A 46,971-nucleotide genomic window follows, 5' to 3' on the forward strand; every position below is an offset into this window, starting at 1 on the left:
TTTGATCTTCACCGGCGGTCGGCTGACGCGCGGCGTCCCGCCCGTTGTTCCGGAGGGCGCCGATACGCTCGCCGGGCGGGCGGCGAATGCGCTGCCGCAGGCCCTTATCCTGACGGCGATCGTCATCTCCTTCTCCTTCTTCGCTTTCCTGCTGGTCCTGGCCTGGCGCGCCTACGAGGATCTTTCGACCGACAATACCGACGAGATGCGCGTCGCCGAGCCGGAAGAAGAGCCGGCTCAGCCGCTTGGATACTGACCGACCCATGGCCGTTTCGACTTCACCCCCAGCCGATCTTTCCGCAGCCCTCGTTATCGAGCCGGTTGCGGCTGCCGATTGGCTGGTGATCCTACCGGTCGCCTGGTGCCTGGCGTTCGGGGCGCTGCTCGTCATGCTGCGCCGCCCGATCGGCCTGCATCCGTTCATCGCGGTCGCGGGGCTCGCCGGCCTGGTGGTGATCGACGGGCTGCTGCTGCAGCAAGTGATCGCTAGCGGTCCGATGACGATGGTGATGGGGCGCTGGCTGCCGCCTTTCGGCATCGCTTTCACCGTCGACCTGACCGGCGCGCTCTTTGCGCTCGCGGCCTCCATCGTTACGCTTGCCGGCGGTATCTACTCGCTTGCCGACATCAATGACAGTGGCCGGCGATACGGTTTCTATCCCTTCCTGATGCTGCTGATGGCGGGCGTCTCGGGTGCGTTTCTGACCGGCGACATCTTCAACCTCTACGTCTGGTTCGAGGTGCTGCTGATCTCGTCCTTCGGCCTGATCGTGCTCGGCTCCGAGCGCGAGCAGATCGACGGCGCGGTGAAATACGGTTTCCTCAATCTCGTCGCGACGACTCTGTTCCTGATTGCGACCGGCTATCTCTATGCGAGCTTCGGCACGCTCAACATGGCCGACATTGCTCGCAAGGCGGAAGGCCTGCGCGGCACCGCGCCGTTGATGACACTGACGGCGTTGTTCGTGCTGGCCTTCGGGATGAAGGCGGCGGCATTCCCCGTCAATTTCTGGCTGCCGGCGTCCTATCATACGCCGCGCGTTGTCGTGTCGGCGCTCTTTGCAGGGCTGCTGACCAAGGTCGGGATCTACGCGCTGATCCGCGTCACTGTGATGCTGTTGCCGCTGGAGCGGGAGGAGCTCAGCTTCGTCATGGCGGCTGTCGGCGCTCTGACGATGCTGGTTGGCGTCTTCGGCGCATTGGCACAGTCGGATTTCCGCCGCATGCTCGGCTATCTCGTGATCTCCGGTATCGGCTCGATCCTCGCTGGCGTCGCCGTCGGCGGGCCGGGCGGCATCGGCGGCGCGATCTTCTATGCCCTGCATTCGATGCTTGTGATGACGGCACTTTACTTTGCTTCCGGCGTCGCAGCGAAGCTTGGCGGCAGCTTCTCGCTGTTGTCGCTTGCCGGCCTTTATCGCCGCCATGTCGGCTTCGCCGCCATTAGTCTGATGCTCGCCTTTGCGGTGTCCGGCCTGCCGCCGTTCTCGGGATTCTGGCCCAAGGTCATGCTGGTCAAGGCCGCGCTCGACATCGGCGCCTGGTGGCTTGCCGCGGCGCTGCTCGTCACCGGTTTCCTGACCACGATCGCCACCGGCCGTTTCTTCCTGCTTGCCTATTGGCGGGACGCGGCCGAAGGGCGGGGGGCAACGGCCGAGGCGCAGATCCCCGCTGCCATTCTTCTGCCGCTGGCGGCGCTGACTGTGCTGACGCTCACGATCGGCCTCTATCCCGAGCCGCTGCTTTCAGCGATCCAGAATGCCGCAGCCGGGCTTTCCGAGCCGTCGAGCTATCTGAACTCGGTCTTCCCGGGAGCCGCCCGATGATCAAGCTGCTCTGGATCAATCTGATCTTCACCGCGATCTGGGCCGCAATCAGCGGCAGCCTCAGCGTGCCGAACCTCTTGCTTGGCTTTGCCATGGGCGCGCTATCCCTATGGCTGATCCGGCGCGAACTGCAGCCTGTCGCCTATCCGGTTCGGCCGCTGAAGATCCTCCTGCTGACGGCATTGTTCTTCAAAGAGCTGGCAGTCTCTGCGACCAAGGTCGCTCTCATGGTCGTCCAACCGAAAATGCGACTGAAGCCGGGGATCTTCTCCTACCCGCTGACGGTCAAGAGCGACTTCGAGATTGCGCTGCTTGCCAACCTGATCACGCTGACGCCGGGCACGCTTTCGGTCGACGTCTCGGAGGACCGCAAGACCCTCTACGTTCACGCGCTTGATTGTGCGGACCCAGGGGGCCTCAGGCGCGATATCGCCAATGGCTTCGAACGCCGCATCCGGGAGGCTTTCGAATGACGATTCCGGATCAGATTCTTTCGGCCGCCACCGGCTTTGCACTCGTGCTGCTGTCTACGGCGCTGCTGGTGACCGTGTGGCGCATCATCCGCGGCCCGACGCTGCCCGACCGGGTCCTGGGCCTCGATATGCTCGTGGCCATTGCCATCGGGCTTATCGCGGTCGTTGCCATCCGCACCGGCTTCAATCTTTATATCGATATCGCCATTGCCCTTGGCTTGGTCGGCTTCCTCGCAACCGTCGCCTTTGCCCGCTTCGTTCTGGCACGCGGTCTCTCACCGGAGAGGGCGAGCCCGCAGCAGGCAGCGCCCGCTGCCGGGAAGCGGGGTCGTCCGCAGCAAGCCAAGACTGCCCGGCACAAACGCAAGGGAGGACGCTGATGGGACCGATGTTCGAGGCCATCATTGCGCTTTGTGTTGCTGTCCTGCTTGTCGGTGGCGCCATGTTTTCCTTGCTGGCGGCGATCGGTATCGTACGTTTTCCCGACCTCTACACCCGTATGCACGCCGCCTCCAAGGCTGGCACCGTTGGTTCGGGCCTGCTGCTTTTGGCCGCGGGACTGCACTCGCTCGATATCGCAATACTGTTTCGGGCATTGGCAGGTTTCTTTTTCTTCGTACTGACGGCCCCCATTTCCGCTCATCTCTTGGCAAAGGCCGCTCATCAGGCGGGTTACAGGCTGACGAAACAATCGGTCATAGATCAGCTTCCGCAAAAGGAAGAGCCGCGCCGGCATTGAACGGCAACGTTTCTGATTCTGTATTTCAGCACATCGCGATAGATCGCGGCCGCGTTAGCAATTGCGAAATAAAGTTGCTGCCGTCGCCCAAATTTATGTTTGGAATTTTCGCAGATCGATGTTAATCGAGTAAATGTAAAGTGTCGTCGTGGAAAATACTTAGAGCTGAAATTCCAGCTTGAGTTGTGAATATTGGCTGTTGCTTTGAGAGGCTGGTTGATCCAGCGACTCGGCAATAGGTTTCGTGATCAAAATTCCAACTCTTGATATTGCGGCAAGAATTTGTCCTTGCTGCGCGATTGATGGTCTGTCCCAAGGCAGCGAAGGCTTCCCGGCGGCATTTGCATGTATTCCTCTTCCTGAAACATGTTTCGGGTTTGTGCTGAATTCCGATAGGAGAATGAAATGACTGAAACAACGCTTGGCGCGAGCCATGAACTTCTGGTTGAACTGACGGCTGAGATCGTTTCCGCTTATGTCAGCAACCATGTCGTTCCGGCCGCCGAGCTCTCGACGCTGATCGCCGACGTCCATTCGGCTCTCAACAACACGGCTGCACCTGCGCCGGTCGTGGTTCCCGTTGAAAAGCCGAAGCCGGCCGTGTCGGTGCGCAAGTCCGTTCAGGACGACCAGATCACCTGCCTCGAATGTGGCGGTACCTTCAAGTCGCTGAAGCGCCACCTGATGACGCATCACAGCCTGTCGCCGGAAGAGTATCGCGAGAAGTGGGATCTGCCGACCGACTACCCGATGGTTGCGCCCGCCTATGCCGAAGCACGGTCACGCCTCGCCAAGGAAATGGGCCTCGGCCAGCGCCGCAAGCGTCGCGGCAAGTAAGTCGACCTGACGACCATTGCCTTGACTGCGCTCGGCACCGGTCTGGCTTGATGGTTGGAGAGTCAATGAACACAAAGGCCGGGCGTCTGCCCGGCCTTTGTGTTTTCAGTTTGGGAAAATGTCCAATATCAGCGCAGGTTGGTATCAGGCGGCGAGGCGGGTCTCGGCTTCGTTCTTGATGCGCCGGATCATCGAGCGCAGGCCGTTCGCGCGCTGTGTCGACAGATGCTCGATCAGCCCGATCTTGCTGAATGTATCGATGGCGTCGAGCCTGGAGATCTCGGAAGCATGCTTGCCGGAATAGATCGCAAGCGCGATGGCGACCAGTCCGCGCACGATGTGTGCGTCGGATTCGCCTTCGAAGACCAAAATCGGATCCTCGGGGTCGCCCGTCACCTGGGTGGCGAGCCAGACCTGGCTGGCACAGCCCTGCACCTTGTTCTCACTGGTGCGCTTGGCATCGGGCATCTCGGGCAGGGCCTTGCCGAGTTCGATCACATAGCGGTAGCGATCTTCCCATTCGTCGAGGAAGATGAAGTCGTCGATGATCTGGTCAAGCGTGGTCATGGTCCGGTCCGATTATCGACACCGTCCGGCGGCGCCCGTCGCCGCCCGAGATCGATGCCTGTGCCGCGATCCACAGCAGTGTTTACGGTGCCGGGATCGTCGTGACTTTCATATAGGTGATGGTAGCACGGATGAGAACTGCGAATCACCACTCAAACCAACCTGCGCTGATATTGACCTATTGCGCGGGGCCCTTCGGGTGGGTCGTCTGTCGGCCACCGGCAGCGTCGTAATCCTCGACCGATGCCAAGGCATCGCTCTGAGGTCCGCTCCTTACCGGATGACCGCACACGGTCCCACGCAAGAGGTCAATATCAGCGCAGGTTGGGATCAGTCGCATCAGCGCTCAATTCGGCCGCGGATGCGGCATCAGATCGAAACGCTTGTGGGGATTGCGATGGCAGCGGCAATCGCGCCGGCTGTTCTGGGTGCGTCGAGAGATGCAATCGAGGTGGTGAGCGCTGCGCCCGCCTTTCTCGCGTCGTCCGCGTCGCTGGCGGCGCCCTTGGCACGCAGATCCTGCTCCGCCTTCCTCAGCAGTTGTTTGAGCTGCTCGGCAAGCACCTTGAACTCCGCACTTGTGCTTGCATGGGAGTTATCCTCCGAACTATTGGAGCTGAATTCGCGGTAGGCGCGCTCGGCAAAGGACGATGGCCCGGTCGTGTCGCTGTCCTTGCCGTTTTTGCCACCGGCATTTGCCGTCTCGTCGGCACTTGCCTGCATCATCGCCGAGGCCGCCGTTGCTGTTGCAGACGCTGCACCGGCCGCGGCGTCGCCGCCTCCTTCCATGCCAGCCGAGCCACCGCCGGAGAATTGCTGTGCGGCTGCGCCAAGCTGCTGGGCCAACTGTTTTGCAAGCCGTGCAAGCGTCTCCGGGTCCGAGGCCCAGAACCGCAGCATCTGCAGTTGTTCCTTCAGTTCGTCCAGCTTCTTCTTGGCCACGGCCTTGCGATTGGCGGTGGTTTCATCGTCTGCGCGCAGGAGATTGAGAAGGGAAGATCCGTTTCTTTGCGCCAGCGGTGCCGCATCGATGCCGGCCGGCGATCCGACTGTGGTCGCACGCACCGCGCTGGCGTTGGAAAAGAACCCGTATATCTGCATCGGGGCAGCCTCCGCGGAATGTGCGGGGACCTAAACAGCCATGTCTTGTGCGAGCCTGTTGATGGACCGCCCTTCGGTTGCAGGTCGAAAAAGAAAAACGCCGCGAGGGGATGGGATCCTCGCGGCGGCCGCAAGAAGGCGGCAAGTCAGGCAGTGTCAAATGTTGGCCGTCGATGGCAGCGGACGTGTTGCAACGGCAAGAAAATGTTTACTGGGTGAGAGATGCCTTGGGGTCGAGGCGCTTTTCCGGAACCGGGGTGCGCTTGAACACCGGCGCGGTCTCTGCAGCGGTCTGTTCGATCGGCGCGACCAGCTGGGTGGCGGCATCGGCCGCCTGGCCGACAGTGCCGGTCGTCACCTTGGCGTCGGGCTTGATCGCATCGGTTTCGGCAAACTGGGTGTCAAGGAATTCATAGGCGATGCGAGCGCCTTCACGGGCCCGGTGGCCGAGAGCGACGAAGGTTTCAGCACCCTTTTCGCAGACCTCGGGCTTCTGGATGCAGATCGCGCTGATATACTGGAAAGCCTCATTGGCGGCCGAGAAGGTATCGCCGAGCTCGACCTTCGGTCCGTGCTCCAGCTTCTCTGCGCTCGATGGATCGAGGAACGGCAGCAGCACCAGCACCATCGAAAACCAGAATGTCGCCTTGATGAGAAACCACATGTTCTGCCCATCCTGTATTCGGCTGCCGCGCCCGCCGGTCTTCTAGCCGGTTTTTCCGCTTTCGGCATCCTGGAGCGCCGCAGTATCCCCTGATACCCGTTCACGCCCACCGTCGTTTCCATGAGGACCGCCGTCTTTCGTCGCCCGGCCCTTTGTTGAGACCGACATTAGGCGGGGAATCACAAGACGGCTTTTCAAAAACCCGCAGCATTTGTTTCGAATTTTAATGAAATTCCCGATTTTCAGGAATTGCCGGGCATTTGTGTCGCATTTTAGCTTTTGCCGTTAAGGTTCGTGGCGGCGGGCCGCCGGCAAAGCCCGAAAGCGTGGGCAACGGCACCGGGGCGCCTTGCCCAAATCCTTAACGAGAGGCGGAAAATGCACGGAAATCCGTTGCTTACGCCCCGTTAACCACAAGAAATGAAGGTCGTCCGAATTGCCTCAAAACGGGATTTTTCAGGCGTTTAGCGCCATTCCGGGACACTCCCGTTTATTCTTTCATTAAGCCGGGGATGCGAGATTCCGACATGTCACGAGGCAGTTCGAATGGCGGTCCGCATGAAGCGGAAACCGGTCACTCACAGCCTCGCAAGAACAACAAATGTGGCAGGGTAAGGCGTGAGCGTATTGCGTGACATGGCTGGCAGATGGACGTCCCGCGTGGACGAGGCCGCTGCCCTGTGGTTGCCTCGCCGCGAGGCCGGCTCCGCCATCGGCCGTCGCGACCTCAAGCGTCTGCGTACCGTTGCAGCAGTCTCCTTGACCGCGCTTCCGGCAGTACCGCTGGCACTCGCGCTCGCCATGCCCGTTTCCTCCGCATTGCCGCTCGGCACCGCTCTGTGGGCGTCCGCCTCGCTGCTGGCCGCTGCTGCTGCCATTGCTCGCGGACGCGGCAACCAGGTTGCAGAAACGCCTGAACCGGCAGCACCTGACCTTCCGGATCTTTCGGCCGCCTACGACCTTTTCGCCGGTCTCGTGACCGTGCACGATCTGCGCGGCAATGTTCTCTCCATTCACGGCCGCGACGCGGCGGAGCACCTGACCCTGATGCGCGACCCGGGTGGCCGCGGCTTCATCGAGCAGATCCACGTCTCCGACCGCATCACGTTCCTGAGCGCGATCGATGTGCTGCGCCAGGGCGGTGAGCGGGCAACCGTCGATATTCGCATCGAACGCCAGTCGCTGCCGGCGGAAGGCGAACAGTTCGTCCATATGTGCTGCGAACTGGCGCCGCTTCTCGACCGCAACGGCCGTCTGACGGCGATCCTGGCGCAGTCGCGCGATGTCTCGCGGGAGGCACGGCTGCGCGCCGAAGCTGCGGCGAGAACGGCGGAGGCGGAATCGGCCAACGATGCCAAGACCCGTTTCCTTGCGGCCGTCAGCCATGAACTGCGCACGCCGCTCAACGCGATCCTCGGCTTCTCCGACGTCTTGTCCGGCGAGTATTTCGGCCGGCTCGAAAACGACCGCCAGCGCGAATATGTCAGCCTGATCCACAAGTCGGGCGAGCACCTGCTGTCCGTCGTCAACACGATGCTCGACATGAGCAAGATCGAAGCGGGCCGCTACGAACTGGTTCCCGAACCCTTCCGGGTGGCGGAAGCCGTCGCCGCCTGCGAAGCGATGCTGTCGCATCAGGCGCAGGAGAAGGGCGTCAAGCTTGCCAGCCGCGTGACCCGCAGTGTCGGCGAAATCAATGCCGACCAGCGTGCCTTCCAGCAGGTTCTGATCAACCTTGTCGGAAACGCCATCAAGTTCACCGACCAAGGCGGCATGGTCACGATCGACGCCGAACTCGACGGCCCGTCCTTGAAGCTCACCGTCAGCGACACCGGCATCGGCATCGCCGCCGACAAATTGCAGATGCTGGGGCAACCCTTCGTCCAGATCCAGAACGATTATACCCGCCGCTACGAGGGCACCGGTCTGGGTCTCTCGCTGGTCAAGGGCCTTGTGGCACTTCACGGCGGCGAGATCGCGATCCGCAGCCGCGAGCGCGAGGGCACGGTGATCACCGTTACGCTGCCTGCCGACGGGTCTGGCATCGTCGAGGCCAATCGTGAGGAGCCACGCTCGGCCGTCACCGTCGAATTTCCGCCGCGGCTGAGAGATAACGACACGCAGGCGGTTGCCGATGGTGACCGATTCGAAAGGACGGGTTTGAACGAGGAACGGGGATATGGCGCCGCGCAAGCGAAAACAGCCTGAACGCAAGAAGGCGGCGCGTTCCGCGCCAGGCCTTGCCATGCGTGGGTTGGCTCTCGCCGGCCGCGGTGTTGCGCTTGCTGGCCGGCTGGTGGCCCGCCATCCCTTGAGCGCCGGCGGTTCGGCTGCCTTTGCCGTGGTCTTCTCGTTCGTCGCCGCCAACGCCATGTGGTATCAGCACGGCGCGCATCCATCACCTCTGCTCCGCACCCGCGTGCCGCTTGTCAGCCCGGAGACGGCCGAGCGCATTGCCGCCGCCAAGGGCGCCGAGATCGAACCGCGCAACGTCACCACCTTCGTCATCGAGCGCGAGGACGACAAAGAGACGGAACGCGTCGAGGACGTGATTGCAGCGGCTTCGTCTGATGCTCCTGCCGAAAAACCGTCACCCGAACGTGTCGCCTCGGTGCCGGACACGTCCACTCTAGCGTTGGTCGCCGACATCCAGAAGGAACTAAACCGCATCGGCCTTTACGATGGCGTGCCGGATGGGCGCTCGGGCCCACGCACATCAGCCGCGATCCTGCGGTTTGAGAAGCAGGCCGGGCGCACTGAGACGGGGACCGCGAGCGCCGAGTTGCTGCGCACGCTGCGGGCTACGTCCGGCCAGAAGATGGCCGCGGCAATGCCGGCAAGCCGACCCTACACCGACCCGAAACGGGCCGTTGCCGATGCCGATCCGGTTGCCGCCGCTATCCGCTCGGCCGAGACCGACAAGATGTTCATTCCGCGTGCGGAAATCCCGGTATCGAGTGAGCTGGTTTTGAACATCCAGAAGGGCTTGAGCAATCTCGCCTATGCCGACATCGTGGTCGACGGCGTCGCGGGAGACCAGACGCGCGCGGCCATCCGCCATTTCGAGAAGCACTATCGCCTGCCGCAGACCGGCGAGCCCAATGCGAAAGTGTTGAAAAAACTCAAGGAGATCGGCGCCCTTTGAGGCACGTTCTCACGGTTTCGTCTCCGATGTCGTAAAGGCGATTTGCCTGCCGGATAACTCCTCAAGGCCGCATCGACTTAAGCAGCCGTCCAGCCAGGTCAAGGCATTGCAGCATCGCTGACACGCCATGTTGACCCGCGGCTGCGCAATGCCGGCAGCGACCACCGCGAAAACCAGAACGTGTTCTTTACCACGGCAGCAGATTTGCAAGCCCGGCTCTGCCCGTATACAGGCTCTCCATGCGCCTCAAGTCTCACATCTTCGTTTCCGCATTGTTGCGCCGGGCCTTCGCGCTCGGCGGTTACGCAGCTGTCTTGCGCAAGGGAGCGGAGGACGCCGGCGCGATCTTCATCCGCCACCGCACGCGAATGGGTACCGAGACGCTTTTTGCGCCGGCACCGCAGAACTTCTTCGATGACGGCGCCGACACCGGTCGCAAATTCGAGATCCGCCTGAAGGATCGCGATGGCGACGAGGTGGATGGCGCACTCGCCAGTGAGATCCGTTTCGATCCGGATTGCTGGATCGTCGAGATCGAGTTGGATGATCACTCCGACCTGTTCGACGTCGTAGCGGAAGATGGTGCAAACCTCTCTTGAACCATGTGTGAGAGCTGCTTGACTCTCCACCTGGTGGAGGCCGTTGGACGCTCGCGTGGACGATCAGATCTACTCAATCGGCGAACCTTCCAGACTCTCCGGCATCGCCGTCAGACGTCTTCGCTTCTATTCGGTCAAGGCTCAGTCGTTGCCGGGACCTATCCGCGACCGAAGACGCGCTGCGACTTGGCACCGCCGGCAGTCTTGGCGACCTTGCGGATGGCCGGTTGCCGCGCATCATTGGCATGGTCGTCCGCAAGATAGGTCTGGTGCCGCGCGGCGGGCGCGCCGTCCCGCGCCTCCGATTGCAGCCATGCGTCGAGCCGTTCGCGGCTCGACGTCGGGTCCATGGTGCCGGTCAAGGCTTTTGCGCGGCTGGCTCCGCCGATGCATTCCGCGAGATGCGGATAAAGCGATTGCAGCACGAAGATGAGATCGTCGGTCGGCATCGACAGGGCGATCAGGCTCGTTGCCAGCTGCTGACCGGAGACGTCGAGGAGGATGCGCTCGACCAGGGGCCCGCCGGCATCGAGTGCGGTCGCCAGTGCACGCGAGAACAGGATGATCTCGCCGCTCCGGGCAAAGCGCACCAGGAGGGCGCTCAGCGTGGCGGTGATCGGTATGATGGTGGATGCAGCCGCAGCTGCCTCGTGCGCGCCGGCGCGGGCAAGTGCCTTGATCTCGGCACGCAAGGTTTCTTCGCGCGCGTTTCGAGCTGCCTCGGCGTCAGCATCCGGCTTGGCCGGAGCTGGAGGTTCCGTGACCGGTCGTTGCCGCACGTCCGGTCGGGCGGAAAGGCCGGCGGGGTTGTGGTGTTCGACCAGGGCATCGATCACGGACGGCGACAGGGCCGCACGGCGGGCGATTGCACTGGCATGAGCCGCGGTCTGCTGGCGAATGATGCCGATAAGCGTCCGGTCCGACAGGGCTTGCGAGCGGGTCAGGAAAATGGCGGCGATCGAGATCGGCATGCTGCCGATCAAGGCTGCGACCGGCTCTGGAACATGCGGGCACTGCGACAGGGCGGCGGCGGCCTGACGGCGCGCTTCGCTGCTGGAGCCGAGGAACAATGGCTCGAACAATTCGGCGAATTGCTTCATGTCGGATTTGCGAGGGATCCGCAGGCTTTCGAAACCGCTGACGGTTGCCATCAGGACGACGTCCTTCAAGCGGCCCGTCTGAGGCCTTTCCAACTCACGAAAGCGATCCGTCACGATAAATCCTTGCACGCAAAACATGATCGCCATTGCCGGCGATCCGGAACGGCACACGTCACTAAAAATAAAAGAAAAGCGTTAGCGTACTGTTAACTATGGACGTTGGGGCTTTATTCAGGCTTGCGGCGCGCAAGCGGCCGATAATTTTGTGCGCTTTCGGCCGCAAAGCCCGGCTTGCTGTGCGCTCTGCCGATCCAGCCTTAAAAAATCCACAAGCGGCTTTAAGTGATCGCGGTGACGGTGAAGGGTTCCGGACGCCCGCCGATGTAAGAAGGCCTGGTGAAGAGGGGCCTTCCGATGGGAGAATGCTTACTGTGAAGAAAATGGTGTTGCGCGCGGCGGCCATATGCGCGCTTTTCCTGGCACCGGCAATTGCCGAGGCTGCAGAGGGATTTGCCACCGCCAATGTCAATATGCGGTCCGGTCCAAGCACACGCTATCCGGCAGTCTCGATGATCCCGGTCGGCGAATCCGTTGAAATCCACGGCTGCCTTGCCGATCTGCCCTGGTGCGACGTTTCCTTCTATGGCGGCCGCGGCTGGGTCGCGGGGCGCTATGTGCAGGCGGACTATCGCCGCAACAGGGTCTTTGTCGAACCGCAGTATTATCGTCCGCTGGGCATCCCGACGGTCGTCTTCCAGTTCGATCGTTATTGGGATCGCAACTATCGTGGCCGAGACTTCTATCGCGATCGCGACCGCTGGCGCCGTGGACCGGATTGGGCCGACGATAATCGCCGGCCCCGGGATTGGGAACGCCAGCGCGACCGCGATCGCCGGGACTGGGAACGGGACCGCGATCGCCAGAATTGGGAGCGCGATCGGAGATACGGCGAGCGCTGGGACGATCAGGCAGGCGGCGACGACCGCCGCGACTGGGAACGTCGCCGGGATCGAGACGGCGTACGGGTGCGCGAGGATTTCGAAGATGGTTACGGCGGCGGCGTTCGCCCGGCCCCATTCATTCGATGCCAGGCGATGGATCCATCCTGCGTAGAGTAATGCGCGTGAGATAAAGAGCGGCGAGCAATTCGCCCCAGCTTTCGGACGGGCGGCCCTTGGGTCGCCCGTTTTCGTTTTCGTTCGGATTTTCGCGGCCCAGGTTCGGAACCATTGCCGTCGCGGTGCGTTGAAACCGGGCAAGAGAAGGAGCGTTGCAATGGTAGAAAAGAAACTGCAGGCGGTGCGTGATGCGGGAGGGAATGAAGTGGAAGCATCGGCTGCTCGCGTCGAGCTGGAAGCACAGATTGCTGAGTTGCGCGCCGAGATTGCCCGGCTGACCGACAGCGTGGCGGCGATCGGGACCGGTGCCAAAGCGGTTGTTCACAGCGAAGCGGAGTTGATGACGGAGCGTGTGCGAGAGCGTGTCCGTGAAGAGCCGATTTCGACGCTTTTGACGGTTGCCGGCGTTTCCTTCCTCTTCGGCCTGTTGTCCAGGCGCTAGCCTTTCCCCGTTCCGCCCGAAGCTGTTACCCCGGGTACAGTGTTTTGCAATTCCGGGGGACATACTGCCTACAGGTTAGGGTGCAGATGCAGCGTTAACCATCTGTTAACCAGCCTATGGCTCAATCGAGGCGGACCGTCTATGATTGGTCTGCACCACTTGAGCAAGCAGCAACGTCCGGGCGACCGGAAGAAGGAGAAGATGAGAAAAGCGCGCCTGTCCGGGCATTGCCTGGAAAAATGCGCTGGCCCCGAACGGGCAGGGTGAAATCTGTACGGTAGTTCATCCGTCTCAAGCCGATATGGAGACGAGCATGGCAGACGTGATCAGAATGCAGGACCACAAGGTCCAAATGCCACCACGCAGGCCTCCGGCCATATCGGGCGGAGCTAAAGTGCTTCTGTTTACCGGAATCCGCTACGAGCGTCTTGATGGCCGCGATCCGCAGCCAACCGCGCCCGACGGACGTCGGATCAAGAAGCAGTAGACCCGTAGGCACCGCCATGTGCCGGCCGCGTGTGCCCGCTTGAGCACGGCTTTGCTCGTGCCAACAACGCTCCGTCTGTGCGGTCGCGTTTATCTTCTCCACACTATCTAGATAGGAACGGCAAGGCTGAAGGGTGGGTATCCTGCGCCAAGGGCCTTGTGACTAGCGACGGAACGGCTCGCAGCTTGATTCCGCCAGGAAATTCCGGACCTGATCCTCGAAGCTGTCAAGCGGCGCCATGGCGCGCAGCACCGCATAGCCATCCTCTTCCTTCATCTCCACCATGATCGATTGTGCCAGAGCTTCCGGCGGCGTCTTGCGCAGCTCCACCAGCTGGATCGGCGTCGCAACCACGAGGTCCAGCCCGCCGTTGACGGCCGTATGGTCGTTCATGCTGAAGACTTCATTCGATGCGCTGTCGAAAACGGCAAGCGACCAGAAAGGCACGGCACCTCTGGCGAGGAAACGCGCCGGACCGTCTGCAATCGAAAAGCTGCAGACAGCGGTGCGCAGATAAGGATCGTCATTGCTGAGCCCTGTCGGCCCCGGGGTGCTCGTCAAAGAGAAGAAGCTGTCCATCTCGAGAAGGCCGAGCACGCGCGTATAGGCGTCGCGACCGGTAAACTGCGGCAGCACCAGAACGATGATGATATGCAGCATCGCCGCGCCCACCAGGCCGAGGATGGAAGCGAAAAGAACACTACGCATCGCCGCATCCCGTCTTGACCACCTTCGGCATGGCGAGATCGATGAGGCCGGAGGAGCCTGCCGTCGGTGTATCGAGCAGCGTCAGCACGAGCCGGAACGTCCCGGAGTGTCGCAACGCAAGCCAGTTGTCCGGCTTGGCGATCGGCGAGGCATGGATGGTGAAGGAACTGTCTTCGGCGCGCAGCACTGTCCACGAGTTGATCGCCGAGGGCAGGTCCGAGCCGGGCCGTAACGGCAGGCCGTCGGCGTTTGCGGCGTAAAGCGTCCAGAACCGAGCCTGCGGTGTGAGGCCGGAGACATCGTAGGAGCAAGCGGCGGAGAGTTTTTCGCCCTTGTCGTCGGTCTGCGCGGTAAACGTCAGCCCTTCAGCGCCGCCGTAGAGCAGTTCGCCGGCGCGGGCGCGGTGCGCCTTGGCATAGGGGTCGGCATTCTCGGTCTGCGCTTCGGGGAAAGCGACCCACGGGCCGATCGAGATCGAGCCGAAACCGACGGTCGCCTTCAGCGCCCAGACGGCCGACGCGATGCCGCCGCCGAAGGCAATGGCAAGGGTAAGGGCGACGAGGAGGGGAATTCGGAACAAGGGCGGCTCTATCGAATACGGTTAAGCACCGGCGCAGGGCGCAGCGCAGCCCATGTCTCGCCCAAACGGGCGCGCGACGCAACGGCGATCATTGCGCTGGCCCCGCGGCCGGCATCGATCCGGTCCTTCAATTCGCGGTTTCGAGCCTGTTCAATTTCTGGCGGCATTCGGGAGAACCTGTTGGGAGGAGCCGGCGTCGGCAGCGCCGAGAACGGCGACTTTGCCGCCATTCTTGTCCGGCGCCTTCAAAGCGGGTGCCTGTTCGAAAGTTTCGCCCACCGAACGCAGGAGCCGTGTGACGTCTGCCGATAGCGACCGTGGCCGCACCAATGGAGGCAGGGCATTTTCATCCGGCTTGGCATTGGCGACCTGCGGCTGCTTGCTCGGGGCAGGCACGGGGTTGGTTATCCCCGGAATCTGGCGGTGCTCGATCCCCTGTTCGGCATAATCCATCAGCCGCTTGAAGGTCATTGCCGGCAGCGAACCGCCGGTCATATTGTCGGTCGAGGTATAGTCGTCGTTTCCGAACCAGACGGCCGTCGTGTAGTCGCCGGTAAAGCCGACGAACCAGGCATCGCGATAGGCCTGGGTGGTGCCGGTCTTGCCGCCGGTGACGATGCCGTGGTCGAGTGCAGCCTTGCGTGCGGTGCCGATCACGGGGATCTGTGTCAGCATCGAGTTCATCGATGCGTTGGCCTGCTCGGAAAGGATGCGCTTGGCCGGAGGTTCATCGCGGGAAAAGTCGTAGAGGATGTCGCCGTCGTAATTCAGGATCTGGCTGATGCCGTGCCGGCGCGATTGTACGCCGCCGGCCGGGAAAACCGCATAGGCCGTTGCCTGGTCGAGCACGGTCACCTCGGAGGTGCCGAGCGGCATCGTCTTGTCGGTGCGCAGCGGCGTCTCGATGCCCATGTTCTTGGCGGTCTGCGCGATCAGTTCCGTGCCGAGCTTGTCCTTGGCGAGACGCACAGGGATCGTGTTGATCGATTTGGCGATCGCCGTCAGGATGGTGATGCGGCCGGCGTAGCTGCGGCCATAATTCTGCGGCGACCAGCCACGCCAGGTGATCGGCGCATCGACGACGACGGTCTCCGGCGTCATGCCTTTTTCCATGGCCGCCGCATAGGTGTAGACCTTGAAGGAGGACCCCGGCTGGCGCAGCGCCCGCGTGGCGCGGTTGAACTGGCTCTCGCCATAGTCGCGACCACCGACCATCGCTCTGACGGGGCCGCCGTTTTCGACCATGACCAGTGCGCCCTGCTTCACATGGAAGCTCTCGCCATATTGCCGAAGGCTGGACTCGACCGAATCTTCGGCCGCGTTCTGCAGCCCCATGTCGATGGTGGTGCGCACGATCAGCGAATGCTGGGCAAACGGTCGGGCGATGCGCTGCACTTCGTCGAAGGCCCAGTCGAGGAAGAAGTCGGGGGCCTTCACCTGGGCGCGATCGATGACCGTCGCCGGGTTGAGACGCGCGGCGATCACCTGTCCTTCGGTCATCAGCCCGCCCTGGACCAGGTTCGTCAGCACCTCGTTGGCGCGGCCGCGGGCGGCCGGCAGGTTGACGTGCGGGGCGTAGCGCGCCGGCGCCTTGAAGAGGCCGGCGAGCATGGCGGATTCCGCCAGGTTGACGTCGGTGATCGCCTTGCCGAAATAGAACTGTGCGGCGGCCGCTGCGCCAAACGTGCCGCCGCCCATATAGGCGCGGTCGAGGTAGAGCCGCAGGATCTCTTTCTTCGACAGGTTGGATTCGAGCCAGACGGCCAGAAAAGCTTCCTTGATCTTGCGCTCGATGGTGCGCTCGTTCGACAGGAACAGGTTCTTGGCGAGCTGCTGCGTCAGCGTCGAGCCACCCTGGACGACGCCGCCGGCGCGCGCGTTCTCGGTCATCGCGCGGGCAAGCCCGAGAAAATCGATGCCGTAATGGTCGAAGAAGCGCCGGTCTTCCGTCGCAAGCACGGCCTTGATCAGATGATCCGGCAACTCGTCGATCGGCACGGAATCTTCGTGGATGATGCCGCGATGGCCGATTTCATTGCCGTAGCGGTCAAGGAAGGTGACGGCGAAATCGCTCTGCGCCCGCCAGTTGCCCTTGGTTTCCTCGAAGGCCGGAAGAGCGAGAGCCAGCATCAGCACCGCGCCGGCCGTACCCCAGGTCATGCCCTCGCCGAGCACCTCGAAGACCGCCTTCTTCCAGCCGGTGACGCGGAAACGGCGGAAGAAAATCGTGGTGTCTTCCCACCATTGCGAGAGTTTGAACCCGGCATTCCAGACCGTCGAATCGATCCAGGAATCGATTCTCAGAAAGATGTGCCGTTTCTTCGGCCGGTTATCGTCTTTCCTCGGTTCCCGCACGGTCTCAGCGTCCTGAAGGCTTTTGGCATCATGCCGGCGCCGCGCGATATTTGCATGGCGCCAAATTTCACTCTACTTGCATATCGCGCCGGTGGCCTTAAAAAACCGGCAATTTTCTGCGAAATTTCTCTCCTGCGCGTTTCCTTTGATCGGCGACGATCAAAGGACGAAACATGCAGGAACTCAAATCGCTACTGCGACCCTTGCACGTCTGTTAAGACGTGCGGCGCAGTAGCGCGACCGATTTGACGAAAGTGTGATGGCGATGGGCGAAATGCCTTTCTGGAAGGCGAAGAGCCTTGACGACATGAACGATGCGGAGTGGGAAAGCCTCTGCGACGGCTGCGGGCTCTGTTGCCTCAACAAGCTTGAGGATTGGGAGACGGCAGAGATCGCCTGGACCTCGATCCGCTGCACGCTGCTCGACGGCGAGAGCTGTCGGTGCAAGGACTATCCGAACCGCCAGGCAACGGTGCCGGATTGCATTCAGCTGACCCCGGATGCGGTGCGTGAGATTACCTGGCTGCCGCCGACCTGCGGCTACCGGCTGGTGGCGGAAGGCCGAGACCTTTATTGGTGGCATCCGCTGCTGTCGGGCGATTCCGAGACGGTGCACGCCGCCGGCATTTCCGTGCGCGGCCGGACCGTTGCGGAAGACGGCATCGATATCGAGGACTACGAGGATTACCTCGTGACCTGGCCGCTGGAAGTTGGCGAGAAAAGCGTACGTTAACAGGCAGCTAGCCGTTCTGGCGGAATCGGTTTCGCAAGGCGGCGCCATTGCAGGCGTCGCGGAGAGCGGCTAGAGATCGGCGGTATTCCACATTCTCAGGCATTCCGATGATCAGCACCGACCGCCTCATTCTCCGCAGACCGCTGCTTGAGGATTTTGAACCCTATCAGCAGATGTGGTCCGATCCCGACATCCTGCGTCATATCGCACCGGCTCCCTTCTCCGGCGAGCAGATGTGGACGCGGTTCTTGCGCCAGGAGGGCGGCTGGCAGTTCTTCGGTTTCGGCTATTTCGTGATCGAAGAGAGAAGCTCCGGGCGTTTCGTCGGGCAGGTCGGCTTCCAGGAACTGCGCCGCGAGATTTCTCCTGCCTTGACCGGGACGATGGAAACCGGCTGGACGATCGCGCCCGAGGTGCAGGGACGCGGCTATGCCAGCGAGGCGGCGCAAGCGGCATTCGGCTGGGCGCGGGAACATCGCGCCGGACGCCGCGTGACCGCTATCGTCAGCCCGGCCAATTTGGCGTCGATCCGGATCGTCGAGAAGCTCGGAATGCGGCCCTTCGCGCAGACGGAATACCACGACAAGCCCGTCACGCTTTTCGACTATATTCTCTGAGACGATTGCCTGCGGGCAGAAGGTAACCTGCAGTCGGCCCTCGAAACGGCGACGCAGGTCGCGTCAGTGATGGCCGTTCTTCTTCACCAGGCTCTTCGGGGCGACGTTGCGCCAGGCTGTTTCCATCGATTGGCGGATGAGATCTTCGTCGGCTTCGACAAAATAGAGCGAGGTCCAGCCCTTGTCGCCCCAACCGCCGGGCACCGCGGCGCAGACGCCCGGCTCCATCTCGAGCAACATGCGCTGCTGGTCCGGCGTGAACTTGAAGACCGCCCGTCCTGCCTCGGGCAGGGACATGAAGATACGCTTGCCCACGCGGAAATCCCGCGTGCCGAAATGGGCATTTTCTTCCGTTCCCGGCAGGCTCAGCGCCAGTTTTTCAATCTCGTCGGATAGCATGGAAAAAAGAGTAGCACGGTTTCTCCGATTGGCCAAAAGGCAGGAATTCGCCACACGGCTGCGCCGAAGAGGCCGGTTCGACACGGCGTCCCGACGATAAAATCGGCGACTTTCTAATCACTGAGGGCGCTAGCGAAGGCAATGTCTCGCCCGCCAGCAGTATGCGGCCGGATGACACACTGAGAAAGAGAACGCCCCTCGGAAAGTAAGGGCTGGCTGCGCTTCACGGGGCGGAGACAAACGAAAGCCGCTCGCGGCATTGACCGCGGGCGGCTTCAAGGTCGATCGGCATAGTATTTTCGACGAGCTTACGCTTATCGCCAGCGCGGGCCTATTCGGCCGGCTGAACGGGCTTCGGCGTCGTCTGACTGGCAGTGCGCATTTCGCGCCATTCGCTTTCGAAACGGTCCAGCAGCGACTGCGGTACCTTGGACTGCTGAGATGCTGGCTGGTTGTTTACGAGCGTCTGCATCCGATCCTCCCGGGCCTGTTGCAAATTTCTGACAAGTTGATGGGCGGACAATTTCACATCGTAAACGCTTTGTAAATCAGTGACTTAAATCATCTAAACGATTGAAAAATATTTAAATCGATTAATTTTCAGGTGATCCACAGCTGCATTCGAGCGGCTTCGAGCCGCGGGCTAATTTCGACGCCATGTGAGTCGGGAAAGCGCTCTTTTGGCCAAGCGGCGCTGGCGAGTGACCGTTATTGCTGCCGGCAAGGGAGCAAGTTCTCTCGGGCGTGGCGTTCCGATGATCGCGGTAAGGATGTCAGATGAGACAAAGGTGGCCCCTCGAAGCGGCCGGAATTCCTGGAGCGGTCGCGGCAGCACCAAACAATGCAGGTGGTTAGATGGCGGATCGGACTCTTCGTCCGAGCGTGCTCACTCAACCCCGCAAGATCCGGACTCAACTTTGGAAGATGTGCGGCCAAGGGATTCAAGGGACTCGGATATTCGAGCCCACTTCAAGTCCTGCCGCAAGACGGCCGACGGAGCCTGCGCCAATCGGGGCCTCGACCGATTACCGGACGATAGCAAAAAGGGCTTAACAAATGGCTGCTCGTGCGAAAGCAACGCAGCCCAGGTCGATTGCCTTTTGGTGATCGACGTTGAAAACAACCAACAAAACAACCGACATGGATAGCCGCTAACATCGGCGCGCTTTCTTGATGTGCGTTGCTTCCGCTTGCCGCGGTTCAGCGCTCAGCACGGGCGCTTGCCGGGAGATGGTTTTCTGCTGTTGGGTTTCGCCGTCGAGGGAATCGTTGCAATCTGCGGTCGGGTCACAGTGAATGTGCGCCTTCACTGATTGCTGTTCGCAGGGCTGGGCGGCCGACATTCATTTGCCATTCAGCCTCTATCGGTTATTGCTTTTTCCATGATGCTTCCCAAGTTGAAAGTGCGTTCATGTCTTCACCAGTGATCATAGCCGCGCTTGCCGCAGGCCTTGCGGGATTTGCTCCGCCTGAGATCAGCGTACCGTCGGACCCTGTCGTCCGTGTGGCCGGCGATTGCAGCGCCGCTGCCCAGCAAGTCGTTTCGGAAACCGGCGGCGAACTGCTGTCGGCACAACCGACCTCCGATGGCCAGTGCGTGATCACGGTGCTCGTGCCGGGCAACGGCGGGCGACCGAAGAAGGTGACCGTAAGGGTGCCGATGTAATTCGCTCGTGAAGACGCTGCGAAAGAGGGGAAGTGGTTACGAATGCGCATTCTGATAGTCGAGGACGACGTCAACCTGAACCGGCAGCTCGCCGAAGTGCTGAAGGAGGCTGGCTACGTCGTCGATCAGGCCTATGACGGCGAAGAGGGGCACTATCTCGGCGACGCCGAGCCCTATGACGCGGTGATCCTCGACATCGGCCTGCCCGAGATGGACGGCATCACCGTTCTGGAAAAGTGGCGCGGCGGTGGCAAGACCATGCCGGTCCTGATCCTGACGGCGCGCGATCGCTGGAGCGACAAGGTGGCCGGCATCGATGCCGGCGCCGACGATTATGTCGCCAAGCCGTTCCACGTCGAGGAAGTGCTTGCCCGCATCCGCGCGCTGATCCGCCGGGCGGCGGGCCATGCAAGCTCGGAAATCGTCTGCGGCCCGGTGCGGCTCGACACCAAGGGATCGAAGGCAACCGTCGACGGGACGGCGCTGAAGCTGACGTCACACGAGTTCCGCCTGCTCTCCTACCTCATGCACCACATGGGCCAGGTCGTGTCCCGGACGGAACTGGTCGAGCATATGTACGACCAGGACTTCGATCGCGATTCCAACACGATCGAAGTCTTCGTCGGTCGGCTGCGCAAGAAGATCGGCAACGACCTGATCGAGACGGTGCGGGGCCTGGGATACCGCATGCAAGCACCCGGCAATGGCAATTAGATCTCTCACGGCCCGGGTATTGGCGGTTTCGACCATCTGGGCCGTCGTCGCCCTGGTGGTGATCGGGGTGGTCATTTCGGCTCTCTATCGGCAGGGCTCGGAGCGTGGCTTCAAGGACCTCCTGCGCGCCCAGCTTTTCAACGTCGTCAATTCGATTTCGGTCAATGAGAAGACGGTGCTGGCCGGCAGTCCCCAGCTCGGCGACCTGCGCTTTTCCCAGCCGCAGACCGGCTGGTACTGGATCGTCGATCCGATCGGCGAGTTTGACACGCCGCCACTGATCTCGACCTCGCTCGGCAACGCGAAGCTGCCGATCGCGAGCGTTGACGAAGTGCCCTTCGATACCGGCTATGTCCGCTTCTACACCACCAAGGACCCCTTCGGGAACGAGGTCGAAGTGGCCGAGACCGAAGTCGTTCTCGATATTCAGGGCCACACCGCGCGTTTCCGCGTTGCCGGCAATCGTGACGTGCTGGAGGCGGACGTCAACCGTTTCACCCGCAATCTGACGATCGCGCTTTCCATCTTCGGCCTCGGCGGGCTCGGCATGAACGCTCTGACCATTCTCTTCGGCCTGAGGCCCCTCGATCAGGTTCGCCGCTCGCTGGAGAAGATCCGGGCCGGCGAAAGCGAAAGGCTCGACGGTGCCTTTCCACGCGAGATCCAGCCGCTGGCAAACGAAGTGAATGCGCTGATCGACAGCAACCGCCGCATCGTCGAGCGCGCCCGCATGCAGGTCGGCAATCTCGCACACTCGTTGAAAACGCCGATCGCGGTCCTCCTCAACGAGGCCCGCGTGCTTGAGGCGTCACATGGCGAACTCGTAAGAACCCAGGTGGATGCGATGCAGATGCAGGTCCAATCTTATCTCAGCCGCGCGCGGATCGCTGCTCAACGCGAGTCCGTTCTCGCCCGCACGGAAGCGCAGCCGGCGCTGGAGCGGCTGGTGCGCGTGATGCGAAAGCTCAATCCGGAAAAAGAGGTTCATCTGTCGATCAACCCGCCGGGTCTGGTGCTTGCGATGGAACTGCAGGATGTCGAGGAAACCGTCGGCAACCTGCTCGAAAACGCTGCCCGCCATGCCAAGGGCGAGGTCTGGCTGAATGTTCGTCCGGCCACGAACGAAGAGCATGCCAAGGAAACCGGGCGGCAATGGATCGTGCTCGACGTGGACGATGACGGAGCGGGCCTCGACCCCGATCAGATCGCGCTGGCGATGAAGCGCGGCAAGCGATTGGATGAGAGCAAGCCGGGAACGGGCCTCGGTCTTTCGATCGTCAGTGAAATAGTACGGGAATATCAGGGCACTCTGACGCTGTCGCGCCGCGATGAGGGCGGACTGCGCGCCGAGCTCGTGCTGCCGGCTGCGGTTTAGGTGTCACAGTGGCGCGCGAAAGTATCGCGCCGACGGCCCTTCCGGTTGCCTCTGTCAACAGGGAATGCCAAAAGAAAATCAAAGGGAAGTCTCCGCTCGGCCCGGCCAGTCGGCGCAGTCGGAGCCCCGCAGTAGAGAGTACATGTCGCGGATCATGAGGAACCAGGCAGAAATGACACGAACGATTGTCGTCAGCGGCAGGATCGCGGTGATCGCGTCGGCGGTGGCTCTTGCCGGCTGCAGCACCACCTCGGGCGGGCAGACCGCGGCGGCGGGGCTGGGCGCAACCGCGACCCGCGGCGTGTCTTCGACGACTTACATCGCGGCGCTTCAGGGTGGTGTTATCGGTCGGCTCAGCAATCTCGATATCGGAACGTCGGACCGCCAGCGTGCGCTCGAGGCCGAGTACCGTGCGCTGGAGGCCGCTCCGGGCGGTCAGCCGGTCAACTGGCAGGGGCGCAGCGTCACCGGTTCGGTCGTCGCCGCCGCACCCTATCAGGTCGGTTCGCAGAACTGCCGCCAGTACAGCCACACCGTGACCGTCAAGGGACAGCCGACCACGGCGCGCGGTGCTGCCTGCCGGAATTCCGACGGTAGCTGGACACCGCTGAGCTGACCGGATTTCCGGTTGCGGCGAAACGCCTCAAATCTCTGTCATTGCAGGTTTTCGAGTTGGAATGGCATGGGTGCCATAGTATTGAGCATCCATGTTGTTCTGGATCCTCGTCGCGACCCTGACGGCGGCTGTAGCCGCCGTGCTCATCCTCCCGCTGTTGCGGGCGGCAGCGCCCGCATCGTCTCCCCATAGCCATGATATCGAAGTCTATCGCGACCAGCTCGACGAGCTGACGCGCGATCAGGAGAGCGGTCTGATCAGCGGCGACGATGCCGAGCTCGCCCGCGCCGAGGTCGCCCGCCGATTGCTTGCGGCCGGCGAGATCGATCGTACCGCGGAACCGGTCGCAACGACGCGCCGCGGCTTCAACATCCTGGCGCAGGCCTTCGTGCTGCTCTGTCTTCCCGCCATCGGGCTCTGTCTTTACCTGTTCACAGGCAGCCCGGGTGTTCCGGCGCAGCCGCTGGCGGCACGCCTTGCCGATCCCGGCGCCGATATCAACATTCTGATTGCGCGGGCCGAAAACCACCTGGCGCAGAACCCCAACGATGGTGCCGGCTGGGAGGTGCTGGCGCCGATCTACATGCGCAATGGTCGCGTCGAAGAAGCGGTCGCCGCCTATGACAATGCTGTGCGCCTGCTGGGCCCGACGCCGGCACGGCTGGGTGGCTATGCCGAAGCGCTGATTACGCTGTCGGGCGGACTGGTGACCACCGAGGCGCAGTCGGCGCTGCGCCGATCCCTCGCCATCGACCCGAACGATCCGCGTTCCGAATTCTATCTTGCCCTCGGCCTGAAGCAGGAAGGCAAGAAGGACGAGGCGCTGGCAGCCTTCAACCGGCTCATCGCCGGTTCCCCGGCGGATGCGCCGTGGGTGCCGCTGGTCAAACAGCATGTGGCCGAGCTCTCGGGTGGCGCTGCCGGAAATGCTGCGGGTGCTGCACCGGGAAATCCGAGCGCGGACGATATCGCCGCGGCGCAGGACATGAGCGCCGGCGACCGCCAGGAGATGATCCGCGGCATGGTCGAAAGCCTGGCGAGCCGTCTCAAGGAAGATCCTGCCAATGCCGAAGGCTGGGCGCGGTTGATCCGTTCGCATGTTGTGCTTGATCAAAGAGATCAGGCGGCCGCCGCCCTAAAGGAAAGTCAGAAAACCTTCCCGGCGGACGGTGAACAGGGAAAACAGCTGCTTGCGCTCGCCCGTGAACTCGGGATTGAGACCGACGGAGAGACGCAATGACGCGCAAACAGAAGCGACTGGCGATCATCGGCGGGGGCGTCGGCTTTCTGACGCTTGCCGTTCTCCTGGTGATGTTCGCCTTCAGCCAGGCGATCGCCTATTTCTACGTGCCGAGCGACCTCGCCAAGGCCGACGTGCCGCCGGGAACGCGCATCCGTCTTGGCGGCCTGGTCGAGGCCGGCTCGGTCAAGCGCGGCGACGGCAAGACGGTGACCTTCACCGTCACCGATACGCTGGGCCAGGTGCCCGTGACCTATACCGGCATCCTGCCGGACCTGTTCCGCGAGGGGCAGGGCGTTGTCACCGAGGGCACTTTCGTTGCCGGCAGCTCCGTCTTCGTTGCGGATTCCGTTCTTGCCAAGCATGATGAGACCTATATGCCCAAGGATGTCGCCGACCGCTTGAAGGCGCAGGGTGTCGAACTCAGCGGGAAGGAAACCGTTCGATGATCATCGAACTTGGACATTATGCGCTGGTTCTGGCGCTGGCGACTGCCTTCGTGCAGGCCGCCTTGCCGATCCTCGGCGCCAGGCGCAACGATCGCGCCCTGATGGAACTCGCCTCCAGCGCGGCGGTTGCCTGTTTCCTGCTCGTTGCCTTCGCCTTCGCGGTGCTGACCTTCGCTTATGTGACGTCCGATTTCTCGGTGCGCAACGTCTGGGAAAATTCGCATTCGCTGAAGCCGCTGATCTACAAGATCTCCGGCGTCTGGGGGAACCATGAAGGATCGATGCTGCTCTGGCTCTTGATCCTGGTGTTCTTTTCGGCGCTGGTCGCCACCTTCGGCCGCAATCTGCCGGAAACGCTGAAGGCGAACGTGCTCGCCGTCCAGGCCTGGATTGCGTTCGCGTTCACGCTGTTCATCCTCCTGACCTCCAACCCTTTCGCCCGCCTGATCCCGGCGCCGGGCGAGGGCAAAGACTTGAACCCGATCCTGCAGGACGTCGGTCTCGCCATCCATCCGCCCTTGCTTTATCTGGGCTATGTCGGCTTTTCCGTGTGCTTCTCCTTCGCCATCGCTGCCCTGATAGAAGGTCGCATTGACGCGGCCTGGGCGCGCTGGGTGCGCCCCTGGACCCTTGCCGCCTGGACATTCCTCACCGCCGGCATTTCCATGGGCTCCTACTGGGCCTACTACGAGCTTGGCTGGGGTGGCTGGTGGTTCTGGGATCCGGTCGAAAATGCCTCCTTCATGCCTTGGCTTGCCGGCACTGCGCTGCTGCACTCCGCCCTGGTGATGGAGAAGCGCGAGGCGCTGAAGATCTGGACCGTGCTGCTCGCGATCATGACCTTTTCGCTGTCGCTGCTCGGCACCTTCCTCGTCCGCTCCGGCGTGCTGACCTCGGTTCACGCCTTCGCCACCGACCCGACCCGCGGCATCTTCATCCTTGCCATCCTGGTCTTCTTCATCGGCGGCGCCTTTTCGCTGTTTGCCTTCCGCGCGTCGCGGCTAAAGGCCGGCGGCATCTTCGCGCCGATTTCGAGGGAAGGCGCTCTCGTCTTCAACAACCTCATCCTGACGACGGCGACCGCAACCGTGCTGACGGGCACGCTCTATCCGCTGGTGCTCGAAGCGCTGACCGGCGACAAGATTTCGGTCGGGCCGCCCTTCTTCAACATGACCTTCGGGCTGTTGATGCTGCCGCTTCTGTTCGCGGTACCGTTCGGTCCGCTGCTTGCGTGGAAGCGCGGCGATCTCATCGGTGTCGCCCAGCGGCTGTTTGCGGCGGTTGCCGTCGGTCTCGTCGTCGGCTGCATCTATTATTACGCGATGAACGGCGGGCCCATGCTCGCTTTGTTCGGCATTGCGTTGGGCGTCTATCTGATCGGCGGCTCGCTGACGGATCTGGCCCTGCGGTCGGGGCTCGGCAAGGTTGCGGGCAACGTCGCGTGGAGGCGGTTCTCCGGCCTGCCGCGCTCGGCGTTCGGCACTGCCCTTGCGCATATCGGTCTTGGCATCACGCTGATCGGCATCGTTGCGGTCACCGCTTTCGAGACCGAGACAGTCGTCGAGATGAAGCCGGGCATGACGGTGGACGCCGGGGGGTACACCCTGCGCTTCGACGGCATGCGCAATGGCAGCGGTCCGAACTATTCCGAGGAATCCGGGCACTTCACGATCATGAGCGGTGGTGTCGTCGTTACCGACATCTGGTCGTCCAAGCGGCTCTATCAAGCGCGGCGCATGCCGACGACGGAAGCCGGCATCCGGACGTTCGGCCTGAGCCAGCTCTATGTCTCTCTTGGTGACCAGATCAGCGAGGGTGGCATCGTCGTGCGCATCTGGTGGAAACCGATGATCCTGTGCATCTGGGGCGGAACGCTGTTCATGATGGCGGGCGGTTTCGTTTCGCTCAGCGATCGTCGCCTGCGCGTCGGCGCGCCGTCGCGCGCCAAGCGGCCGAAGACGATCGCGGTGGGGGCGGCCGAATGAACCGTTTTCTGCTTGCCTTTTTTCTGTTTCTGGCGTCGCTCGGCCCGAGCTTCGCGGTCAATCCGGATGAGGTCTTGCCCGACCCCGCACTTGAAGCGCGGGCGCGGGCGATCTCGGCCGAGCTGCGCTGCATGGTCTGCCAGAACCAGTCGATCGACGATTCCAACGCCGAGCTTGCCAAGGATCTCAGGGCTATGGTGCGCGAACGGTTGGCAAATGGAGACAGCGACGAAGCGGTGATCGACTATGTTGTCTCCCGCTACGGCGAGTTCGTGCTGCTGAAGCCGCGGTTCGAAACCAAGACCATGATCCTCTGGGGCATGCCGGTCCTGCTTCTGCTCATCGGCGCCGTGACCCTGCTGGTGGCGGCACTCAGACGCGGTCGACAAGCGCGCGGCACGCCGCTTTCCGACGACGAGAAGGAAAAGCTGAAGAAGCTGCTTCAGCCCTAGAATCTACTGCATGTTTCCTTAAATCCTAGCCGATTCAAGGAAAAAAACATGCAGCAATTCAAAGTGCTACAGCGACCTTTATGCGTCTGAAAAGACGCAGGGCGCTGTAGGCGCAACGCGTCGTTTCCGGCAACCTTCGCCAACATTACCAAAAATTCATCTTCCGGACAGAACTCAGTAAGGTCCCATCCGTTACACCTTTCGTCATCGGCTGTTCCTCCAGTCAGCCAATAGCGAGATCGCCACCCCCGCGGCGGTGCTCGAAACCACGATGTCGAAGCTGCTTGCCAGCGGCTTCAAGGAAGAGAAAAGGCAAAACGGATGTTTACGACCAAATTCCTGCGTCCCTCCCTCAAGACTGTCCTGAAGACCTCGACGGTTGCGGGTCTTGCGGCCGTCATGCTGACCTCCGGTCTGCCGGCAACGGTCACCCAATCCTTCGCCGAAGCCGTCAAGGTCGATGCGCCCTCGGTGCCGAGCTTTGCCGATGTCGTCGACGCCGTTTCCCCGGCCGTCGTCTCCGTCCGCGTCCAGTCGCGCGCCAACCCCGTTTCCGACGAGGGCAGCGACTTCACCTTCGATTTTGGCGGTCGCGGTCTGGATGAGCTCCCCGACGATCACCCGCTGAAGCGCTTCTTCAAGGAATTCGGCGGCCCGCGCGGCGATGATCGCGCCGAACGCGGCCCCGGCCGTCGCGGCCCGCACGGCGAAGGCCGCCTGCGCCCAACTTCGCAAGGCTCCGGCTTCTTCATCTCCGAAGACGGCTACCTCGTCACCAACAACCACGTCGTTTCCGACGGTTCGGCGTTTACGGTGATCCTCAACGATGGCACCGAGCTTGACGCCAAGCTGATCGGCAAGGACAGCCGCACCGACCTCGCCGTGCTCAAGGTCGATGACAAGCGCAAGTTCACCTATGTCAGCTGGGCTGACGACAACAAGGTGCGCGTCGGCGACTGGGTCGTTGCCGTCGGCAACCCGTTCGGTCTCGGCGGCACCGTGACCTCCGGCATCATCTCGGCCCGTGGCCGCGACATCGGCTCCGGCCCCTATGACGATTATCTGCAGGTCGACGCAGCCGTGAACCGCGGCAACTCCGGCGGCCCGACCTTCAACCTCTCGGGCGAAGTGGTCGGCATCAACACCGCGATCTTCTCGCCGTCGGGCGGCAATGTCGGCATCGCCTTCGCCATTCCGGCATCCGTCGCCAGGGACGTCGTTGCCGACCTCATCAAGGATGGCTCGGTATCGCGCGGCTGGCTCGGCGTTCAGATCCAGCCGGTGAGCAAGGATATCGCCGAATCGCTCGGTCTCTCCGAGGCAAGCGGCGCGCTCGTCGTCGAGCCTCAGGCCGGTTCGCCGGGCGAAAAGGCCGGCATCAAGAAGGGCGACGTCGTCACCGCACTCAACGGCGACACGATCAAGGATCCGCGTGATCTCGCCCGCAGGGTCGCAGGCATGCGCCCGGGCACCACGGTCGATGTCACGCTGTGGCGCAATGGCAAGTCCGAGAGCGTCAAGCTTGAGATCGGCACGCTGCCGAAGGAGGACAAGGAAGCGGCCAAGGATCAGGGCACTCAGTCCGAGGAGACCCAGCCGTCGAGCGAGCAGGCCTTGGCCGACCTCGGCATGACGGTCGTGCCTTCCGACGACGGCAAGGGCGTGACGATTGCCTCGGTTGACGAAGATTCGGATGCCAGCGATCGTGGCCTGAAGCAAGGCGAGAAGATCGTTTCCGTCAACAATCAGGAAGTGAAGTCGGCGGACGATATCCTCAAGGTGATCAACCTTGCCAAGAAGGACGGCCGCAGCAAGGCACTCTTCCAGATCGAAGCCGAGAACGGCAGCCGTTTCGTGGCGCTTCCCATCGATCAGGGCTGATCGCGGCAGCGAATGAATGACCAGGGCGCCGCGACATCTGAGCGATTTCGCGGCGCTCACCGTTTGGGGCGAAATGATCGCCATGCCGGTTGCCGGAGAGACCGAAACCGGTTGAGACAGACAGGGGTCCGGGACTATGGTCACGCGTATGAAGATTCTTATTATTGAAGACGATATCGAGGCAGCGGCCTATCTCGCAAAGGCGTTCCGCGAGGCCGGCATCGTCTGCGACCATGCCAGCGACGGCGAAAGCGGCCTCTTCATGGCCAGTGAAAACAGCTACGACGTTCTCGTGGTCGACCGCATGTTGCCGCGTCGCGATGGCCTGTCGGTAATCTCGGAATTGCGCCGCAAGGATATCCACACACCGGTGCTCATTCTGTCGGCGCTCGGCCAGGTCGACGACCGGGTGACGGGCTTGCGCGCCGGCGGCGACGACTATCTGCCGAAACCCTATGCCTTCAACGAGCTTCTCGCCCGTGTCGAAGTGCTCGGCCGCCGCAAGGGTACGCCGGAACAGGACATGGTCTATCGGGTCGGCGACCTCGAGCTCGACCGCCTGTCGCATTCGGTTCGCCGCCAGGGCAAGGAAATCCCGCTGCAGCCGCGCGAGTTCCGGCTGCTCGAATATCTCATGAAAAATGCCGGTCAGGTCGTGACCCGCACGATGCTGCTCGAAAACGTCTGGGACTATCACTTCGACCCGCAGACCAATGTCATCGACGTGCATGTCTCGCGGTTGCGCTCGAAGATCGAGAAGGACTTCGATCTGCCGCTGCTTCGCACAGTGCGTGGCGCCGGCTATATGATCAAGGACGACCGGACCGCCAACGCATGAGCAAACTCGGCGTCCTGTTCAGGACAACCGCCGTTCGGTTGTCCGCGCTCTATCTGATCCTCTTCTCGCTCTGCGCCGCCTTTCTCGTCTTCTACGTCACCGGCATGTCCGAACGCCTGCTCCAGCAGCAGACGCGCGACGCGGTGACCGCAGAGGTGACCCAGATCGAGCAGGTCTATACCCGTGCCGGGATCAATGGCCTGCTGCGTTCGCTTGAACGACGTGCACGGCAACCGGGCGCCAATCTCTATGTAATCGCCGGGCCGAGTGGCGAAATCCTTGCCGGCAATGTGGCGAGCCTGGAACCCGGACTGCTCGATCGCGAGGGCTGGACGGAGCGGCCCTTCGCCTACCAGCGCTATACCGATGAGACCCGCAAGGACAGCCATGTCGCACTTGCCCATGTGCTGATGCTCGACAACGGCCTGCGCATTCTTGTCGGCCGCGATCTGCAGGAGCCGCAGAAGTTTCGCGCCCTGGTGCGCCAGGCGCTGATGGTAGCGCTTGGCATCATGGGCCTCGGTGCGCTGATCATCTGGTTTGCCATCGGCCGCAATGCGCTGAAGCGCATTGACCGCATGTCGGAGGCGAGCACCAAGATCATGGCGGGCGATCTGTCGCAGCGTCTGCCGACGAGTGGTTCCGGCGACGAGTTTGATCGGCTTTCCGAATCCCTCAATGCGATGCTCGGACGCATCGAGAAGCTGAACGAAGGCCTGCGTCAGGTCTCCGACAACATCGCCCATGACCTGAAGACGCCGTTGACGCGGCTGCGAAACAAGGCGGAAGCCGCACTTGCGCGCAAGGGCACAAGCCAGCGCGGTGCGCTTGAAGAAATCATCGGCGAGTCGGATCAGCTGATCCGCACCTTCAATGCGCTCCTCATGATTTCGCGCGTCGAAGCGGGCTCGGCTGCCGCCGAGATGAGCGAGGTCGACCTTTCCCAGATCGTGTCCGATTGCGTCGAACTCTATGAGCCGGTCGCGGAAGACGTCGGCCTGCGGCTGACAGCGGATGTGGCTCCCGCCGTGGCGATTTCAGGCAATCGCGAGCTTGTCGGCCAGGCGCTCGGCAATCTGCTCGACAACGCGATCAAATACGCTGAAGGCTCAGACGAGCCACTGATCAAGGTTGGGCTCGGCAGGCGCGACGGCAAGGTTGTCCTCTCGGTTGCCGACCGTGGCCCGGGCATTCCCGAGGAAAAGCGCGACGACGTTGTCAAACGTTTCGTTCGGCTGGACGAGAGCCGCTCCAAGCCCGGCACGGGTCTTGGCCTATCGCTCGTGGAAGCGGTCATGGAAATGCACCATGGTGCATTGGAGCTGGTTGCAACGAAGCCCGAGGACGCCGGTAGCGGCAAGGGACTGACGGTACGCATGGTTTTCCCGGCGTCCGCGACCTGATAGACCGGTTTGCGGAGAACAAGGGGGAACGGCATGCAGGACACGATGGCAGGGCACTGGTGGGGCATGGAAACGGCGCCGATCAAACCGGCAAGCCAGACCGATGCCAAATCCGCGCTGTCGGTGCTGAAGGACATGGCCAAGGGCCATGACCAGATCAGCCACCTGCTGGCGTCCGAAACACCGTTCAAGGCCTTCGTCGTTGCCGCCTTCGCCTTGTCGCCGTTCCTGCGTGACACCGGTGGCAGTCAGCCTGGCATACTCGAACAGATCCTGTCAGAACCGCTGCTGGAATTTCTCACCGAACGGGTCCGGCGGGCGCGGGATGCCTGGATACCGGCAGAGCCCGGCGTCGCGCTGGCCGATACCGAGATCATGACACGGCTTCGAAAGGCCAAGCGCGAGCTTGCCTTTGCCGTTGCACTTGCGGACCTCTCCCGGCATTTCGACGGTCGCGAGACGACGCGCTGGCTGAGCGAATTCGCCGGTGCTGCGGTTTCGGCAACGATCGACCACCTGCTGCTGAGCGGCCACCAGGGCGGTAAGCTGGTGCTCAAGGACGTGACCGCACCCAGCGTTGGTTCGGGCGTCGTGGTGCTCGGCATGGGCAAGCTCGGCGCCTTCGAGCTCAACTATTCCTCCGACATTGATCTCGTGGTGTTTTACGACCCGCAGTCCGGCATCGTCGTCGATCGCGATGACGCATCCGAGACCTTCGGCCGGTTGCTGCGCCGCCTCATTCGTATTCTCCAGGAGCGCACCGGCGACGGCTACGTCTTCCGCACCGACCTTCGGCTTCGCCCGGATCCGGGCTCGACACCGCTCGCAATCCCGGTCGAGGCGGCCATGCTCTATTATGAGGGCAGGGGGCAGAACTGGGAGCGTGCAGCCTTCATCAAGGCGCGACCCGTTGCCGGCGATATCGCCGCAGGCGATGCGTTTTTGAAGGAACTAACGCCGTTCGTCTTTCGCAAATACCTCGACTATGCGGCAATCGCCGACATTCATTCGATCAAGCGGCAGATCCACGCCCACAAGGGCCATGGCGAGATTGCGGTCAAGGGACACAATATCAAGCTCGGTCGCGGCGGCATCCGCGAGATCGAGTTCTTCGTTCAGACACAGCAGCTGATCGCCGGCGGGCGCATGCCCGAACTGCGGCTGAAGGCGACGGAGCCGATGCTGCGCGCGTTGGTGAAGGCCGGCTGGATCGACGAGACGACGGCAGACGAACTGGTCGAAGCCTACTGGTTCCTGCGCGATGTCGAGCACCGCATTCAGATGGTGCGCGACGAACAGACCCATGTGCTGCCGGAGACCGAGGCGGAGCTGAAGCGCATCGCCTTCATGCTCGGCTTCGAGGATACGTCCACTTTTTCCAAGGCGCTGTCGAAGGTCCTGCGCACGGTCGAGCGGCGTTACGCCCAGCTCTTCGAGCAGGAAGCGAAGCTTTCGAGCGAGACGGGCAATCTCGTCTTCACCGGCCAGCGCGACGATCCGGATACGCTTGAGACCTTGAGAGAGCTCGGGTTCCAGCGGCCGTCCGACATCTCGCATACGATCCGGACCTGGCATTACGGCCGCTACCGAGCGACGCAGTCGGTCGAGGCACGCGAGCGGCTGACGGAACTGACGCCGGAGCTTTTGCGTGTCTTCGGCGAAAGCCGGCGCGCCGACGAGGCACTCCTGCGCTTCGATCATTTCATCTCGGGCCTGCCCGCCGGCATCCAGCTGTTCTCGCTGCTCGGCAATAATCCGCGGCTTTTGTCCCTGATCGTCAACATCATGTCCTCGGCGCCACGGCTTGCCGAAATCATCGCGGCGCGGCCGCATGTGTTCGACGGCATGCTCGATCCGGGCCTCCTGGCGGAACTGCCGACCAGAGACTATCTGGCGCCGCGCATCGCCAACTTCGTCGCTGGCGCCCGCCACTACGAAGAGGTCCTCGACCGGCTGCGCATCATCGCCGCCGAGCAGCGGTTTCTGATCGGCATTCGCCTGCTGACCGGCTCCATCTCGGGTTTGCAGGCGGGCCGTGCCTTCACCGATCTCGCCGACCTGATCATCGCTGCCGCGGTGGACGCGGTGCTGGCGGAAGTGCGCTCGGTCCATGGCGATTTCCCGGGTGGACGCATTGTCGTCGTCGGCATGGGCAAGCTTGGCAGCCATGAGCTGACGGCGGGTTCCGACGTCGACCTGATCCTGCTCTACGACTATGACGACACGGCTGCGGAATCGGACGGCGGCAAGCCGCTCGATCCCGTGCGCTATTTCACCCGGCTGACGCAACGTCTGATCGCCGCGCTCGCTGCACCGACGGCCGAAGGTGTGCTCTATGAAGTCGACATGCGGCTGAGGCCGTCCGGCAACAAGGGACCGGTCGCCACCCGCATCAACGCCTTTGCCAGGTACCAGCGCGAAGAGGCCTGGACCTGGGAGCATCTGGCCTTGACGCGGGCGCGCTGCATCTGCGGCGACGACAGCCTGAAGGCGCAAGCCGATGCCATCTTCGCCGAAGTGCTGGACCAGAAGCGTGATGTCGCCAAGATCGGCGCCGACGTGATCTCGATGCGAGAGATGATCGACAGCGAGAAGCCGCCAAGCGACATCTGGGACTTCAAGCTCATCCCCGGCGGCCTCGTCGATATCGAGTTCATCGCGCAGTACCTGGCGCTGATCGCGCCCGCCAAGGGCGTACCGCCGCTTGATGCCGGCGCCCACACGGCCGACGCCCTGAAGGTTCTCGGCGGCGCGATGATGAACCCCAATGATCTCGATACGACGATGGAGGCGTTGAGCCTCTTTACCGAGCTGTCGCAGATCGTGCGCCTGTGCATCGAGGGAGAATTCGACCCGAAGGAGGCGCCTGCCGGTCTCGTCGATCTCGTCTGCCGGGCAGGGGACTATCCCGACTTGAAGTCGCTGGAGGCCGATATCAAGCGGTTGTCGAAGGCCGTTCGGCGCATCTTTCAGTCGGTGGTTTCGGCATAGGGGCGCACGTCGCCGTCGCGATCGGGCATGCGCAATGAAATGATGGTGCCGACATTCTCGGCGGAATGGATCTTCATCGTTCCGCCGTGAAGGCGCGTCAGCGACCGGGAGATCGCAAGCCCGAGGCCGGAGCCGCCCTTGCTCTTGGCATACTGGCTCTGAACCTGCTCGAACGGCTGGCCGATTTTCTGCAGGGCGTCGCGCGGAATGCCGATGCCGGAGTCGGCGATCGTCAGCGTCACGGCACCCGTGACCTTGCGGGCGCGCAACGAAATGCGCCCGCCTTCATTGGTGAACTTGACCGCGTTGGACAAGAGGTTGAGCAGCACCTGCTTCATTGCGCGCCGATCCGCGACCACGGTGAGGCCCGAGGCGATATGCTGCACGACATGGATGTTCTTCTGCTGCGCCGGGATCGTGGTGAAGCGCAACGTCTCCTCGATCAGGGGCGCGAGATCGATCGTCTCGCGGCTGATGCGCATATGCCCGGCTTCGATCTTCGACATGTCGAGAATGTCGTTGATGACGTTCAGCAGGTGCTTGCCGCTCTCGTGGATGTCCCGCGAATATTCATCGTATTTTTCCGAACCGAGCGGCCCGAACATCTGGTTCTGCAGGATCTCCGAAAAGCCGAGAATGGCGTTGAGCGGCGTTCTCAGCTCATGGGACATGTTGGCCAGGAATTCCGACTTGGCGCGGTTCGCCGCCTCGGCACGTTCCTTTTCCGCCTGGTAGTTGGCATTGGCGATCGACAGCTCGGTCTTCTGTCGCTCCAGGGTCATGCGCGAGGCCGAGAGGTCGCCGATCGTCGCCATCAACCGGCGCTCGGATTCGCGCAGTCGCACCTGGTGGCGCTTCAGCAGCGTGATGTCGGTGCCGACCGAAACGAGGCCGCCGTCGCGCGTGCGTCGTTCGTTGATCTGCAGCCAACGCTCGTCGGCAAGCTGCACCTCTGTCGTTTGCGAGTGGTTGCTGCGGTCCGGATCCGCGATGCGGCGCTCCACCACAGGGCGCGCGGCCGCGGCGTGAACGGCGATGCGTTCCGTGCCCGGAACCAGCACATGGTCCGGAAGCTTGTAGGCTTCCTGGTAGTGCGTGTTGCACATGACCAAGCGGTCCTGCTTGTCCCAGAGGACGAAGGCCTCGGACGTACATTCGATGGCGTCGGCCAGGCGCTGATCTGCCTCCGCATAGCGTTGGGCCAGGCGATGCTGCTCGGTGACATCCATGGCGATGCCGATGAGATGGGCGCGGCCTGAAACGGTCTGGATGATCTCGGCGCGGGCGCGCAGCCAGACATAGTGGCCGTCCGCATGACGCATGCGGAACACCTGGTCGATCTGACGCGCATCGCCGCGAGCGATCGTGCGCGCAACGCCATAGATGCCGCGATCGTCCGGATGCATCAGCCGCGCGGCATCACCGAAGGAAAGCACGCTGCTTTCGCCGGGCATGCCCAGCATTTCATACATCGACCGCGACCAGAACAGCCGCCGGTTGGCAAGATCGAAATCCCAGAGGCCGCAGCGGCCACGCGACAGCGCGGTTTCGACCCGCAGGTTCGATTCCGCAAACACCGAGTCGGCGTCGCGGGCGCGCTTGGCCTGGATGTAATAGGCGTAAAGCACCACCAGCAGGATCGCCGAGATGCCGGCAAACAGCGTCACGTTCAGCGAGACCTCATCGCGCCACGCCGTTTCGAGCTGGGTCACCGGCGTTGCCGCCAGGATGACGCCGGCCGCGTCGGGCAACTGTGCCAGGGCGACGATATGGCCGACGCCGTTGAGGGCCGTCTTCATGATGCTGGAATGTTCGCCGTAGTACTGCAGCGTGGCGATATCCGGCGCGACCGAGGCAAGCGTACGGCCGATCAGCGGCACGCCGTCCGGCGTGCTGGCGAAGATCCGGCCATCCTTGCGCACGGTCAAAAGGAACATACCCGGGGCGAGCATGCCGGTGGGCAGGTATTGCGTCAGCCGCCGTTCGGCGTCCCAGCGCCGGCCCTCGTCGAACAGCGTCATGCCGTCGGCCTGGAACGCGGCGACGGCCGTTGCCGCTGCGAGCCCGACGGTCTGGCGCGAGTTGTCCTCCATCCGGGCGTGTTCACCCATGATGCCGGACATGCGCGATACCGCGACGATGATCAGGAATGCGATGATGAGGATGGGGATGGAGCGCTTGAGAATAGGCTCCGCGCTCGCAAGACGCTGCGACGTCGGCTCGGCGAAAATCTTCGCCTGCGAGATGAACTCGCGTTCCAGGCCGGAAAAGCCTGGAAACTTGAGTCGCAACCGCCCGTCGGCTGCGCTCGCTGGTCGCGCGTCCGCCATCTTACCCAATATGAAACCCTCTGATGATTCGGCGCGCCGCTCGCCCGAATCTGACTCAATGAATCACAGGGCGATTCGCCTTGTCCAGAGGCAATGGTAAAGATTTCTTAACCATTTCTTATCGTTGGAAAATAATAGGCCGGGTCGCGCAGGCGGCCTGGCCCTTGAAAAATGCCCACATTCCCTACAGCGCCGCGCGTCTTATCGGACGCGCAAAGGTCGCTGCAGCACTTCAATCGCTGCATGTTTTTATCCTTAAATCGGATAGGATCTAAGGAAACATGCAGTAGCCTTTTCAGGCTTTGAGCATGCGCTCGACGATGTCGCTGACGTCGGCCGAAAGCTTGGTCGCGCCTGCGATTTCCTTCAGGGCATTGCGGGCATGTTGGGCGCGCGCGTCTTCGAGCGAGCGCCAGGAGCGCATCGATGTCAGGATGCGTGCCGCCAGTTGCGGATTGCGCGGATCGATGTCGAGGATCTGCTTCGCCAGGAAACGATAGCCCTCGCCATCGGCGCGGTTGAAGCCTGTCGGATTGGCGAAGGCATAGCTGCCAATCAGAGACCGGACGCGATTGGGATTGTTGCCGTTGAAAAGCGGCTCGGTCATCAGCGCCTTGACGCGCTCGAGCGTGCCGGATCCCGGGATCGTCGCCTGAACCGCGAACCACTTGTCGATGACCAGCGCGTTATCGGCGAAGCGCTTGCGGAAGGCCGCCAATGCCTGAGCGGTCTCGGAAGCGTCCGGGAACCGGTGCGCGAGCAATGCCAGCGCATGGCTGAGATCGGTCATGTTGTCAGCGGCTGCGAAGACTTCGGCCGCCCGCTTCGGATCGTCCTCGCCCTGGACGAGATAGGTGAGTGCTGCGTTGTGCAGCGCGCGACGTCCGGCACTTTCCGCATCGGGGCTGAACGAACCCGTCGACGTCATTTCGCCCGCCAGTCGAAGAAAGGTCTCGCGGCCGGCGACCGCGATCGCCGTGAGGATCTGCTGGCGGGCGGCATGGATGGCATCCGGATCGTTGTCGGCGCCGATCTCGCGGGCGATGTCGGCTTCGCTCGGCAGTGACAGCGCCTGCGACCGGAACGCCGGCTCCAGCTTGTCGTCGGCCGCCGCAGCGATAAGGCCGTCGATGAGCGCCTTTTCGCACGTAACGGGTTTACCCGCGCGAACGTTGGCTGTCGCCGATACCAGATTTTCAAGCGCAATGGCGTTGAGCGCCTGCCAGCGGGCGAAGAGATCGCTTTCGTGCCGCGCGATCAGCGCTAGATCGTCGTCGGTCTGCTCGATATGCAGGTTGATCGGGGCGGAAAAGCTGCGGTTGAACGACGGTACCGGGCGCGAGGTGATACCGGAGAAAACCACCGTCTGCTTGCGGTCGGTGAGATGCAGCACATCGCCGGTGATGTCGGCGCCGGAGACGCTCGAAAGGTCTGCTTCGCGGCCGCTTTCCAGCAGCAGGCCCATGCGCAGCGGAATGTGCATCGGCTCCTTGGCGCTTTGTCCCGGCGTTGGCGGCACGGTCTGTTCCAGCGACAAGGTGAAGGTCTGCTTGGCTGCGTCATAGGCGCCGGAGGCTGTCACCAGCGGCGTTCCCGCCTGGTGGTACCAGAGCGAAAACTGGCTGAGATTGCGGCCGCTGACATCGGCGAAGCAGGCGATGAAATCCTCGATCGTCACAGCCTGGCCGTCGTGGCGCTCGAAGTAGAGATCCATGCCCTTCTTGAACAGGTCGCGACCGAGAACGGTTGCGATCATCCGGGTGACTTCGGAGCCCTTCTCATAGACCGTGGTCGTGTAGAAGTTGTTGATTTCTCGATATTTCGTCGGCCGGACCGGGTGGGCGAGGGGGCCGGTATCCTCCGGAAACTGTTCTGATTTCAGGTGCCGCACTTCGGCGATGCGCTTGACGGCACGCGAACGCATGTCGGCGGAAAACTCGTGGTCGCGATAGACCGTCAGGCCTTCCTTGAGGCAGAGCTGGAACCAGTCGCGGCAGGTGATGCGGTTGCCGGTCCAGTTGTGGAAGTATTCGTGCGCGATGATCGCTTCGATATTGGCATAGTCGGCGTCGGTTGCCGTTTCCGGATCAGCCAGCACGTATTTGTCATTGAAGACGTTGAGCCCCTTGTTCTCCATGGCGCCCATGTTGAAGTCGGAGACGGCGACGATCATGAAGATATCCAGATCGTATTCGCGGCCGAACGCCTCCTCGTCCCACTTCATCGAGCGCTTCAGCGCATCCATGGCGTAGGACGCGCGCGGCTCCTTGCCGTGTTCGATATAGATCTTCAGCGCGACCTCGCGGCCGGACATGGTGGTGAACGTGTCTTCGACCACGCCGAGATCGCCGGCAACCAGCGCGAAGAGATAACTCGGCTTCGGGTGCGGATCGAACCAGGCGGCGAAATGCCTGCCATCGCCCATGTCGGCGCCGCCGAGATAGTTGCCGTTGGAAAGCAGGAGCGGCGCGGATTTCTTGTCGGCGATGATGTTGACCGTATAGACGGCAAGAACGTCGGGACGATCAGGGAAGTAGGTGATGCGGCGGAAGCCTTCCGCCTCGCACTGCGTGCAATAGACACTGTTGGTGCGATAGAGACCCATCAGCTTGGTGTTCGTCTCTGGCGAGAGCATCGTGGTGATGGTGACTTCGAACGGTGCGGTTTCGGGCAGACCGCGGATCGTCAGCGTGTCGTCGGCAGCGTCGTAGAGTGAGGCTGCAAGCTCTTCCTGGTCGAGGAGCAGGCCGGTCATGACGAGCTCGTCGCCGTCAAGCACCAGAGGCGCCGATGCGTCCACGCCTTCCCGCCGATGCAGGATCAGCCGCGCTTCGACCTTGGTTTCCTTCGGGTCAAGCTCGAAGGTCAGATCCACTCTTTCAAGAACGAAGTCGGTCGGCCGGTAGTCTTCCAGATGAATGATCTGGCCAGTATTTGTCCGCATGGTCAGTCCCGCTCGCGCCTTGCTACTGGTGGATTTGTAGAGGGCGCTTGTGATGGTGAAAAGGCCAAAGGGCGAAAAGCCGGATATGCCACACGATTGTGATGCCGGCGACCGCGCTTCCGGCAGAAAAGACATGGCGTCCGGTATTCTTCCCGCTCCCTTATCTCTTTGACGTGTATCGAAGTGGCACTAACAAGAAATAAACTGGAAAGGTTTTTTTCGACCTCGCTAAAGAATTATGGCGATTGCCTTTGCTTCGATGAACTCATCAAGAAAAAACACAAGTCATCAAGAAGTTTGATCCGACTTTCGCAGGCGGCGCAGCTAGAGTGACATGGTTCTCCGGCGAGCCTCTCGCCCAAATCTCCCAAGCTGTCGCCGCTGCGGTTCTTATCCGCTCAGGTCCGAAAAGTGCTTTCCATGGATGCCGAAGTCGAAAACCCGATGAAGGGGATCCTGCTCAAGGTCCTTTCGGTGGTCATTTTCGTGTGCATGTCGACCTTGATCAAAGCGGCGGGAAGTGAGATCGCCACCGGTCAGATCACCTTCTACCGGTCCGCCTTCGCCATGGTGCCAATCCTCGGCTACCTCGCCCTTCGCGGGCAAATGCGCGATGCTTTCAAGACGAAGGATCTCGGTGGCCACATCGCACGCGGCTTCGTCGGCATCCTGGCGATGAGCTTCGGCTTCTACGGTCTCGTGCATTTGCCGCTCCCCGAAGCCATCGCCATCGGCTATGCGATGCCGCTGATCGCCGTTGCCTTTGCAGCAATCTTTCTCGGCGAGACCGTCAGGCTCTACCGCTGGTCGGCCGTGGTCATCGGTCTGGTCGGCGTCATGATCATCACCTGGCCGCGGCTGACACTGTTCCGCGAAGGCGGTCTCGGGTCATCCGAGGCACTCGGGGCGGCGGCGGTTTTGTTGTCGGCGGCCCTCGGCGCGATCGCCATGGTGCTGGTGCGCAAGCTGGTCAAGGCCGAGCGCACGCACACGATCGTGCTTTATTTCTCCCTATCGGCCTCGGTCTTTTCGCTTGCCACCTTGCCGTTCGGCTGGCCGAGCATTTCGCGCGAAGCCTTCCTGCTGTTGATGGTGGCCGGCTTCTGCGGCGGCGTGGCGCAGATCCTCTTGACCGAAAGTTACCGCCACGCGGACATGTCGACGATTGCGCCGTTCGAATACACGTCGATCGTGCTCGGCCTGATCATCGGCTATTTTCTGTTTGATGACGTCCCGACGGGTACGATGCTGATCGGGACCGCCATTGTCGTCGGTGCCGGCATCTTCATCATCTTTCGCGAACATCGGCTTGGCCTGGAACGTAAAGGCGCGCGCAAGCACGTCACGCCGCAGGGCTGACGTCCGGTTCTAGTCCGGTTGCCTTTCCCAGGCAGGCACCGTGTCGTCCTCGATCAATCCATCTTGGGCCGCCTGCAGGGCCATCGGGCTGGTGACGTCGGGCCCTGGTGTGGGCAGCACCGTCGTCGCCTGGAAGTCGGTCTTGGCGACCAGGCCCTGGTGTTGATCGCGTCTCAGGATGCGCCAGGCAGCGTAACCGCCGTAGAGCGCGAAATAGACGGCAAGCACGAGGAACAGCGCCGCCGGCCCGAACCGATCCATGACAGGGCCGACCATCAGCGGGCCGGAGATCGTGCCAAGGCCGTAAGTGATCATCAGGCCCGAGGAGACTTCGACATATTCGTCGGGTTTGGCGAGGTCGTTGGCGTGGGCGACGTTCAGCGCATAGATCGGAAACAGGACCGAGCCGACGCAGGCGGCGATCGCGTAGAGCACCGTTGGGCTGCTGCCGATCGACGCGGACATGACCAGGCAGGAGATCACGCCGACAATACCGCAGCCGGCCATGATGATACGCCGATCGGTGCGATCGGAGGCGCGACCGATCGGGATCTGCGAGATGGCGCTGCCGGTCAGGAGCGAGGCAAGCAATGTTGCGCCTTCGCCGGTCGAAAGGCCGATCTTCTGCGTGAACACGCCGCCAAGGTTCAACCAGGCTCCCGACAGCGCGCCGGCGAGAAAGCCGCCGACCACGGCAACGGGAGAGCGGCGAAACAGCCCGGGAATGTCGAATCGCGCCTGCGCCGGCGGCGCCGGCATCGGCGACGAAGAGAGTGCCGTCGGCAGCAGCGCCAGCGAGAACAGGACGCCGCAGAGAATGAAGAGCGATGTGTTGGTCGGGTCTCCAAGCGGCACCATGTATTGCCCGCCGATCGTGCCGACCATCGTGGTGATCAGATAAAGCGAAAACAGCATGCCGCGGTTGTCGTTGGTCACCCGTTCGTTCAGCCAGCTTTCGATGACGAGATAGCTGCCGGAGATCGCGAAGCCGGATATGGCGCGAAAAGCGATCCAGGCGCGCCAGTCGACGATAAGCCCGCAAAGCAGGATGGCGATCGAAAGCAGGGTGATGAGCGCCGTGAAGACGCGGACGTGGCCGACGCGCAGCACGAATTTCGGCGTCACGATGCAGGAAAGCGTGAAGCCGACCGTGTAGCCGGTGGCGATGACCGAGACCGTCATCGTCGACCAGTTCTCGGCGACGGACCGAACCGGGATCACGTAGCTCTGAAGGCCGAAGGCCACCATCATCAAAAGAGTGGACAGCATCAGGCTGAGGACGGAAGCGAGACTGGCCAGCATCGGCGCTCCTGAAAACAAATGCGCGCCGTGTCGACCAGCCGGTTGGCTGGCAACGAAGGCGCGATGCGGAGCGAGGGCAGTCAGGCTGGGATGCCGGATAGACCGATCGCTTCGAACTCGAAACGAGTGTGGCTCTATCCAGTTTTCAAGGCGCTGTCGATTGCGACAGCCGATGGCAAAAAGACGGTCGTGTCCGTCGTCAGGCGTTTATCAGTTCGGCAGCAGCGGGCTGATCGCCGAGCGATGGGCACGGCGGGCGTCCTTGGTGGTGCTGAGCGCGGTGTATTCGCGCGACGCCCGGACGGCAGTGCCGATATCGGCGATCGAATCGAACAGGACCTTGAGGCTTGCGATGGGCTTGGTCATGATCTTGTTCCTTGTCTTATGTCGTCTCATTCGCGCGACGCGCCCTTCGGCGCACCGCGTGGGGATCAGCGCTGGATGAAGTCGGCGAAGAGCTGCGACGGACGGGTGGTCCGGGCAAGGCCGATTGCAGTCATCTGCTCGTTGGCTGCCGTGCCGAAGCGGTTGAACGGCGTCCGCCGGGCAGCGTCGGTGTGACGGAGCGTCTCAAAGCTGCTGTGGATCGGGCGAAAGCGGGCAGTCATGGTTCTTGTTCCTTATTCCATTCCCCCCGTGTCGATATATTGCGCTGCAACATAGATTTTGCAATGCATTAGAACGCTGCGCAGATATGCGCAAACCGCATGGCTTTTTTCACACTTTGTTCATGAAACGGGCAGCCGGCCTTCAGCCGCTGATGCGGGCCTTGAAGGCAAGCATATCCTGCCAGGCGAAGCGCTTGCTGATCGGCGCCGTCACCAGGTCTTGCGGGTGCAGGGTTGCAAGGGTCTGAACCGTGTGTCCGCCGATTTGAAGATCACGCCATTCGCCGCGCAGCTGGTGGATGGTGTCGCTGCCGCCGAAGAAGAAGCGGGCCGTAAAATTGCCGAGCAGCAACAGGTGCTTGGGCTCGGCCAGGGCAACCTGGCGCTCGATGAAGGGGCGGCAGATATCGGCTTCTCGGGCGGTCGGCACGCGGTTGCCCGGCGGACGCCATGGTACGACGTTGCTGAGCAGGACACCCTCGCGCGACAGGCCGATGCCGGCGAGCATGCGGTTGAGCATGTCGCCCAGCCTGCCCGAGAAGGGCTGGCCGTCACGATCGTCATCGGCATAGGGCATGGGGCCGACGATCATGATGCCGTTGGACGGATCGCCTTCGGCAAAGACGAGATTGCGGGCGCTGTTTCTGAGGTTGCAGCCGACGAAGCCTTCCATTGCCAATCGTAACTCGGCGAGCGATCGCGCCGAATCGGCGGCAAACTGCGCCTCCTTGACGGCTTGGGCGTCGGGGATGGCCACCGCCGGCGCGTTTGCAACGGGTGCTGGCGCGCGGGCTTGGCCAGCGGCCGGGCTGGCCGGCTGCCGCGTTGCGGGCGAGGCCTCCGAGCGGCCTGCCGGCTGGCTTGCGCTCGCCTGTTGGCGCGAATCGGCCTGTTGCCGCAAGTCGGAACGTGCCGCCTTCATCGCCTCGAACTCGGCGAAGCGATCGACCGGCTCCTCCTCCATCAGCCACTCGACGCCCGCATCCGCATGGAATGCGAGCAGGGCGGCGAGTTGGCCGGGGGAGAGGTTGTCGGCAGAAATCATGGGCGCCAACCTAGCACGTCAGAAAATGCGGTCCAATGGCTTCATGCGGCATTCGCCGTCCAGTGGCCGATATCCTCATGTTCGCCGATCAGCGCCAGACCATGCGCGATCGACAGCAGTTCGCCGCCGCTTTCGATCCGGTCCTTTTCGAAGCGACGCTCGAACAGATTGCGCACAGCGGGCACGAAGGAAGTGCCGCCGGTGAGGAAGACCTTGTTGATGCTTGTCGGCGGCGTTTCCGTCGTGTGCAGCACCTCGTCGAGCGCCTCTTCGATGCGCGCAAGTTCCGGTGCAATCCAGCTTTCGAAGTCGGCGCGGCGCACGGTGCGGCGCGACATCTCGCCGAGCGGGGAGAAGTAAAACTCGGTCTCCTCCTCCTGCGACAGCCGCATCTTCGTCGCGGAGATCGCCTGATAGAGCGGATAACCCTCGTCGTGCTCGATCAGGTCGACGAAGGCCTCGAGCTTTTCCGGCTCCAGGCTCTGGCGCACCAACTTCTTCAGGTCCGTGAAGTCTTTCAATGTCTTGAAGATGGAAAGCTGATTCCAGCGGCCAAAATTCGCGTAGTAATTCGACGGCACTTCAAGCAGCTTGTCGAAGCTCTTGAACAGACTCCCCTTTCCGATGAGCGGCGAGATAACGTTGTCGATGATGCGGAAGTCGAAATGGTCGCCGGCGATGCCGACGCCTGAATGGCCGATCGGCGTCGCCGTCAGGCGTCCCGCCTTGGTTTCGAAACGGATCAGCGAATAGTCGGTGGTGCCGCCGCCGAAATCGGCAACCAGCACCGTGGCGTCGCGCTTGAGGTTTTGGGCAAAGTAGAATGCGGCCGCCACCGGCTCGTAGACATAGTGGATCTCGGGAAAGCCGAATTCCGAAAGGGCTGCACTGTAGCGATCGAGCGCCAATGCCGGGTCGGGGCTGGAACCGGCGAAGCGAACGGGTCTTCCGACGACGATGCGACTATACTGGCTCGCCCAATCGTCACCGGCATATTCCCGCAGCTTCGTCAGGAACACCCGCATCAGGTCTTCGAAACTATGGCGCTTGGCATAGATCTGGGTGCCCTGGAACAGCGGGCTTGCGGCGAAGGTCTTGATCGACTGCAGGAAGCGACAGTCGCCGGGGTTGTCGATGAACGAGCGGATTGCCGCCTGTCCGGCTTCCACCTTCAGGGCGGAAGCGCCGAGGTTCGGATCCTTCATGAAGGAGAGTGCCGTGCGCATCGCATCGGTGGTGCCGGCCATACTGTCGAAGTTCATCGAATGGGTGGTATCGCCTGCCGAAACCGCGAGGACCGAGTTGGTGGTGCCGAAGTCGAAGCCCAGTGCTCTGGTCATGTGATGTCTCCTGACGTCTGTGTTTTGGTGTCGCTGCGCCACGCGCCCTTCCGGGCTCCGCAAGGCGTCACGGCTCTGTTCCGCGCGCCGCTTTCCGGGCCGGCGCCGGGGAGGTCGGCGATGCCCGGAACGAAGCGAAAGGCATGCCGTTCCGGCGCCGTGGGCGCCTTGCCGAAATGCCGGTTGCGGATGGGATTGCCGGCGTCTTCCGCCGGAAAGTCGAATGCCCGGCCTCGTGACATGGCTATTCGGCAAAAGCAAGGCTGGAAGGCGGGCGGCCCACAATGACATTGGAGAAATCACGTATTTACGTTTACGTTCACGTCATATAGACATTTGTGCTAAACTCATGACCTCATGCGCAAAAGCGGGCATCGTCTGTCGCATCCCGGCTCGACAAGCCAAACGGCATTTGCCATGACGACATGATATGGCCTGGGAACTGAGCTGGCAGAAGACCGGCGAGACTGGAGAGACGGTATGAGCGAGCGACAAGAGCTGCCCGAGCGCGAGAGCATGGAGTTCGACGTGGTGATCGTCGGGGCGGGACCTGCGGGGCTTTCCGCGGCGATCCGGCTGAAGCAGATCAATCCCGAACTCTCCGTCGTGGTTTTGGAAAAGGGGGCCGAAGTCGGCGCGCATATCCTGTCGGGCGCCGTCGTCGACCCCATCGGTATCGACCGGCTGCTGCCGGGCTGGCGCGACGAGGCCGAGCATCCGTTCAGAACGCAAGTTACCGACGACCAGTTCCTGCTGCTCGGCCCCGCCGGTTCGATCCGCCTGCCGAACTTCGCCATGCCGCCGCTGATGAACAATCACGGCAACTACATCGTCTCGCTCGGCAATGTCTGTCGCTGGCTTGCCGGCCACGCCGAAGCGCTCGGCGTCGAGATCTATCCGGGCTTTGCCGCCACCGAAGTGCTCTACAACGACGCCGGCGCCGTCATCGGTGTCGCCACCGGCGACATGGGCATCGAGCGCAATGGCGAGCCGGGCCCGAACTTCGCCCGCGGCATGGCGCTCTTGGGCAAATACACGCTGATCGGCGAGGGCGTGCGCGGCTCGCTCGCCAAGCAGCTGATTGCAAAATTCGATCTGTCGAAGGACCGCGACGTCCAAAAATTCGGCATCGGCCTGAAGGAACTGTGGCAGGTCAAGCCCGAGCACCACCGGCCCGGTCTGGTGCAGCACTCGTTCGGCTGGCCGCTCGGCATGAAGACCGGCGGCGGTTCGTTCCTCTACCATCTCGAAGACAACCTGGTCGCCGTCGGCTTCGTCGTGCACCTCAACTACAAGAACCCCTATCTCTTCCCGTTCGAGGAGTTCCAGCGGTTCAAGACCCATCCGGCCATTCGCGGCACCTTCGAGGGCGGCAAGCGGCTGTCCTACGGCGCCCGGGCGATCACCGAGGGCGGCTACCAGTCGGTGCCGAAACTGTCGTTCCCCGGCGGCGCGCTGATCGGCTGTTCGGCCGGTTTCGTCAACGTGCCGCGCATCAAGGGCAGCCACAATGCGGTGCTGTCGGGCATGCTCGCCGCCGACAAGCTGGCGGAAGCGATCGCCTCGGGCCGGGCCAATGACGAGCCGGTCGAGATCGAGAACGAATGGCGCCAGACCGACATCGGCAAGGATCTGAAGCGGGTGCGGAACGTCAAGCCGCTGTGGTCGAAGTTCGGCACCGCGCTCGGCGTGGCGCTCGGCGGCCTCGACATGTGGACCAACCAGCTGTTCGGCTTCTCCTTCTTCGGCACGCTGAAGCACGGCAAGACCGACGCAGCGAGCCTCGAGCCGGCGGCAAAGCACCAGAAGATCGACTACCCCAAGCCCGACGGCGTCTTGACCTTCGATCGGCTGTCCTCGGTGTTCCTGTCGAACACCAACCACGAGGAAGACCAGCCGATCCACCTGCAGGTGAAGGACCCGGAGCTGCAGCGCAGCTCGGA

General features: G+C 62.4%; 44 protein-coding genes (1 of these 44 cut by a window edge). 28 read left to right on the forward strand and 16 right to left on the reverse strand.

Annotated features, from left to right (window positions below; all coding sequences use genetic code 11):
• The 6 genes from BC363_RS08695 to BC363_RS08720 all read left to right on the forward strand — a co-directional run.
• Nucleotides 1–256 carry the 3' portion of a Na+/H+ antiporter subunit C gene (locus BC363_RS08695; RefSeq protein ID WP_065782216.1) on the forward strand. Its footprint begins 122 nt before the window's first position, so the window shows 256 of its 378 coding nt (coding positions 123–378); its start codon lies beyond the left edge, outside the window; its stop codon occupies nucleotides 254–256.
• A 7-nt stretch (nucleotides 257–263) separates the two neighbouring features.
• Entirely contained in the window at nucleotides 264–1,826 is a 1,563-nt protein-coding gene (locus tag BC363_RS08700) for a Na+/H+ antiporter subunit D (RefSeq protein ID WP_065782214.1), read from the forward strand.
• Nucleotides 1,826–2,299 carry a Na+/H+ antiporter subunit E gene (locus BC363_RS08705; protein WP_065782418.1) on the forward strand — a complete coding sequence of 158 codons (474 nt, stop codon included), beginning with the start codon at nucleotides 1,826–1,828 and terminating at the stop codon, nucleotides 2,297–2,299. The genes BC363_RS08700 and BC363_RS08705 overlap by 1 nt, the downstream gene beginning before the upstream one ends.
• A complete protein-coding gene (locus tag BC363_RS08710) occupies nucleotides 2,296–2,679 on the forward strand; it encodes a cation:proton antiporter (RefSeq protein ID WP_065782212.1) in 384 nt (127 codons plus the stop codon). The genes BC363_RS08705 and BC363_RS08710 overlap by 4 nt, the downstream gene beginning before the upstream one ends.
• 8 nt (nucleotides 2,680–2,687) lie before the next feature.
• Nucleotides 2,688–3,038, forward strand: coding sequence for a monovalent cation/H(+) antiporter subunit G (gene mnhG / locus BC363_RS08715; protein WP_065782415.1), 351 nt, complete (start codon nucleotides 2,688–2,690; stop codon nucleotides 3,036–3,038).
• Between the two features lie 405 nt (nucleotides 3,039–3,443).
• A complete protein-coding gene (locus tag BC363_RS08720) occupies nucleotides 3,444–3,875 on the forward strand; it encodes a MucR family transcriptional regulator (RefSeq protein WP_065782210.1) in 432 nt (143 codons plus the stop codon).
• A 144-nt stretch (nucleotides 3,876–4,019) separates the two neighbouring features.
• Here BC363_RS08720 and BC363_RS08725 read toward each other — a convergent pair whose 3' ends face one another.
• The 3 genes from BC363_RS08725 to BC363_RS08735 form a co-directional block, all read right to left on the reverse strand.
• Complete coding sequence (locus BC363_RS08725; RefSeq protein ID WP_065782208.1) at nucleotides 4,020–4,442, reverse strand: SufE family protein; 423 nt, start codon at nucleotides 4,440–4,442, stop codon at nucleotides 4,020–4,022.
• 369 nt (nucleotides 4,443–4,811) lie between these two features.
• A complete protein-coding gene (locus tag BC363_RS08730) occupies nucleotides 4,812–5,543 on the reverse strand; it encodes a hypothetical protein (protein ID WP_065782206.1) in 732 nt (243 codons plus the stop codon).
• A 208-nt stretch (nucleotides 5,544–5,751) separates the two neighbouring features.
• On the reverse strand, nucleotides 5,752–6,207 hold the full coding sequence (locus BC363_RS08735) for a DUF5330 domain-containing protein (RefSeq protein ID WP_065782203.1): 456 nt from the start codon (nucleotides 6,205–6,207) through the stop codon (nucleotides 5,752–5,754).
• A 636-nt stretch (nucleotides 6,208–6,843) separates the two neighbouring features.
• Here BC363_RS08735 and BC363_RS08740 point away from each other — a divergent pair.
• From BC363_RS08740 to BC363_RS08750, 3 genes are all read left to right on the forward strand, one after another.
• Entirely contained in the window at nucleotides 6,844–8,415 is a 1,572-nt protein-coding gene (locus BC363_RS08740) for a HAMP domain-containing sensor histidine kinase (protein WP_065782202.1), read from the forward strand.
• A complete protein-coding gene (locus BC363_RS08745) occupies nucleotides 8,387–9,352 on the forward strand; it encodes a peptidoglycan-binding domain-containing protein (RefSeq protein ID WP_065782201.1) in 966 nt (321 codons plus the stop codon). The genes BC363_RS08740 and BC363_RS08745 overlap by 29 nt, the downstream gene beginning before the upstream one ends.
• Before the next feature lie 239 nt (nucleotides 9,353–9,591).
• A complete protein-coding gene (locus BC363_RS08750) occupies nucleotides 9,592–9,951 on the forward strand; it encodes a DUF1491 family protein (RefSeq protein WP_065782200.1) in 360 nt (119 codons plus the stop codon).
• 158 nt (nucleotides 9,952–10,109) lie between these two features.
• Here the strand turns inward: BC363_RS08750 and BC363_RS08755 are convergent, their stop codons facing one another.
• Nucleotides 10,110–11,189: a DUF2336 domain-containing protein gene (locus BC363_RS08755; protein ID WP_065782413.1), complete on the reverse strand. Its 1,080-nt coding sequence runs from the start codon at nucleotides 11,187–11,189 to the stop codon at nucleotides 10,110–10,112.
• A gap of 293 nt (nucleotides 11,190–11,482) precedes the next feature.
• Here BC363_RS08755 and BC363_RS08760 point away from each other — a divergent pair, with 293 nt between their 5' ends.
• The 3 genes from BC363_RS08760 (at nucleotide 11,483) to BC363_RS35360 (ending at nucleotide 13,098) form a co-directional block, all read left to right on the forward strand.
• Nucleotides 11,483–12,169, forward strand: a complete 687-nt coding sequence (locus tag BC363_RS08760) for an SH3 domain-containing protein (protein ID WP_083222522.1) — start codon at nucleotides 11,483–11,485, stop codon at nucleotides 12,167–12,169.
• Between the two features lie 157 nt (nucleotides 12,170–12,326).
• Complete coding sequence (locus BC363_RS08765; protein WP_065782199.1) at nucleotides 12,327–12,611, forward strand: hypothetical protein; 285 nt, start codon at nucleotides 12,327–12,329, stop codon at nucleotides 12,609–12,611.
• A 313-nt stretch (nucleotides 12,612–12,924) separates the two neighbouring features.
• Nucleotides 12,925–13,098: a hypothetical protein gene (locus tag BC363_RS35360; RefSeq protein WP_164474925.1), complete on the forward strand. Its 174-nt coding sequence runs from the start codon at nucleotides 12,925–12,927 to the stop codon at nucleotides 13,096–13,098.
• A gap of 162 nt (nucleotides 13,099–13,260) precedes the next feature.
• Here BC363_RS35360 and BC363_RS08775 read toward each other — a convergent pair whose 3' ends face one another.
• From BC363_RS08775 to BC363_RS08785, 3 genes are all read right to left on the reverse strand, one after another.
• Nucleotides 13,261–13,806: a DUF1254 domain-containing protein gene (locus BC363_RS08775; RefSeq protein ID WP_065782197.1), complete on the reverse strand. Its 546-nt coding sequence runs from the start codon at nucleotides 13,804–13,806 to the stop codon at nucleotides 13,261–13,263.
• Entirely contained in the window at nucleotides 13,799–14,386 is a 588-nt protein-coding gene (locus BC363_RS08780; protein WP_065782195.1) for a DUF1214 domain-containing protein, read from the reverse strand. Before BC363_RS08780 ends, BC363_RS08775 begins: the two co-directional genes overlap by 8 nt.
• Nucleotides 14,387–14,536: 150 nt before the next feature.
• Nucleotides 14,537–16,741 (reverse strand): transglycosylase domain-containing protein, encoded by a 2,205-nt coding sequence (locus BC363_RS08785; protein ID WP_083223445.1) that lies wholly within the window; start codon nucleotides 16,739–16,741, stop codon nucleotides 14,537–14,539.
• A gap of 265 nt (nucleotides 16,742–17,006) precedes the next feature.
• Between BC363_RS08785 and BC363_RS08790 the strand changes: the two genes are divergently transcribed.
• Both BC363_RS08790 and BC363_RS08795 read left to right on the forward strand, forming a co-directional pair.
• A complete protein-coding gene (locus BC363_RS08790; RefSeq protein ID WP_065782411.1) occupies nucleotides 17,007–17,474 on the forward strand; it encodes a YcgN family cysteine cluster protein in 468 nt (155 codons plus the stop codon).
• Between the two features lie 107 nt (nucleotides 17,475–17,581).
• Nucleotides 17,582–18,091: a GNAT family N-acetyltransferase gene (locus tag BC363_RS08795; RefSeq protein ID WP_083223444.1), complete on the forward strand. Its 510-nt coding sequence runs from the start codon at nucleotides 17,582–17,584 to the stop codon at nucleotides 18,089–18,091.
• Nucleotides 18,092–18,154: 63 nt separating this feature from the next.
• Here the strand turns inward: BC363_RS08795 and BC363_RS08800 are convergent, their stop codons facing one another.
• Together BC363_RS08800 and BC363_RS35365 are read right to left on the reverse strand one after the other, a co-directional pair.
• Nucleotides 18,155–18,490 carry an MmcQ/YjbR family DNA-binding protein gene (locus BC363_RS08800; RefSeq protein WP_065782187.1) on the reverse strand — a complete coding sequence of 112 codons (336 nt, stop codon included), beginning with the start codon at nucleotides 18,488–18,490 and terminating at the stop codon, nucleotides 18,155–18,157.
• Between the two features lie 331 nt (nucleotides 18,491–18,821).
• Nucleotides 18,822–18,962 (reverse strand): hypothetical protein, encoded by a 141-nt coding sequence (locus BC363_RS35365; RefSeq protein ID WP_167590826.1) that lies wholly within the window; start codon nucleotides 18,960–18,962, stop codon nucleotides 18,822–18,824.
• Between the two features lie 939 nt (nucleotides 18,963–19,901).
• Here BC363_RS35365 and BC363_RS08810 point away from each other — a divergent pair.
• The 12 genes from BC363_RS08810 (at nucleotide 19,902) to BC363_RS08865 (ending at nucleotide 34,100) form a co-directional block, all read left to right on the forward strand.
• Nucleotides 19,902–20,156, forward strand: a complete 255-nt coding sequence (locus tag BC363_RS08810) for a hypothetical protein (RefSeq protein WP_065782184.1) — start codon at nucleotides 19,902–19,904, stop codon at nucleotides 20,154–20,156.
• A gap of 42 nt (nucleotides 20,157–20,198) precedes the next feature.
• Nucleotides 20,199–20,870, forward strand: coding sequence for a two-component system response regulator FeuP (gene feuP, locus BC363_RS08815; protein WP_053246831.1), 672 nt, complete (start codon nucleotides 20,199–20,201; stop codon nucleotides 20,868–20,870).
• The gene (locus BC363_RS08820; RefSeq protein ID WP_065782182.1) at nucleotides 20,860–22,245 is read left to right on the forward strand and encodes a HAMP domain-containing sensor histidine kinase; all 1,386 of its coding nucleotides are present in this window, start codon (nucleotides 20,860–20,862) and stop codon (nucleotides 22,243–22,245) included. Before feuP ends, BC363_RS08820 begins: the two co-directional genes overlap by 11 nt.
• 172 nt (nucleotides 22,246–22,417) lie before the next feature.
• Nucleotides 22,418–22,861, forward strand: coding sequence for a hypothetical protein (locus BC363_RS08825; RefSeq protein WP_065782409.1), 444 nt, complete (start codon nucleotides 22,418–22,420; stop codon nucleotides 22,859–22,861).
• A gap of 91 nt (nucleotides 22,862–22,952) precedes the next feature.
• Nucleotides 22,953–24,101 (forward strand): c-type cytochrome biogenesis protein CcmI, encoded by a 1,149-nt coding sequence (ccmI, locus tag BC363_RS08830; RefSeq protein WP_065782181.1) that lies wholly within the window; start codon nucleotides 22,953–22,955, stop codon nucleotides 24,099–24,101.
• Nucleotides 24,098–24,550: a cytochrome c maturation protein CcmE gene (gene ccmE / locus BC363_RS08835; protein ID WP_065782179.1), complete on the forward strand. Its 453-nt coding sequence runs from the start codon at nucleotides 24,098–24,100 to the stop codon at nucleotides 24,548–24,550. The genes ccmI and ccmE overlap by 4 nt, the downstream gene beginning before the upstream one ends.
• The gene (locus BC363_RS08840) at nucleotides 24,547–26,535 is read left to right on the forward strand and encodes a heme lyase CcmF/NrfE family subunit (RefSeq protein ID WP_065782175.1); all 1,989 of its coding nucleotides are present in this window, start codon (nucleotides 24,547–24,549) and stop codon (nucleotides 26,533–26,535) included. Before ccmE ends, BC363_RS08840 begins: the two co-directional genes overlap by 4 nt.
• On the forward strand, nucleotides 26,532–26,987 hold the full coding sequence (locus tag BC363_RS08845; protein WP_065782173.1) for a cytochrome c-type biogenesis protein: 456 nt from the start codon (nucleotides 26,532–26,534) through the stop codon (nucleotides 26,985–26,987). Before BC363_RS08840 ends, BC363_RS08845 begins: the two co-directional genes overlap by 4 nt.
• 321 nt (nucleotides 26,988–27,308) lie before the next feature.
• Nucleotides 27,309–28,868 (forward strand): Do family serine endopeptidase, encoded by a 1,560-nt coding sequence (locus BC363_RS08850; protein ID WP_065782170.1) that lies wholly within the window; start codon nucleotides 27,309–27,311, stop codon nucleotides 28,866–28,868.
• A 136-nt stretch (nucleotides 28,869–29,004) separates the two neighbouring features.
• Nucleotides 29,005–29,706 carry a response regulator transcription factor gene (locus tag BC363_RS08855; protein ID WP_065782168.1) on the forward strand — a complete coding sequence of 234 codons (702 nt, stop codon included), beginning with the start codon at nucleotides 29,005–29,007 and terminating at the stop codon, nucleotides 29,704–29,706.
• Nucleotides 29,703–31,109, forward strand: a complete 1,407-nt coding sequence (locus BC363_RS08860) for an ATP-binding protein (protein WP_065782166.1) — start codon at nucleotides 29,703–29,705, stop codon at nucleotides 31,107–31,109. Before BC363_RS08855 ends, BC363_RS08860 begins: the two co-directional genes overlap by 4 nt.
• A gap of 33 nt (nucleotides 31,110–31,142) precedes the next feature.
• Nucleotides 31,143–34,100 (forward strand): bifunctional [glutamine synthetase] adenylyltransferase/[glutamine synthetase]-adenylyl-L-tyrosine phosphorylase, encoded by a 2,958-nt coding sequence (locus tag BC363_RS08865; protein WP_065782164.1) that lies wholly within the window; start codon nucleotides 31,143–31,145, stop codon nucleotides 34,098–34,100.
• On the opposite strand, the gene BC363_RS08870 is transcribed toward BC363_RS08865, so the two are convergent.
• Together BC363_RS08870 and pepN are read right to left on the reverse strand one after the other, a co-directional pair.
• Nucleotides 34,079–36,439, reverse strand: a complete 2,361-nt coding sequence (locus BC363_RS08870) for a PAS domain-containing sensor histidine kinase (RefSeq protein WP_065782162.1) — start codon at nucleotides 36,437–36,439, stop codon at nucleotides 34,079–34,081. The two genes, BC363_RS08865 and BC363_RS08870, sit on opposite strands and share 22 nt — an antisense overlap.
• A 286-nt stretch (nucleotides 36,440–36,725) precedes the next feature.
• Nucleotides 36,726–39,374, reverse strand: a complete 2,649-nt coding sequence (gene pepN / locus BC363_RS08875; protein WP_065782408.1) for an aminopeptidase N — start codon at nucleotides 39,372–39,374, stop codon at nucleotides 36,726–36,728.
• A 420-nt stretch (nucleotides 39,375–39,794) separates the two neighbouring features.
• Here pepN and BC363_RS08880 point away from each other — a divergent pair, with 420 nt between their 5' ends.
• Nucleotides 39,795–40,733, forward strand: coding sequence for a DMT family transporter (locus BC363_RS08880; protein WP_065782160.1), 939 nt, complete (start codon nucleotides 39,795–39,797; stop codon nucleotides 40,731–40,733).
• Nucleotides 40,734–40,742: 9 nt separating this feature from the next.
• Here BC363_RS08880 and BC363_RS08885 read toward each other — a convergent pair whose 3' ends face one another.
• From BC363_RS08885 to BC363_RS08895, 5 genes are all read right to left on the reverse strand, one after another.
• Nucleotides 40,743–42,035, reverse strand: a complete 1,293-nt coding sequence (locus tag BC363_RS08885) for an MFS transporter (RefSeq protein WP_065782158.1) — start codon at nucleotides 42,033–42,035, stop codon at nucleotides 40,743–40,745.
• 210 nt (nucleotides 42,036–42,245) lie between these two features.
• Entirely contained in the window at nucleotides 42,246–42,401 is a 156-nt protein-coding gene (locus BC363_RS35370) for a hypothetical protein (RefSeq protein ID WP_167590825.1), read from the reverse strand.
• Nucleotides 42,402–42,466: 65 nt separating this feature from the next.
• A complete protein-coding gene (locus tag BC363_RS35375; protein WP_139110001.1) occupies nucleotides 42,467–42,643 on the reverse strand; it encodes a hypothetical protein in 177 nt (58 codons plus the stop codon).
• A gap of 142 nt (nucleotides 42,644–42,785) precedes the next feature.
• Nucleotides 42,786–43,688, reverse strand: a complete 903-nt coding sequence (locus tag BC363_RS08890; protein WP_065782156.1) for a uracil-DNA glycosylase — start codon at nucleotides 43,686–43,688, stop codon at nucleotides 42,786–42,788.
• Between the two features lie 41 nt (nucleotides 43,689–43,729).
• On the reverse strand, nucleotides 43,730–45,028 hold the full coding sequence (locus BC363_RS08895; protein WP_065782154.1) for an Hsp70 family protein: 1,299 nt from the start codon (nucleotides 45,026–45,028) through the stop codon (nucleotides 43,730–43,732).
• 480 nt (nucleotides 45,029–45,508) lie between these two features.
• On the opposite strand from BC363_RS08895, the gene BC363_RS08905 reads away from it, so the two are divergent.
• Nucleotides 45,509–46,971 (forward strand): electron-transfer flavoprotein:ubiquinone oxidoreductase (locus tag BC363_RS08905; RefSeq protein ID WP_065793292.1); only part of this gene is annotated, 1,463 nt, incomplete at its 3' end.

Source organism: Ensifer sp. LC384, from assembly GCF_001695865.1.
Classification (GTDB): domain Bacteria; phylum Pseudomonadota; class Alphaproteobacteria; order Rhizobiales; family Rhizobiaceae; genus Ensifer.

Bases quoted from the DNA above. Each gene is read 5' to 3' on its own strand.
- BC363_RS08810 (WP_065782184.1), top strand. From the start codon at position 19,902: ATGTCTTCACCAGTGATCATAGCCGCGCTTGCCGCAGGCCTTGCGGGA.
- BC363_RS35375 (WP_139110001.1), bottom strand. From the start codon at position 42,643: ATGACTGCCCGCTTTCGCCCGATCCACAGCAGCTTTGAGACGCTCCGT.
- pepN (WP_065782408.1), bottom strand. From the start codon at position 39,374: ATGCGGACAAATACTGGCCAGATCATTCATCTGGAAGACTACCGGCCG.
- BC363_RS08755 (WP_065782413.1), bottom strand. From the start codon at position 11,189: ATGTTTTGCGTGCAAGGATTTATCGTGACGGATCGCTTTCGTGAGTTG.
- BC363_RS08725 (WP_065782208.1), bottom strand. From the start codon at position 4,442: ATGACCACGCTTGACCAGATCATCGACGACTTCATCTTCCTCGACGAA.
- BC363_RS08825 (WP_065782409.1), top strand. From the start codon at position 22,418: ATGACACGAACGATTGTCGTCAGCGGCAGGATCGCGGTGATCGCGTCG.
- BC363_RS08855 (WP_065782168.1), top strand. From the start codon at position 29,005: ATGGTCACGCGTATGAAGATTCTTATTATTGAAGACGATATCGAGGCA.
- BC363_RS08890 (WP_065782156.1), bottom strand. From the start codon at position 43,688: ATGATTTCTGCCGACAACCTCTCCCCCGGCCAACTCGCCGCCCTGCTC.
- BC363_RS08820 (WP_065782182.1), top strand. From the start codon at position 20,860: ATGGCAATTAGATCTCTCACGGCCCGGGTATTGGCGGTTTCGACCATC.
- BC363_RS08735 (WP_065782203.1), bottom strand. From the start codon at position 6,207: ATGTGGTTTCTCATCAAGGCGACATTCTGGTTTTCGATGGTGCTGGTG.
- BC363_RS08720 (WP_065782210.1), top strand. From the start codon at position 3,444: ATGACTGAAACAACGCTTGGCGCGAGCCATGAACTTCTGGTTGAACTG.
- mnhG (WP_065782415.1), top strand. From the start codon at position 2,688: ATGTTCGAGGCCATCATTGCGCTTTGTGTTGCTGTCCTGCTTGTCGGT.
- ccmE (WP_065782179.1), top strand. From the start codon at position 24,098: ATGACGCGCAAACAGAAGCGACTGGCGATCATCGGCGGGGGCGTCGGC.
- BC363_RS08845 (WP_065782173.1), top strand. From the start codon at position 26,532: ATGAACCGTTTTCTGCTTGCCTTTTTTCTGTTTCTGGCGTCGCTCGGC.
- BC363_RS08750 (WP_065782200.1), top strand. From the start codon at position 9,592: ATGCGCCTCAAGTCTCACATCTTCGTTTCCGCATTGTTGCGCCGGGCC.
- BC363_RS08860 (WP_065782166.1), top strand. From the start codon at position 29,703: ATGAGCAAACTCGGCGTCCTGTTCAGGACAACCGCCGTTCGGTTGTCC.
- BC363_RS35370 (WP_167590825.1), bottom strand. From the start codon at position 42,401: ATGACCAAGCCCATCGCAAGCCTCAAGGTCCTGTTCGATTCGATCGCC.
- BC363_RS08710 (WP_065782212.1), top strand. From the start codon at position 2,296: ATGACGATTCCGGATCAGATTCTTTCGGCCGCCACCGGCTTTGCACTC.
- BC363_RS08895 (WP_065782154.1), bottom strand. From the start codon at position 45,028: ATGACCAGAGCACTGGGCTTCGACTTCGGCACCACCAACTCGGTCCTC.
- ccmI (WP_065782181.1), top strand. From the start codon at position 22,953: ATGTTGTTCTGGATCCTCGTCGCGACCCTGACGGCGGCTGTAGCCGCC.
- BC363_RS08740 (WP_065782202.1), top strand. From the start codon at position 6,844: ATGGCTGGCAGATGGACGTCCCGCGTGGACGAGGCCGCTGCCCTGTGG.
- BC363_RS08745 (WP_065782201.1), top strand. From the start codon at position 8,387: ATGGCGCCGCGCAAGCGAAAACAGCCTGAACGCAAGAAGGCGGCGCGT.
- BC363_RS08700 (WP_065782214.1), top strand. From the start codon at position 264: ATGGCCGTTTCGACTTCACCCCCAGCCGATCTTTCCGCAGCCCTCGTT.
- BC363_RS35360 (WP_164474925.1), top strand. From the start codon at position 12,925: ATGGCAGACGTGATCAGAATGCAGGACCACAAGGTCCAAATGCCACCA.
- BC363_RS08790 (WP_065782411.1), top strand. From the start codon at position 17,007: ATGGGCGAAATGCCTTTCTGGAAGGCGAAGAGCCTTGACGACATGAAC.
- BC363_RS08730 (WP_065782206.1), bottom strand. From the start codon at position 5,543: ATGCAGATATACGGGTTCTTTTCCAACGCCAGCGCGGTGCGTGCGACC.
- BC363_RS08795 (WP_083223444.1), top strand. From the start codon at position 17,582: ATGATCAGCACCGACCGCCTCATTCTCCGCAGACCGCTGCTTGAGGAT.
- BC363_RS08775 (WP_065782197.1), bottom strand. From the start codon at position 13,806: ATGCGTAGTGTTCTTTTCGCTTCCATCCTCGGCCTGGTGGGCGCGGCG.
- BC363_RS08800 (WP_065782187.1), bottom strand. From the start codon at position 18,490: ATGCTATCCGACGAGATTGAAAAACTGGCGCTGAGCCTGCCGGGAACG.
- BC363_RS08850 (WP_065782170.1), top strand. From the start codon at position 27,309: ATGTTTACGACCAAATTCCTGCGTCCCTCCCTCAAGACTGTCCTGAAG.
- BC363_RS08885 (WP_065782158.1), bottom strand. From the start codon at position 42,035: ATGCTGGCCAGTCTCGCTTCCGTCCTCAGCCTGATGCTGTCCACTCTT.
- BC363_RS08840 (WP_065782175.1), top strand. From the start codon at position 24,547: ATGATCATCGAACTTGGACATTATGCGCTGGTTCTGGCGCTGGCGACT.
- feuP (WP_053246831.1), top strand. From the start codon at position 20,199: ATGCGCATTCTGATAGTCGAGGACGACGTCAACCTGAACCGGCAGCTC.
- BC363_RS35365 (WP_167590826.1), bottom strand. From the start codon at position 18,962: ATGCAGACGCTCGTAAACAACCAGCCAGCATCTCAGCAGTCCAAGGTA.
- BC363_RS08880 (WP_065782160.1), top strand. From the start codon at position 39,795: ATGGATGCCGAAGTCGAAAACCCGATGAAGGGGATCCTGCTCAAGGTC.
- BC363_RS08865 (WP_065782164.1), top strand. From the start codon at position 31,143: ATGCAGGACACGATGGCAGGGCACTGGTGGGGCATGGAAACGGCGCCG.
- BC363_RS08765 (WP_065782199.1), top strand. From the start codon at position 12,327: ATGGTAGAAAAGAAACTGCAGGCGGTGCGTGATGCGGGAGGGAATGAA.